This window comes from Enterobacter sp. 301B, from assembly GCF_003850715.1.
GTDB classification, from domain to species: Bacteria; Pseudomonadota; Gammaproteobacteria; order Enterobacterales; family Enterobacteriaceae; genus Enterobacter; species Enterobacter intestinihominis.
In genome coordinates this window covers 115,089-172,012 of the sequence record NZ_PQTC01000003.1, presented here as the reverse complement: position 1 = coordinate 172,012, position 56,924 = coordinate 115,089, and the positions used below count along the sequence as shown (strand labels likewise).

The window sequence follows — 56,924 nt, the reverse complement described above, 5'->3', positions numbered from 1 at the left end:
AAGTTCTCGCGATCCCCCTGCGGCGCAAAGCGGTTATCCATAACCCGTTTGATATCCCTGAAATTCAGCGTCTGGCGGAAGCGCCCTTTGAGATGCATGGGCAGAATTACATTATCCACGTTGGCCGTTTTCATGAGCACAAACGTCACGACCGGCTGCTGCGGGCGTTTGCGATGAGCAAGATTGACGCATCACTGGTGTTGATGGGCAAAGGCTCTGACGTGAAAATTAACCAGCTCAAACAGCTTGCCGCTAAGCTGGGAATTGAAAACAAGATCGTCTTCCGCCCGTTTGAAACCAATCCTTATCCGTGGATCAAAGGTGCACGCCTTTTAGTGTTAAGTTCCGACTGCGAAGGTTTTGGTAATGTACTGGTAGAGTCCATTATCTGTCAGACCCCACCGGTGAGTACAAACTGCCCTGGCGGCCCTGCTGAGATCCTTACTGGCCCCCTGGCGCGCGGTCTGACAGCGTTAACCGACGAATCACTGGCGAAAACACTGGCAGAACTGTATGCCTCTCCGCCGGTTGTTGATCGCGAAACGATCGCATCGTTCGGTATCAACGCCATTTGCCAGCAATACATTGCTTTGGTCGACAACCAAAAATAATCAGGTTTCATATGCAAAATTCAGCGCCTTTATTAAGCGTGGTGGTTGCCGTTTATAACGGTGAAGCTTTTCTCGATCAGTTCTTTACCTGCCTTGTAAATCAACACATCGACAGTATGGAAGTCATCATCGTGAATGACGGCTCCACTGACCGCTCGATGCAGATTGTCGAAAAATGGCGCGAACAGCTGCCACAGATGCAGGTTATTGAACAACCTAATCAGGGCGTGTCCATCGCGCGTAATACCGGCCTGGCCGTTGCGACCGGCCAATATCTCTCTTTCCCGGATATTGATGATGTCTTCAAACCCGGCATGTACCAGCGTCTGCTGGATATGGCCGTCACGCAGAACCTGGATGTCGCCACCTGCAATGGCAACTACGTCTGGGAAAATAACAAAAAACCGTCTCGCCCTATCTTCCCTGAAGATAAGCTCGCCTCAACGGGCGTCATGAATGGCGCGGCATGGTTAAAAAAGGCGCTGGATTCACGTAAGTTCCTGCATGTGACCTGGCTGAATATCTATCGTCACGATTTTATTCGTCAGCACGGCTTTCGTTTCGAGCCTGGCCTGCGCCATCAGGATATCCCGTGGACGACTGAGGTGCTGCTTGCTGCGGAACGCGTTCAGTACACCAGCGAACGCTTTTACGACTACTACATTCACTCCGCCTCGGTATCGCACACCCCGGATAATGACGACACGCTGATTCGCTCAGCGCGCCATTACATGAAGATCCTGAAGATGCTTGATGCCATTAACCAGCGCTACCCGGATAAAGTGAAAAATATCCCGGCCTGTCACTGGCAAATCGCCAAAGAGGGTCTGGGAATTATTCATACCTTCGACAACATGAAGGATGAAGCGAAGAAATCAATGATAATCAAAGAGTTCTTCGACACCGGGATCTGGAAGCTCATCTGGAAAAGTGCCAAAAGCCCGCGTTTGCGCTGGCGCCTGGGCCGACGCTACTTCCGTTTAAAACGGTATCTGGCATAAGAGATAGCTTTAGCACGCTTAAATGCTTAGAATTTCCCGGCCGAAACTAAAAAAACGGATAATCGCTTGGAATTGTTGTATACCGCCCTGCTCTACATCATTCAGCCACTGGTGTGGCTGCGACTGTTGCTTCGTAGCCGTAAAGCGCCTGCGTACCGTAAACGCTGGGCCGAACGCTATGGCTACTGCCGCAATAAAGTGGCGCCGGACGGTATTCTGCTGCATTCCGTGTCAGTCGGGGAAACGCTGGCCGCCATTCCACTGGTGCGTGCCTTACGCCACCGTTATCCGTCACTGCCCATCACCGTCACCACGATGACACCAACCGGCTCAGAGCGCGTGATGTCTGCCTTCGGTAAAGACGTGCATCACGTCTACCTGCCGTACGATCTCCCCTGCGCCATGAACCGTTTCCTGAATACCGTTCGCCCTAAACTGGTGATCGTCATGGAAACTGAACTGTGGCCGAATATGATTTCCGCCCTGCATGCCCGTAAAATTCCTTTGGTTATCGCCAACGCGCGTCTGTCGGAACGCTCGGCGAAAGGGTACGGCAAGCTGGGTAAATTTATGCGTCGCCTGCTCAGCAAAATTACGCTGATCGCCGCGCAGAACGAAGAAGATGCCGCGCGCTTTATCGCCCTCGGCCTGAAGCGCAACCAGCTTGCGGTCACGGGTAGCCTGAAGTTCGATATTTCTGTCACCCCTGAACTCGCCGCCCGTGCGGTAACGCTGCGTCGTCAGTGGGCGCCGCGTCGCCAGGTCTGGATTGCCACCAGCACCCATGACGGCGAAGAGGCCATTATTCTTCAGGCTCACCGCCAGCTGCTGGAAAAATTCCCTGATCTACTGCTGATTCTGGTTCCTCGACATCCTGAGCGTTTTAAAGATGCCCGGGAGATGGTGCAAAAAGGCGGTTTCAGCTTCACCCTGCGCAGCAGCGGCGAAATCCCCTCTGGCAGCACGCAGGTGGTGATTGGCGATACGATGGGCGAACTGATGCTGCTGTACGGGATTGCCGATCTTGCTTTCGTTGGCGGAAGCCTGGTGGAGCGCGGTGGTCATAACCCGCTGGAGCCGGCAGCCCACGCCATTCCCGTGCTGATGGGGCCACACACGTTTAACTTCAAAGATATCTGCGCGAAATTGCAGCAAGCCGATGGCTTAATCACCGTGACCGATGCGGACTCGGTGGTCAAAGAGGTCTCAACCCTTCTGACTGACGAAGATTACCGCCTGTGGTACGGTCGTCACGCCGTTGAAGTCCTGCATCAGAACCAGGGCGCACTGACCCGTCTGCTGCAACTTCTGCAACCTTACCTGCCGCAGCGGAGCCACTAATGTCAACGCGTCTGTCGGTCGTGATGATCGCCAAAAACGCCGCCGACCTGCTTCCGGATTGCCTGGCCTCTGTTGCCTGGGCTGACGAAATCGTCATTCTCGATTCCGGAAGTACGGACAATACGGCGGACGTTGCCCGTGCAGCCGGGGCAAAAGTCTTTACCGACACCGACTGGCAGGGCTACGGTATTCAGCGTCAGCGTGCGCAGGGTTACGCCACAGGCGATTACGTGTTGATGATCGATACCGATGAGCGCGTCACCCCGGAACTCCGACAGGCCATTCAAACGGTGCTTGCCGCGCCACAGCCCGGCGCGGTCTACAGTATCGCGCGTCGTAACTATTTTCTGGGCCGCTTTATGCGCCACAGCGGCTGGTACCCCGACCGCGTGATGCGCCTCTATGCCCGCGAGCGTTATCAGTACAACAACAACCTGGTCCATGAGTCTCTGGCCTGCGATAACGCTCAGGTCATCCCCCTGACGGGCGATCTGCTTCATCTGACCTGCCGCGATTTCGCCAGCTTCCAGCGGAAACAGCTGAACTATGCCACCGCCTGGGCACAGGAGCGGCATGCGCGCGGCAAGAAGGCCACGCTGACCGACATCTTCACCCACACGCTGGGCGCGTTTCTGAAAACGCTGCTGCTACGTGGCGGCGTGCTGGACGGCAAACAGGGCTGGTTACTGGCGGTAGTGAATGCCCAGTATACTTTCAACAAATACACCGAGCTGTGGGCGCTGAACCGCGGCTACTCAGAGAAAACGTGAGCCATGAGCACAAAAGCGATTTATCCGGGTACCTTCGATCCGATCACTAACGGTCATCTTGATATCATCACCCGTGCGGCGTGTATGTTCGACAAGGTGATTCTGGCCATTGCCGCCAGCCCGAGCAAAAAGCCGATGTTCGACCTGAACGAACGCGTGCAGCTTGCCACCGATGCGATTTCGCATTTGTCGAATGTTGAGGTCGTCGGATTCAGCGATTTGATGGCAAACTTTGCCCGTGCCCAGCAGGCCAATATCCTGATCCGCGGTCTTCGCGCGGTAGCAGACTTCGAATATGAGATGCAGCTGGCGCACATGAACCGCCATCTGATGCCGGAGCTGGAGAGCGTATTCCTGATGCCCTCCAAAGAGTGGTCCTTCATCTCTTCTTCGCTGGTGAAAGAGGTGGCGCGCCATCGCGGGGACGTTACCCACTTTCTGCCGGTTAACGTCCACCAGGCGTTGATGGAAAAGTTAAAGTAACCCTACTTCTGGCACTGACGGCAGTAAAACGTGGCGCGCTGAGCGTGCTTCGTGGCAATAATCGGCGTCCCGCATGCTCTGCACGGTTCCCCCTTACGACCATAAACCTGCAACTCCTGCGCAAAATAGCCCGGCTTCCCGTCGCTTTGCAGAAAATCCTTCAGCGTCGTCCCGCCCTGCTCAATTGAGCGCAGCAGTACCGCTTTAATCACTCTGACCAGCAGCTCGCACTCCTGCGCAGACAGCGAAGAGGCCAGCCGATCGGGATGGATCCCGGCGGCAAACAACGATTCGCTGGCATAGATATTCCCCACGCCCACGACCAGCTTGTTATCCATCAGCCAGGGTTTAATCGGGGTTTTCTTTTTCGCGCACTTCTCTTTGAGATAATCCGCGTTAAACGCCTCTGAGAGCGGCTCAGGTCCAAGATGCGCCAGCACGTTGTGCCCTTCCAGCTCTTTGGTCCACAGCCATGCGCCAAAGCGACGCGGGTCGGTGTAACGCAGCACCTTGCCGTTACTCATCACCAGATCAACGTGGTCGTGCTTTTCCGCAGGCAACTCTTCGGTGAGGATGCGCAGGCTTCCCGACATGCCCAGATGGATAATGATCCAGCCGTCAGGCAGCTCCAGCAGCAGGTATTTCGCGCGGCGCTGTACGCTCAGGACGGGTTTATCGCTTAACGCGTGGATCTCATCGGACACCGGCCAGCGCAGACGCCCGTTGCGAACGACAGCATGAAGAATAGTCGCGCCAACCAGATGGGGCTCAATGCCGCGGCGGCTGGTCTCTACCTCAGGTAATTCAGGCATGGTTCCTCCGTTGAGATGCAGAATGCAAAAAACCCCGCAGATGCGGGGTTTTTCAATACAAGGAGACTAAAATTATTTGATTTTAGCTTCTTTGTACAGTACGTGCTGGCGTACAACTGGATCGAATTTTTTCAGTTCCAGTTTTTCCGGCTTAGTACGTTTGTTCTTCGTGGTGGTGTAGAAGTGACCTGTACCAGCAGAAGAAACCAGCTTGATTTTCTCGCGAATACCTTTAGCCATGATTTATTTCCTCTTTAAGTACTTAGTACTTTTCGCCACGGGCACGCAGTTCGGACAGAACTGTATCGATGCCTTTCTTATCGATTACACGCATACCTTTAGCAGATACGCGCAGGGTGACAAAACGCTTCTCGCTCTCAACCCAGAAACGGTGAGAGTGCAGGTTCGGCAGGAAACGGCGTTTAGTCGCGTTCAGTGCGTGGGAACGGTTGTTACCGGTCACCGGACGCTTGCCAGTAACTTGGCAGACTCGGGACATGTCTATTCTCCAAAAATCAAATTAGCTCGAGCTTCGTATGGGGTATCGGCGCCTCGTCAGGCTTTACAGCCCGGTCATCGCTTAGTTCTATTGAACTCTCGATTGCCAGGCCCAAATGCCAAACCCGAGATTCTCAAAGGTGGCGTAGTATACGCTGACTCGGCGGTGTGCTCAAGTCCCGAACAGACAAAGATCCCGATGGATCGCGAGAAAAGGCCTAAATCCAGCCACGTTCGGCAAAAGAAATGTACTCTCCGCGGCCAATTATCAGATGGTCCAGCACACGAATGTCCATGAATTGACAGCATTTGATAATACGTTCGGTAATTGCTTTGTCAGCTCTGCTTGGTTCTGCACAGCCAGAGGGGTGATTATGCGCGAGGATCACGCCGGCTGCATTCACTTTTATCGCTTCCCGCACAATTTCACGCGGATGCACCTCAACGTGGCTCAATGTTCCCGAAAAAAGGCGGGTATGTTTCAGTACCCGGTTTTTGTTGTCGAGAAAGATCACCATAAAGATCTCCCGCTCCAGATCGGAAAGCTGGCTTTGCAGAAATTCGCGGGTCATATCGGGGGTGAGGATCGGGTCTTCTTCCTCCATACGCACGTTGTAAAATCTCCGGGCCAGCTCCGCAATGCCCCGCAACTGGGCATATTTCGCCACGCCAATACCCTCAACGTGCGTAAACGCCTCCAGTTCGGCGGTCAACAATCCATACAGTGAGCCGAAATGCTCTATCAGCTCTTTCGCCAGCGTAAATACCGTTTTCCCCGGCGTGCCAGTGCGTAAAAAGAGCGCCAGCAGCTCGTCGTCCTTTAACAACGTGACGCCATGGCGCAGCATTTTTTCACGCGGTAGCAGCAGTTCAGTCTCTTCCATGCCCGGCCTCCTTCTGTTTGCCATTATGCTGCCACAGGCAAATTCGGGGCTCGACGCTGGCGTTTCGTTCTTGCGTAGCGCCTCGCAAAGTGAATTAAGGACATCATCACCCCGTTTTAGGGATTGTGATAAAATGCCCGCTCTCTGGTGAAACCCAACAGGAAAGAATCATGATGAGCCTGGCCGGTAAAAAAATCGTTCTTGGCGTCAGCGGCGGTATTGCTGCCTATAAAACGCCAGACCTGGTGCGCCGTTTGCGCGAGCGCGGGGCCGACGTACGGGTCGCGATCACCGAAGGCGGCAAAGCCTTTATCACCCCGCTGAGCCTGCAAGCCGTCTCGGGATACCCGGTATCCGACAGCCTTCTCGACCCGGCAGCCGAAGCCGCAATGGGCCATATTGAGCTGGGGAAATGGGCCGATCTGGTTATCCTTGCCCCCGCCACGGCAGATGTAATTGCCCGCGTGGCGGCCGGGATGGCGAACGATCTGGTAACGACCATTTGCCTCGCCACGCCTGCGCCCGTCGCGGTTGTACCCGCAATGAACCAGCAGATGTATCGCAACGCCGCTACCCAGCATAATCTGGATACGCTGGCCTCGCGCGGCCTGCTAATTTGGGGACCGGAGAGCGGCAGCCAGGCCTGTGGCGACGTGGGGCCAGGGCGTATGCTCGACCCATTGACGATTGTTGATATGGCCGCCGCCCATTTCTCGCCTGTCAACGATCTGCAACATCTCAACATCATGATTACTGCGGGCCCCACGCGCGAGCCGCTGGATCCGGTGCGATACATCACCAACCACAGCTCCGGCAAAATGGGCTTTGCAATTGCTGCCGCGGCAGCCAAACGCGGCGCGAACGTGACGCTGGTGAGCGGCCCGGTGTCGCTTACCACCCCTGCGTTTGTGCGGCGTATTGATGTAACTACCGCGCTGGAAATGGAAGCCGCCGTACAGGCGCATGCTCAACAACAGCATATTTTTATCGGCTGTGCGGCCGTTGCTGATTACCGCGCCGAAACCATTGCCGACGCCAAAATTAAAAAGCAAGGTGATGAATTAACAATAAAAATGGTGAAGAACCCGGATATCGTTGCCGGTGTCGCCGCATTGAAAACTCATCGTCCTTACGTTGTTGGGTTTGCCGCAGAAACGAATAATGTGGAAGAATATGCCCGGCAAAAACGTACCCGCAAAAACCTCGATTTGATTTGCGCGAACGACGTATCGCTGTCCACGCAAGGATTTAACAGCGACAGCAACGCATTGCACCTTTTCTGGCAGGATGGAGATAAAGTCTTACCGCTTGAGCGCAAAGAACTCCTGGGCCAACAATTACTGGACGAGATCGTTACCCGTTATGATGAAAAAAATCGACGTTAAGATTCTGGACCCGCGCGTTGGCAAGCAATTTCCGCTGCCAACGTATGCCACCTCCGGCTCTGCCGGTCTTGACCTGCGCGCCTGTCTCGATGACGCCGTAGAACTGGCGCCGGGTGCAACGACCCTGATCCCGACCGGGCTGGCGATTCACATTGCTGACCCGTCACTGGCAGCGGTGATCCTGCCGCGCTCTGGCCTGGGCCATAAGCATGGCGTCGTGCTGGGTAACCTGGTCGGCCTGATCGACTCTGACTATCAGGGTCAGCTGATGGTATCCGTCTGGAACCGTGGCCAGGACAGCTTCACCATTGAACCGGGCGAGCGTATTGCGCAGATGGTGTTTGTACCGGTGGTGCAGGCAGAATTTAACCTGGTGGCAGACTTCGACGCTACCGACCGTGGCGAAGGCGGCTTCGGCCATTCCGGGCGCAAATAACCGCCCGACAAACACGCATCTCACAGCGCCATAATGCAATAACAAACCGCAAACGTCAGTTTGCGGGTCGCTGTGTGGTTGCCAGCCTGACAAGTGCTTATTTTCAGGGGTATTTTGTAACATGGCAGAAAAACAAACCGCGAAAAGGAATCGTCGCGAAGAAATACTTCAATCTCTGGCTCTGATGCTTGAATCCAGCGACGGCAGTCAACGCATCACCACCGCCAAGCTGGCGGCCTCTGTGGGCGTGTCAGAGGCGGCGCTGTATCGTCATTTCCCGAGCAAAACCCGGATGTTCGACAGCCTGATCGAGTTTATCGAAGATAGCCTGATCACGCGCATCAACCTGATTCTGAAGGATGAAAAAGACACCAGCACGCGTCTGCGTCTGATTGTGCTGCTGATTCTGGGCTTTGGTGAACGTAACCCGGGTCTGACCCGTATTCTTACCGGCCACGCGCTGATGTTTGAACAGGATCGTCTGCAAGGCCGTATAAACCAGCTTTTTGAGCGTATCGAAGCCCAGCTTCGTCAGGTTCTGCGCGAGAAGAAAATGCGGGAAGGTGAGGGATATAATACGGATGAGACGCTGCTGGCAAGCCAGATCCTGGCATTTTGCGAAGGGATGCTCTCCCGGTTTGTGCGCAGCGAGTTTAAATATCGACCAACGGACGATTTTGACGCCCGCTGGCCGTTAGTAGCAGCACAATTACAGTAACGCCATCGCCGGATGGCGGCTTCGCCTTATCCGGCCTACGAACAGGTAGGCCCGGTAAGCGTAGCGCCACCGGGCAATTGAATTATACGCCAAACTCTTCGCGGTATTGACGTACCGCCGCCAGGTGATCCGCCATTTCAGGCTTCTCTTCCAGATATGCAATCAGGTCTGTCAGCGTGATGATAGAGATCACTTTGCAGCCATAATCGCGTTCCACTTCCTGAATAGCAGAGATGTCGCCACGCCCACGCTCCTGACGATCGAGCGAAATCAGCACACCCGCAAGCGTTGCACCGTTAGCCTGGATAATTTCCATCGATTCACGGATCGCGGTGCCTGCGGTGATCACGTCATCTACCAGCATCACGCGGCCCTGCAACGCACTGCCTACCAGATTGCCGCCTTCACCGTGGGTTTTGGCCTCTTTACGGTTAAAGCAGTACGGTACGTCGCGGTCATGGTGCTCCGCCAGCGCCACCGCCGTGGTGGTTGCAATTGGAATGCCTTTGTACGCGGGGCCAAACAGCAGATCGAAATCAATCCCGGAATCCACCAGCGCTTCGGCATAGAAGCGGCCTAACAGTGCCAGGTCGCGCCCGGTATTAAACAGCCCGGCGTTGAAGAAATACGGGCTTTTACGCCCGGATTTCAGCGTGAACTCGCCAAACTTAAGTACCTGCTTGTTAAGCGCAAACTCAATAAACTGGCGCTGATACGATTTCATGGATTTGCTCCTTTGTCTTTTCAGTCTTACAGGCAAAAAAAAGGCGACTCATTGGTCGCCTTAAAATCAATTTTCTAACGCCGCTTTCTGCGTCGCTACAATAGATTCAATACCCCCTCGGGCCAACGCCAGCAAGGTGAGCAGTTCTTCGTGAGTGAATGGCTCGCCTTCTGCCGTGCCCTGCACTTCAATGATGCGACCATCTTCGGTCATCACCACGTTCATGTCGGTTTCTGCGGCAGAATCTTCAACGTATTCCAGATCGCAAAGCGCTTCGCCGTTAACAATACCAACGGAGACAGCAGCAACCATCCCTTTCATTGGGTTGGTTTTCAGCTTACCGGCGGCAACCAGCTTGTTCAGCGCATCTGCCAGCGCCACACAGGCACCGGTAATGGAGGCCGTACGCGTGCCGCCATCGGCCTGGATCACGTCGCAGTCCAGCGTGATGGTGAACTCACCCAGCGTTTTTAAGTCAACCGCGGCGCGGAGCGCACGTGCGATCAGGCGCTGGATCTCCATAGTACGGCCGCCCTGCTTACCTTTTGCCGCTTCACGAGCATTACGGGTATGGGTTGCGCGCGGCAACATACCGTATTCCGCGGTGATCCACCCCTGCCCCTGACCTTTCAGGAAGCGAGGCACGCCCTCTTCGATGGACGCGGTGCAAAGCACTTTGGTGTCACCAAACTCAACCAGCACGGAGCCTTCAGCGTGTTTTGTATAGTTACGGGTCAGGGTGACGGGACGCACCTGGTTGGCGCTACGACCTGCTGGACGCATGATGGATTCTCCGGCTTGAAACGAATGTGGCTGCGCATTATACGGATAAAGGACGCTTATTCCTATCCTGAGAAGCCCCTGAAAGCTATAATCCCCCCATCTCTCCTTTAAAAACGGGAATGTCTATGATCCGCAGTATGACCGCCTACGCCCGGCGTGAAATCAAGGGTAGCTGGGGTAGCGCTACCTGGGAAATGCGCTCGGTAAACCAGCGCTATCTGGAAACATATTTCCGTATGCCGGAACAGTTCCGCAGCCTGGAGCCTGTGGTGCGTGAGCGTATCCGTACGCGTCTGACCCGCGGGAAAGTGGAATGTAACCTGCGTTTTGAGCCCGATGCCAGTGCACAGGGCGAACTGATCCTGAACGAAAAGCTGGCAAAACAGCTGGTTAATGCGGCGAACTGGGTCAAAATGCAAAGCGATGAAGGCGAGATCAACCCGGTTGATATTCTGCGCTGGCCTGGCGTGATGGCCGCCGGAGAGCAGGATCTGGACGCGATTACCGCTGAAATCCTGGCTGCACTCGACGGCACGCTGGATGACTTTATCGTTGCCCGCGAAACCGAAGGCCAGGCGCTGAAAGCGATGATTGAGCAACGCCTTGAAGGCGTGAGCGCCGAAGTGGCTAAAGTGCGCGCGCATATGCCAGAAGTGCTGCAATGGCAGCGTGAGCGACTTGTCGCCAAACTGGAAGAGGCGGAAGTTCAGCTGGAAAACAACCGTCTGGAACAAGAGCTGGTGCTGATGGCGCAGCGTGTAGACGTGGCTGAAGAGCTGGATCGTCTGGAAGCGCACGTTAAAGAGACCTACAACATCCTGAAGAAGAAAGAAGCGGTAGGCCGCCGTCTCGACTTTATGATGCAGGAGTTCAACCGCGAGTCGAACACGCTGGCGTCTAAGTCTATCAATGCAGAGGTGACCAATTCAGCAATTGAACTGAAGGTCCTGATTGAGCAGATGCGCGAGCAGATCCAGAATATCGAGTAATACCTTTCAGGGTGGTGTCTGGCACATCACCCATTACTTTTTCTAATCCTTATTTATCCTTACTTTCTTTGCCTCCCGCCTTATCACAAGCCCGCCTGGCATGCGTTGATAAATTCCTTTAGGGCAAATCCCCTCGCCTTAGAAAATCTCAATCGTGATCTTGCGCACAAATCGCTAATCTCCTCCTCTTCATTCCGGAGGGTTTATGCTGCTTCACATTCTCTATCTTATTGGCATTACCGCTGAAGCCATGACCGGCGCGCTTGCCGCCGGACGTCGCCGAATGGACACCTTCGGCGTGATCATTATTGCCACGGCCACTGCGCTCGGCGGCGGGTCCGTGCGCGATATCCTGCTTGGCCATTATCCGCTCGGCTGGGTTAAAAACCCTGAGTACGTCATTATCGTGGCAACGGCAGCCGTGTTAACCACGATTGTAGCCCCGGTGATGCCTCATCTGCGCCGCTTGTTCCTGGTGCTGGATGCGCTTGGGCTGATTGTTTTTTCCATCATTGGCGCACAAATTGCTCTCGATATGGGTGAAGGCCCGGTTATCGCCACCATTGCGGCGGTGATCACGGGCGTGTTTGGCGGGGTGCTGCGCGATATGTTCTGCAAACGTATCCCGCTGGTTTTCCAGAAGGAACTGTATGCCGGCATCTCCTTTGCCGCGGCAGTGCTTTATGTCGCCTTGCAGCACTATGTCACCAACCACGATGTGGTCGTTATCTCCACGCTGCTGTTTGGTTTCACGGCGCGAATGCTGGCATTGCGTCTGAAGCTTGGCCTGCCGGTTTTTCATTACAAGCACAACGCGCATTAAGGTCAGAACCCGTTAATGTGCTGCTCAGCCAGCCACCTTGCCAGCCTATCAACGGGAGGCGCATGCAGCCAGTTAACGACCTGCTGCGCCTTCTCCTCACCTGTTCCCGGCAAAGCCTGCCAGTCAGCGGCGCTCCGCTGATTCAGCGCCTGCCACGACGCCGCCCCAACCGCATTCAGCGTGGCTTTTGTCAGCGGGATCCCCATCGCTGTGACCCAGCGAATAAAAGGTTGTTTGCGCACAATATTAAAACGATGCCAGAGCGATAACCCGCGCCCGGCGGAAAAGCCAGGCGTGGACTGTAGCTGCGCCTGCGTCAGTGTTAACCACGAAAAAATATGCTCGAAACGATGCGTCTGATGAAGCGTTCGCCAGCCCGCCTCGCCTAACCCCTCGATCCCTAGCCCTTGTTTTGAGCTAAGCCACGTCAACCGGGCAAAGAACTGTTCCATACACGCTGGTGAGGCATAAAAACAGGTCAGCGAGTGGTACTGCAGGGCCGGAGGTTCTGGTTTTTCCCTGTTCGCTCCCCGCCAGACAACTCGATCGAATCGGGGGATCCCCTGCCCGGCGAGGCTTATCAGAACCTGATCGCCGGGAACAATATCCAGCCGCTGCCAGCGTGTGACCGACCCCAGGCTCACCCGCCGCACCTGTTTATCATCAAGCTTTACTGGATCCAGTTCGGCTACAACGGACACCTTGCCCGTTCGCCCGACGCCAAACTGTATCCCTCGCACTTCAGCAACCTGAGCGACAGGCGTATATTTCCATGCGACAACCCAACGGCCTTCACCGGGTAACCAACCGTCGCCCGCGGGTTCATCCGCTGAACGCACCACAATGCCGTCCGTGGCAAAGGGCAATGCTGTTGTATGCCACGCTGAACGCTGCGCTTCGACCGCATTCACAGACGCGGCGGGCAGCGTATAACGCGCCGTCAGGGTGAACCCGGCTTTTGACAACGCATCCAGAGATACCTGCATCTCTTTAGGTCCATCCGGCCAGGCCCAGATAAACACGCCGAGCTGCCTGAGAAGTGCGCTATCGTTATGACGCATCATGGCGCCCGCCACTTTTGCCCGCATGTTCATCCCCCCCATCTGACGCTGGATGTGGTTTTCATGAATCCAGAACAGTTCACCCTGTAAGACGCTATTTGCCAGGGGGCCGGACAGGTTTTGCGGAACAGAGGGGATTGATCGAACCTGCGCCGTCAAGTCTTCACCTTTTACACCGTTGCCACGGCTAATGGCCCGGACAAGCTTCCCGCCCTGGTACACCAGCGTCACAGCCACGCCATCCACTTTGGGCTGCATCCAGAGATGTTGCCGGGCTCGCATCCACTGGCTGAGCTCAGCTTTACTGGCAACCTTATGCACGCCCGTATGCGCAACCGGGTGTGTCACACTACCTGTCAGAGGTGGCGGTCTCTCTTCGGAAGAGACATGACCAAAGCAGCGCTGCCACTGGTTCAACCGCGCGTTAAGCTGATCGTAAACTCCGTCATCAACGTCACTGACTCCCTGCTTCCAGTAAGCATCGTCCCAGCGTTTGATCTGCGCGCTCAGCGCTGCAATTTCCTTTTCTGCTTTTGCCTGGGACCATACCGGGCATACCGCTAACCCGGTGCTACACCACAACAGCGCAAACCCGCTTATCCATCGCCACATTATTACCCCTCCTTTGCGTTGGAGGAGGTATAACCCGGTATTGAAAACGACGCGAATGGCAACGTTACGCTTTACGAGGCGTTATCCAGCGTTTCTTTTTGTTGCTGCAAACCGCAGACAAAACCTGAAAACGGCACGCAAAATTTAATCATCCACGGGAAAAAGTGTGACAAAGGCTACGTCACACAGCGGCGACGTGTATAATAAGCCCGTATGTAGGACTTCTTCGTTAACACATACAAAAGACTCTCATGGCTCAAGGCACGCTTTATATTGTTTCTGCCCCTAGTGGCGCGGGTAAATCCAGCCTTATTCAGGCACTGTTAAAAACCCAACCGTTGTACGATACGCAGGTTTCTGTTTCTCACACCACGCGAGCACCGCGTCCGGGTGAGGTGCACGGTGAACACTATTTCTTTGTGAATCACGACGAATTCAGAGCGATGATTGGCAGAGACGCGTTTCTTGAACACGCAGAAGTATTCGGTAACTACTACGGTACTTCGCGTGAAACCATTGAGCAGGTTCTTGCGACCGGCGTGAACGTGTTCCTGGATATCGACTGGCAGGGCGCGCAGCAAATTCGTAAGAAAATGCCTGATTCGCGCAGTATCTTTATTTTACCGCCATCGAAAGATGAACTGGATCGCCGCCTGCGGGGTCGCGGCCAGGACAGCGAAGAAGTTATCGCGAAGCGTATGGCACAGGCAGTTGCAGAAATGAGCCATTACGCGGAATATGATTACCTTATTGTGAATGATGATTTTGATGCCGCGCTGAGCGATCTCAAAACTATCCTTCGCGCAGAACGTCTGCGTATGAGCCGCCAGAAGCAGCGACATGACGCATTAATCACCAAACTGTTGGCAGACTGAACCCACTTTCAGTATCATGCCCAGTCATTTCTTCACCTGTGGAGCATTTTAAGTATGGCACGCGTAACTGTTCAGGACGCTGTAGAGAAAATTGGTAACCGTTTTGACCTGGTACTGGTCGCCGCGCGTCGCGCTCGTCAGATGCAGGTAGGCGGTAAAGATCCGCTGGTACCGGAAGAAAACGATAAAACCACCGTTATTGCACTTCGCGAAATCGAAGAAGGTCTGATCAACAACCAGATCCTCGACGTGCGTGAGCGCCAGGAGCAGCAAGAGCAGGAAGCCGCAGAACTGCAGGCCGTAACCGCCATTGCTGAAGGTCGTCGTTAATTAAACCTGCGGGTCGCCCTTGTATCTGTTTGAAAGCCTGAATCAACTGATTCAAACCTACCTGCCTGAAGACCAGATTAAGCGTCTTCAGCAGGCGTATCTCGTTGCACGTGACGCTCACGAGGGCCAGACACGTTCAAGCGGTGAACCCTATATCACGCACCCGGTAGCGGTGGCCTGTATTCTGGCCGAGATGAAACTCGACTACGAAACGCTCATGGCCGCCCTGCTGCATGACGTGATTGAAGATACCCCTGCCACCTACCAGGACATGGAACAGCTGTTTGGCAAAAGCGTTGCCGAGCTGGTGGAAGGGGTCTCTAAGCTTGATAAGCTGAAATTCCGCGATAAGAAAGAGGCGCAGGCCGAAAACTTTCGCAAGATGATCATGGCGATGGTGCAGGATATCCGCGTCATTCTCATCAAACTTGCTGACCGCACCCACAATATGCGCACGCTGGGCTCACTTCGCCCGGATAAACGTCGCCGCATCGCCCGTGAAACCCTCGAAATCTACAGTCCGCTGGCGCACCGTTTAGGTATTCATCACATTAAAACCGAGCTGGAAGAGCTGGGTTTTGAAGCGTTATACCCGAACCGCTATCGCGTGATTAAAGAGGTGGTGAAAGCCGCACGAGGCAACCGTAAAGAGATGATTCAAAAGATCCTCTCTGAAATAGAAGGGCGCTTGCAGGAAGCCGGTATTCCGTGCCGCGTCAGCGGTCGCGAAAAGCATTTGTACTCTATTTACTGCAAAATGGTGCTCAAAGAGCAGCGTTTTCACTCGATCATGGATATCTACGCGTTCCGCGTCATCGTCCACGACTCTGACACCTGCTACCGCGTGCTGGGGCAGATGCATAGCCTGTACAAGCCACGTCCGGGGCGCGTCAAAGATTACATCGCCATTCCAAAAGCGAACGGATATCAATCTTTGCACACCTCCATGATTGGCCCGCACGGCGTTCCGGTTGAGGTGCAAATTCGTACCGAAGACATGGATCAGATGGCGGAAATGGGTGTCGCGGCGCACTGGGCTTATAAAGAGCACGGCGGCGAAAGCAGCACCACCGCGCAAATCCGCGCCCAGCGCTGGATGCAGAGCCTGCTGGAGCTGCAACAAAGTGCAGGTAGCTCGTTTGAATTTATCGAGAGCGTTAAATCCGATCTCTTCCCGGATGAGATTTACGTTTTCACGCCGGAAGGGCGCATTGTCGAACTGCCTGCGGGCGCGACGCCGGTCGACTTCGCTTACGCCGTGCATACCGATATCGGCCATGCCTGCGTGGGTGCCCGCGTCGACAGGCAGCCTTATCCGCTGTCGCAGCCGCTCTTCAGCGGGCAGACTGTCGAAATTATTACCGCGCCGGGCGCACGTCCTAACGCTGCCTGGCTGAACTTTGTCGTGAGCTCAAAAGCGCGCGCAAAAATCCGCCAGCTGCTGAAAAATCTCAAGCGCGACGACTCCGTCAGTCTCGGGCGTCGTCTGCTCAATCACGCGCTGGGTGGCAGCCGCAAACTGGCAGAGATCCCACCAGAGAATATTCAGCATGAGCTGGAGCGTATGAAGCTCGCCTCGCTGGATGACCTGCTGGCAGAGATTGGCCTCGGAAACGCCATGAGCGTGGTCGTGGCGAAGAACCTGCAACAGGGCGAAACGACAGCCGTTCCTGCTAACGCGCAAAATCATGGTCACCTGCCAATCAAAGGCGCTGACGGGGTGCTCATCACCTTCGCCAAATGCTGCCGCCCTATCCCGGGCGACCCGATTATTGCGCACGTCAGCCCGGGTAAAGGGCTGGTGATCCACCACGAATCCTGCCGTAACATCCGTGGCTATCAGAAAGAGCCTGAGAAGTTCATGGCGGTCGAATGGGATAAAGAGACAGCGCAGGAATTTATCACTGAAATCAAGGTGGATATGTTTAACCACCAGGGTGCACTGGCGAACCTGACGGCAGCGATCAACACGGCCTCGTCAAACATTCAGAGCCTGAATACTGAAGAAAAAGATGGCCGCGTTTACAGCGCCTTTATTCGCCTGACCGCCCGTGACCGCGTACATCTGGCCAATATTATGCGCAAGATCCGCGTGATGCCGGATGTCATTAAAGTCACCCGTAACCGAAACTAGCATTATGAATTCAACACGTTACGAGCGAATCTGCGAAATGCTCGCCAGGCGTCAGCCTGATCTGACGGTCTGCATGGAGCAGGTCCATAAACCTCATAACGTCTCTGCTATCGTTCGCACCGCAGATGCCGTCGGCGTGCATGAAGTCCACGCCGTCTGGCCAGGCGCACGTATGCGTACCATGGCCTCCACCGCCGCAGGCAGCAACAGCTGGGTATCCGTGAAAACTCACCAGACTATTGGTGAAGCGGTCTTGCACCTGAAAGGGCGTGGCATGCAGGTTCTGGCAACCAACCTCTCTGCTAAAGCCGTGGATTTCCGTGAGATCGATTACACCCGTCCGACCTGCATTTTAATGGGCCAGGAGAAAACGGGGATCACGCAGGAAGCACTGGATTTGGCTGACCGGGACATCATCATTCCGATGATCGGCATGGTCCAGTCACTCAACGTGTCGGTCGCCTCAGCGCTGATCCTGTATGAAGCGCAGCGCCAGCGTCAGAATGCCGGAATGTACGAGCGCAGCAACAGCATGCTGCCGGAAGAGGAGCAGCAGCGCCTGCTGTTTGAAGGTGGCTATCCGGTGCTGGCTCGCGTTGCGAAGCAGAAGAAATTGCCTTACCCCCACGTCAACGCGCAGGGCGAAATTGAAGCCGATGCCGAGTGGTGGTCCACCATGCAGTACGCAGGGTAAATCATGAAAGGCCGCCTGCTGGACGCCATACCGCTCAACAGCCTGACGGGCGTGGGCGCGGCACAAAGCAGTAAACTGGCGAAGATTGGCCTGCACACCGTGCAGGATCTCCTGCTCCACCTCCCCCTGCGTTACGAAGACCGTACTCAACTTTATAAAATTGGCGATCTGCTGCCCGCTATTTACGCCACCGTTGAAGGGGAAGTGCTGAACTGCAACATCACCTTTGGCGGACGCAGGATGATGACCTGCCAGATCAGCGACGGCACCGGCATTCTCACCATGCGCTTTTTCAACTTCAATGCGGCGATGAAAAACAGCCTTGCCACTGGACGACGCGTACTTGCGTACGGTGAAGCCAAACGGGGCAAATACGGCGCGGAGATGATCCACCCGGAATACCGCGTGCAGGGCGATCTCAGCTCACCTGAGCTACAGGAGACGCTCACGCCGGTCTATCCAACCACCGAAGGCATTAAGCAGGCCACGCTGCGCAAGCTCACCGACCAGGCGCTGGAGCTGCTCGATACCTGCGCCATTAACGAGCTGCTGCCGCCGGAGCTGGCGCAGGGCATGATGAGCCTGCCGGAGGCGTTGCGCACCCTGCACCGTCCACCGCCAACGCTTCAGCTTGTTGATTTAGAAAGCGGTAAACATCCCGCCCAACGGCGTCTTATCCTTGAGGAATTACTGGCTCACAACCTGAGCATGCTGGCACTGCGCGCCGGTGCGCAGCGTTTCCACGCTCAGCCTTTAGGCCAGCGTGATGAACTCAAAGATAAGCTGCTGGCCTCACTCCCGTTTAAACCCACCGGCGCACAGGCGCGGGTTACCGCCGAGATTGAACGCGATATGGCGCTGAATGTGCCGATGATGCGCCTGGTGCAGGGCGACGTGGGTTCCGGGAAAACGCTGGTTGCCGCGCTGGCCGCTTTACGCGCTATCGCCCACGGCAAGCAGGTGGCGCTGATGGCGCCGACAGAACTGCTGGCCGAGCAGCACGCCAACAATTTCCGTAACTGGTTCGCCCCACTGGGGATCGAAGTGGGCTGGCTGGCCGGGAAGCAGAAGGGCAAAGCACGTCTTGCGCAGCAGGAAGCTATTGCCAGCGGGCAGGTGCAGATGATTGTCGGCACGCACGCCATTTTCCAGGAACAGGTGCAGTTTAACGGCCTGGCGCTGGTCATTATCGACGAACAGCACCGCTTTGGTGTTCATCAGCGTCTGGCGCTGTGGGAGAAAGGTCTGCAACAGGGCTTCCACCCGCATCAGCTGATCATGACCGCCACGCCGATTCCGCGCACCCTGGCGATGACGGCCTATGCCGATCTGGATACCTCCACCATCGACGAGTTGCCGCCGGGCCGAACGCCGGTGACCACGGTTGCCATACCGGACACGCGGCGCAGCGACATCATTGACCGCGTGCGCAACGCCTGTACGCAGGAAGGGCGTCAGGCGTACTGGGTCTGCACCCTGATTGAAGAGTCTGAGCTGCTGGAAGCGCAGGCTGCCGAAGCCACATGGGAAGAGTTAAAGCTCGCCCTGCCAGAGCTGAACGTCGGTCTGGTTCACGGGCGCATGAAGCCTGCCGAGAAGCAGGCGGTGATGCAGTCGTTCAAACAGGGCGAGCTGCACTTACTCGTTGCGACCACGGTTATCGAAGTGGGCGTGGATGTGCCGAACTCCAGCCTGATGATTATTGAGAACCCGGAGCGTCTGGGCCTGGCGCAGCTCCACCAGCTACGAGGCCGCGTGGGCCGTGGCGCGATCGCCTCTCACTGCGTGCTGCTCTACAAAGCCCCGCTGTCGAAAACCGCGCAGATGCGTTTGCAGGTATTACGCGACAGCAATGACGGCTTCGTCATTGCGCAAAAAGATCTGGAGATCCGCGGCCCGGGCGAACTGCTGGGCACACGTCAGACGGGTAACGCCGAATTTAAAGTGGCGGATTTGCTGCGCGATCAGGCCATGATCCCCGAAGTACAACGCCTTGCGCGTCATATTCATGAACGCTACCCCGAACAGGCGGCAGCGTTAATTGAACGCTGGATGCCGGAAACCGAGCGGTATTCCAACGCCTGACGATCAGCCAAACATTGGCAGCATCAGGTAGAGCTTAATGACCAGCGCGTTGACGATATCAATGAAGAATGCGCCCACCATCGGCACCACCAGAAACGCCATGTGCGACGGGCCGAACCGTTCGGTGATCGCCTGCATATTCGCGATGGCCGTTGGTGTCGCTCCCAGACCAAATCCACAGTGACCCGCAGCCAGTACCGCCGCATCATAGTTTTTGCCCATCATGCGCCAGGTAACAAAGATGGCATACAGCGCCATAAACACGGCCTGTACCGCCAGGATCGCCACCATCGGCAGCGCCAACGAGGCCAGCTCCCACAGCTTGAGGCTCATCAGCGCCATCGCCAGGAACAGCGACAGGCTGACGTTCCCCAGCACGGACACCGCGCGTTCGAAGACGCGGTAGAAGCCCATCTGCGCCAGACCGTTGCTCAGGATCACCCCGATAAACAGCACGCAGACAAAGGTTGGCAGTTCGAAAGCCGTTCCCGCCAGCCATTGCGCAACGATTTTGCCCACGGTGAGGCAGATGGCAATCATGGCGATGGTTTCAATCATCACCAGCGAGGTGATGCTGCGACCAACGTCCGGTTTTTCGAACGCGGTCGGCACCATTTCATCGTCTGGTCTGCCTTCCGGCGTAGTGGAATGTTTCACCAGATAGCGCGCCACCGGGCCGCCAATCAGCCCGCCAAGCACCAGGCCAAAGGTCGCGCAGGCCATTGCCACTTCCGTTGCGTTTTCAAAGCCATAGCGTTCGATGAACAGCTTGCTCCACGCCGCGCCCGTTCCGTGGCCACCTGACAGGGTAATCGACCCCGCCAGCAGACCCATCAGCGGATCCAGCCCCAGCAGCGACGCCATACCGATGCCGATGGCGTTTTGCATCAGCAGCAGGCCCACCACGACAATCAAAAACACGCCCAGCACCTTGCCACCCGAACGCAGGCTTGCGAGGTTAGCGTTCAGGCCGATAGTGGCAAAGAAGGCCAGCATCAACGGATCTTTCAGGGACATATCAAAATCAATTTCCCAACCCATGCTTTTTTTCAGTACCAGCAGGGCCAGCGCCACCAGCAATCCACCGGCGACAGGTTCAGGAATGGTGTACTTTTTCAGAAAGGAAACACTGTGTACCAGCTTGCGACCAAGCAGAAGAACCAGCGTTGCGGCAACAAGGGTCGACAACGTATCGAGATGAATCATAAAAGGCTCCTGTTATGCGCGTGTTCCATACACACGCGGCGTTATCCTGGGCCGGGTGTTGCTCGTCATGAGCCGCCGGCGCGAAAAGTGTAATTTTTTTTTCCTGTTCGTTGTAGAAAACCTGCTCACACCGGCAGATTTTCTCTCTTTTTTTTGCTGGCAATCGTTTGCTTTTACCAGGTGGTCAGCTAAAATGCCCGCTTTTCCACCGTGGGATTGCCGCCGATGTCTGTTAACACTCTGGAGTCTGCTGATGCGCAACCGATTGCGCAGAAGCAAAACAGTGAACTGATTTACCGCCTTGAAGATCGTCCCCCGCTACCTCAAACCCTGTTTGCCGCCTGCCAGCATCTGCTGGCGATGTTCGTTGCGGTCATCACGCCGGCTCTGCTGATTTGTCAGGCGCTGGGGTTACCGGCGCAGGATACGCAACACATCATCAGTATGTCTCTGTTCGCTTCCGGTGTAGCCTCCATCATTCAAATTAAAGCCTGGGGTCCGGTGGGTTCGGGGTTGCTGTCGATTCAGGGCACCAGCTTTAACTTTGTGGCGCCGCTGATCATGGGCGGTACGGCACTGAAAACCGGCGGCGCAGATGTCCCGACGATGATGGCGGCGCTATTCGGCACCCTGATGCTGGCAAGCTGCACAGAGATGATCATCTCCCGCGTTCTGCACCTTGCGCGCCGGGTGATCACCCCGCTGGTCTCCGGCGTGGTGGTGATGATTATCGGCCTGTCGCTGATTCAGGTGGGTCTGACCTCCATCGGGGGCGGCTACGCGGCAATGAGCGACCATACCTTCGGCGCGCCGAAAAACCTGCTGCTGGCAGGCGTGGTGCTGGCGATCATTATTCTGCTTAACCGCCAGCGTAACCCGTACCTGCGCGTGGCTTCGCTGGTGATCGCCATGGCGGCCGGTTACCTGCTGGCGTGGGCGCTGGGCATGCTGCCGGAAAACACCACCCCAACCAACAGCGCGTTGATTACCGTGCCAACGCCGCTCTACTACGGCCTGGGCATTGACTGGAGTCTGCTCCTGCCGCTGATGCTGGTCTTTATGATCACCTCGCTGGAAACCATTGGCGATATCACTGCCACCTCCGACGTGTCCGAGCAGCCGGTCTCCGGCCCGCTGTACATGAAACGTCTGAAAGGCGGCGTGCTGGCGAACGGACTGAACTCGTTTGTCTCGGCGGTGTTCAACACATTCCCGAACTCCTGCTTCGGCCAGAACAATGGCGTGATCCAGTTGACCGGCGTGGCCAGCCGCTACGTGGGCTTCGTGGTGGCGCTGATGCTGGTGGTCCTCGGCCTGTTCCCGGCGGTGAGCGGGTTTGTGCAGCACATTCCCGAGCCGGTCCTGGGCGGCGCGACGCTGGTCATGTTCGGTACCATCGCGGCCTCCGGCGTGCGTATCGTCTCCCGCGAGCCGCTGAACCGCCGCGCAATCATGATTATTGCGCTGTCTCTCGCCGTAGGACTTGGCGTCTCCCAGCAGCCGTTGATTTTGCAGTTTGCCCCGGACTGGGTGAAAAACCTGCTCTCTTCCGGCATCGCCGCGGGCGGTATTACCGCTATCGTGCTGAATCTCATTTTCCCGCCTGAAAAGAACTGATCCCCACACGGCAGGCTGTCAATGCCTGCCGTGACATCTCTTTACACCATTCCCGCCTTGAGCATTGCGCATAATTCGTGCATAACACCCTTATGTGCGTTTCGCGGGAAGGAAGACCATGAAATTTATTGGAAAGCTGCTTATCTATCTTCTGGTAGCCCTGCTCATTGTAGTGCTCGCCTTTTATTTTCTGCTCCAGACCCGCTGGGGCGCATCGCAGGTCAGCAGCTGGATCACGGTGAATACCGATTACGAGCTCAACTTTGACCTGATGGATCACCGCTTTTCATCCCCTTCTCACATCCTTCTGGAAAACGTTACCTTCGGACGAGATGGCAAACCGGCCACGCTGGTCGCTAAAAAAGTGGATATTGGCTTAAGCAGCCGCCAGATCACCGACCCGCTGCATATGGACGCCATCACCCTGTTCGATGGCACGCTGAATTTATCTCCACAGACGGCGCCGCTGCCGTTCCAGGCCGACCGTCTGCAACTGAATAACATGGCCTTTAACAGCCCGAATACGGAGTGGGATCTCAGTGCGCAAAAGGTGACCGGTGGCGTCAGCCCGTGGCAGCCCGAGGCGGGGAACGTACTGGGGAAAAATGCGCAAATCCAGATGAGCGCCGGGTCGCTCACGCTCAACGGCATACCGGCCAACAACGTGCTGATTCAGGGACAACTCAACGGCAAAGAGGTGGTGCTCAATACCATCGGTGCCGATATGGCGCGCGGCTCGCTTACGGGGTCGGCTCAGCGTAATGCCGACGGTGGCTGGGTTATCGACACCCTGCGTCTGAATGAGATCCGCCTGCAAAGCGACAAATCGCTGCTGGATTTCTTCGCTCCTCTCTCCACCCTGCCTTCGTTACAGATTGGGCGGCTGGAAGTGACCGATGCCCGTCTACAGGGGCCAGACTGGGCGGTTACCGACCTTGATCTTAGCCTGCGTAACCTCACCCTGAGTAAAGGGGACTGGCAAAGCCAGGAGGGACGGTTATCCATGAACGCCAGCGAATTTATCTACGGCTCGCTGCATCTTTTTGACCCTATCCTGAACGCGGAATTCTCCCCGCAGGGCATTGCGCTGCGTCAGTTCACTTCCCGCTGGGAAGGGGGCATGGTGCGCACCTCCGGCAACTGGCTGCGCGACGGGAACGCACTGGTGCTGGACGACGTTGCCATTGCCGGGCTGGAATATACGCTTCCGGAAAACTGGAAAACGCTGTGGATGGATCCGCTTCCGGCATGGCTGAACAGCGTGACGCTGAAAAAATTCGGCCTGAGCCGCAACCTGGTGATCGACATCGATCCGGCGTTCCCATGGCAGATCACCTCCCTCGACGGTTATGGCGCTAATCTGCGTCTGGCGCAAGACCACAAGTGGGGCGTGTGGGGCGGTAACGCAACCCTGAACGGGGCGGCAGCAACCTTTAACCGCGTCGACGTGCGACGCCCGTCGCTGGCGCTGAATGCCAACGCCGCAACGGTAAACATTACCGACCTGAGCGCCTTTACCGAGAAAGGGATCCTGGAAGCGACCGCCACCGTGTCACAGTTGCCACAGCGACAAACCACCGTGAGCCTGAACGGGCGCGGTGTACCACTCAACGTTTTGCAGCAGTGGGGCTGGCCAGCGCTGCCGATTGCGGGCGACGGCAATATTCAGCTCACCGCCAGCGGCAGCGTGCAGGCCAATGCGCCGCTGAAGCCGACGGTGAACGGGAAGCTGAGCGCGGTAAATATGGATAAACAGCAGGTGCAGCAGACGATGACCGGCGGGATGGTGTCGGCGGTGGCTCCGGCACAGTAAAAAGCCGGGTGGCGGCTTCGCCTTACCCGGCCTACGAGGTTTTGGTTCCCTCTCCCCGTGGGTGAGGGCATCAGACCGCATAATTACCGTAGGCCCGGTAAGCGAAGCGCCACCGGGCATTTTTCCAGCTCAGAGGTGGATCACCACCTCATCCCCGTCGGCTTTCACCACCACACCCCACTCGCTGCCCACATGTGAACCGCCTTTTACGCCGCCGACCTTCTGCACGTTGCGCAAGCACACCGACCAGTTTTGCGCATCTCCCGCGCAGGTAAAGGTCACGACGTCGCCCTGACGTGACGCCTTCAGCGTAAACACCACAGAACCGTCCGCCGCAGGCACTTCGCTCACCGCCGTTGCGCCATCGCTCAGGTTGAAGAGCTGGAAGGCCGTCCCCTCGTGCCACGCATAGTCTGGCTTCTGGTTATTGTTACCCAGCGCCAGCAGCGTGTTGTCGCGCACATAGACCGGCAGGCTCATGAAATCGTGCTGCTGCTTATGCCAGCGGCTACCCTCGATTTCATCGTTGTGCCACAGGTGCGTCCAGCGCCCTTCCGGCAGCCAGAACTGCACATCGCCCGCCTCGGAGAACACCGGCGCCACCATCATCGAATCCCCCAGCATGTACTGGCGGTCGAGGTAATCGCACGCCGGGTCGTCCGGGAACTCCAGCATCATCGCCCGCAGCATCGGCGTGCCGAAATCGCGGGCCAGCGCAGCCTGACGATACAGGTACGGCATCAGCTGGCATTTCAGCTGGGTGAAGTGGCGCACCACGTCGCAGGACTCGTCATCGTACGCCCACGGCACACGGTAGGATTTGCTGCCGTGCAGGCGGCTGTGGCTGGAGAACAGCCCGAAAGCGCACCAGCGCTTATAGACGGGCGCCGGAGCGGTGTTTTCAAGCCCGCCGATATCGTGGCTCCAGAATCCGAAGCCGGACAGGCCAATCGACAGCCCGCCGCGCAGGCTTTCCGCCATCGATTCATAGTTGGCGTAGCAGTCGCCGCCCCAATGCACCGGGAACTGTTGCGCACCCACGGAGGCAGAACGGGCAAACAGCACCGCCTCTTCTTCTCCCACCGTCTCTTTCAGCACGTTCCACACCAGTTCGTTGTAGATGTAGGCGTAATGGTTGTGCATCTTCTGCGGATCGGAACCGTCAAACCACTGGACGTCCGTCGGGATACGCTCGCCGAAGTCGGTCTTGAAGCAGTCGACGCCGATCTCCACCAGGCCTTTCAGTTTGTCCGCATACCACCTGCACGCGTCCGGGTTGGTGAAGTCGTAGATCGCCAGCCCCGGCTGCCATTTGTCCCACTGCCACAGGGAGCCGTCCGGGCGCTTCAGCAGGTAGCCCTTCTCTTTCAGCTCACGGAAGATCGGCGATTTCTGGCCGATGTACGGGTTGATCCACACGCAGACCTTCAGCCCTTTCTCTTTCAGGCGGCGGATCATCCCTTCCGGGTCGGGGAAGGTCACCGGGTCCCACTCAAAATCGCACCACTGGAAGGCTTTCATCCAGAAGCAGTCGAAGTGGAACACGTGCAGCGGCAGGTCGCGCTCGGCCATGCCGTCGATAAAGCTGTTGACCGTCGCTTCGTCGTAGTTAGTGGTGAAGGAGGTGGTCAGCCACAGGCCGAACGACCACGCCGGCGGCAGCGCCGGACGCCCGGTGAACTGCGTATAGCGGTTTAATACCTCTTTTGGCGTCGGGCCGTCGATCACGAAGTACTCCAGATACTCCCCTTCCACGCTGAACTGCACTTTGGACACTTTCTCGGAGCCGACTTCAAACGAGACATTTTCCGGGTGATTCACCAGCACGCCATAACCACGGTTGGTCAGGTAGAACGGGATGTTTTTGTAGGACTGCTCGGTGCTGGTGCCGCCGTCGCGGTTCCAGGTTTCGACCGTCTGACCGTTGCGCACCAGGGCGGTGAAGCGCTCGCCCAGGCCATACACAGTTTCCCCCACGCCCAGATCCAGACGTTCAAACACATAGTTGCGGTCGGTGTTGCTGTCCTGCACGTAGCCGTTGTTTTTCAGCTGGCTGCCGGTAATGCGCTGGCCGTTGCGCAGGAAATCCAGCGCCCAGAACTCGCCTTTGGTGACGCGCACGCTGACGCTGCCGCTTTTCAGCTCGGCAAATTCGGCGTTGTTTTCAATCTCAACTTTTACATCCTTCAGAACGTTCAGCGGATAGTGCGGGCCGTTGTTCAGCGCACCCTGGAAGTGCTCAATGCGCACCCCGACAATCCCTTCCTGCGGAGCAAACAGGCGCACCGTGAACATCAACGTGTCGAGCTGCCAGGTGCGTTCGCGCACGTCACGCGGCGCCACATACACCACCAGGTCATTGCCCTGCTGCTCCACGTCGAACACCTGAACCGGATACGTCACGTTAAGGCCCGGTTGGATAAGCCAGTTTCCATCACTGATTTTCATGCTTACGTCCTCTTAGTTCTGCAATTCTTTACTGACCGGCAGGTTTTCAAACTCCTGCTGATTGCGGCGCGCACCTTGCGCCAGCTCGCGCAGGATTTTGGTCAGGAAGGGAGTTTTCAGCGTGTAGTAGCGTTTGGCGATAATGGCGCTCAGCACGTAGCAGATCGCCGGAGCCAGCGTAAACAGACCGATAATGATGCTGATGGTCGCGCTGTTCTGGGTTTTGGCTGCCGCGTCGTAGCCGCCGCCTGCCAGCATCCAGCCGATCATCGCCCCGCCCAGCGCCAGGCCGAGCTTCAGCACGAACAGCGTGCCCGCAAAGCTGATGCCGGTCAGACGTTTGCCGTTGGTCCATTCGCCGTAGTCGACGGTATCGGACATCATTACCCACTGAATCGGCGTCACCAGTTGGTGCAGCACGCCGATAACGAAGATGAAGCCGAACATCAGCACGGTGGCATGCATCGGCACGAAGAACATCGCCACGCTGACCACCGCCAGCGCGGCGTTGGTCCACCAGAAGATGCTGACCTTGCACTTCCAGTCGGTGAGCGGTTTCGCCAGCGCCGAGCCAATCAGGTTGCCGACGCAGTAGGTGGTCAGGAACGCGACGAACACCTCCGGCGAGCCCATGATCCAGGTGCAGTAATACATCATCGCGCCGCCGCGCACGCAAACGGCGAGAATGTTGAGGATGGTCAGCACGCCGACGATGCGCCACTGGTCGTTTTGCCAGATATCGCGCAGGTCTTCCCGCATGGAGGTGGTGCTTGGCGGCACCTGGATGCGCTCTTTGGTGGTGAAGAAGCAGATCGCCAGCATCAGGAACGCGACCACCGACAGCACGGCGATCCCGCCCTGGAAGCCGAACGCCTTATCGTCGCCGCCAATCAGGTTCACCAGCGGCATCATCAGCACCGTGGAGAGCATGCCGCCCGCCGTCGCCAGCACAAAGCGCCAGGACTGAAGGGAGATACGCTGCGTCGGGTCGTTGGTGATCACGCCGCCCAGCGCGCAGTACGGGATATTGACCACGGTATAGAGCAGGGTCAGCAGCGTATAGGTGATTGCGGCATAAACCATTTTGCCGTTAAGGCTGAGGTCCGGCGTGGTATACGCCAGCACGCAGACGATGCCGAACGGGATCGCGCCGAACAAAATCCACGGACGGAACTTGCCCCAGCGGCTGCGGGTGCGGTCGGCAATCAGCCCCATGCACGGGTCGGAGATCGCATCCAGCGCGCGGGCCAGCAGGAACATGGTGCCGACAAACCCGGCGGGAATACCAAAAATATCGGTGTAGAAAAACATCATGTAAAGCATGACGTTATCAAAAATGATATGGCTGGCGGCGTCTCCCATGCCGTAGCCAATCTTCTCTTTTACTGACAATACTTCGCTCATATTTTTATCCTTCACGCTGTAGGGGGCGCTGAGACCGGTTGCATTGGTTTTAAACCATTGTTTCAGGAGCGGGTATTGCGTTTTCTGGTTAAGAGATTACGTTTCTTGTTTTTTGTGATCGGGATAAAAGTTGATGAGCACGAAATGCTAACCTGAGGATTTTCTTAAGAATTAGCTGAAACAGGGGGATTCAGGTCAAAAGAGAGGTGAAAAAAGTGGTGTGGGGTATGTGGTAAATGCCTGAAAGTAGCTATAATGCGCCCCGCCTCCATGTAGCAATCGAGGCGCGGAAGATCGTCATCTCCGGTGAGGTGGCTGGACTTCAAATCCAGTTGGGGACGCCAGCGTTCCCGGGCAGGTTCGACTCCTGTGATCTTCCGCCAAAAATGTCCACTTTTTTAATAAAAACACGTCCAACATTAAATCGTCCCACCTTGCAGTTCCCTTATGTGAACATGATCACTTATTGATTTTAGTATTGAGTGTTATCCTTTCCTTTATTTTGAAATAATATTCAAGGGAAGCTGTTATGGAATGGATTGTAGGTGCTGTAATTTTAATAGCAATACTTGTTGCCATATTAAAACCAAGACAATGTGATATCTGCCATACTTATTTCAAGAGAAAATACTACACATGGAAAATAGATGGAGAGAAACAACATTTGTGTCCTAATTGCAATGGTAAAATGCAACGAAAAGTTAGTTCGCAAAAATTTAAAAGCAGATTCGGTTAAAAATAAATTAATAAAGTTTTATTTCATAATGTTTACAAATGATAAGTTCGGACTATGCATTTCTAACTTATCATTTAATTATCCCTTACCGCTATCAAAAAAGTTTTGATTGCTACTTACTCAAAAGCCTAAGCCTACAAGCCTCTTTGACCCACTTACTAAAGTTCCCTTTCCCCGCAGCCTTCTCAATCTGCTCCAAAAGCTCATCCTCGAACCGAATATTCTTCATCGTGCTCTTAGCTCGGTCAAAATTTGGTTTCTTTTTCTCTTGCATGGTAGGTACCACTTCGGTTAATTTATCTGCATGTGGTACCTACCACATGGATTCGGAATTCTGCAACGCCCAGCAGTGTTGGAGCACTAAAGGGCGTCTAACCTCATCAACTATCAAGGAGTTGATTATGGCTGATTCGCATTCTACCTCAGACGCCGACCAATCCGGAACCGAGCGTTCGGTAATTGTGGGATACCGCCCGAATGTTTTCGACAAATCCACGCCGAAAATCATCCTTTCCGGCAAATGGCTACGCGCCGCAGGTTTTGATACCGGACAGCAGGTCACAGTAAAGGTCATGAAAGGATGCATCGTTCTGGTGGCGTATAACGAGCAGGAGCAGCGTTTGCAGGACGATTATAAACGGACGAAAGCAAAGCTTATTGAGATAGAGGACGCGCTTGCAGCGATCCAAATTCCACATGCTGGAAAGCGCCTCGCAAAATCAAATACAAACCACCTGGCTTAGCGGCTGTTTCTGGCATACTACGAGCTTACAGACATTATCCTTATGAAGCATTTCTGATAAGGGTGGACGGGTCGAAAATGCAGTTGTTCGGTTTTATCGAACAACTGCCAGCGAGGCAGCCAAGTGAAAACCTTAAATGAAGTGATTGCGTCACGCTCACCGGAAAGCCAACAGCGCATTCAGGAGATGGCAGAGGAAATGTTCCTCGAAACCGGTCTGCAACTTCTGCGTGAAGAGCTCCAGCTCTCGCAAAAACATGTCGCCGATCTTATGGGCGTAAGTCAACCTGCGGTAACACAGCTGGAGCAGCGTGGAAACGATCTGAAGATTGCTACGCTTAAGCGTTACATCGAAGCGATGGGCGGAAAACTTAGCATTAACGTGGAACTACCCACTGGCAAGCAGGTTGCGTTTCATCTCTAGCGCGATTGTATCTGTAGTTGATGGCGCAACTATATAAGCCGCATTTTACATCCACCTCAGAAAATTAATTCTGCGACGTGCGCCACACCCCAGGCGTACAACCATACTCCGTCTGAAAATGACGAATAAAGTGCGCGCAGTCGCTGAATCCCATCCGCTGCGCAATATCCGTCACGCTTTGCTGCGAGTTCTTCAGCAGCCAGCAAGCATAGCGCAGTCTGGCGCTGCGGATAAATTCGCGGGCCGTTTTGCCGAATTCTGCGTGGAACAGACGGTTGAGCTGGCGTTCACTCAATGCCACTTCTCGCGCAAGCCCGGCGGTGGTGAGCGGCCGGGTCAGGAACTGTTCTATCAGCATGACGGCGCGGCGCAACCGCGAGTCAGGGATAAGCGCAAGATTCGCCGGACGTGGGGTGGCAATTTCATGCGGAACGAGCGACAAACGCTGACAGGTGGTGCTGGCGATATCATCCCCGGCATGGGCGCGGATAAGCTCAGTTGCCAGCGTCAGGGTGGAAATACCGCCCGGGCAGGTCAGCACATCACCATCGTCGATGAAATCATACCCTTGCTCAGCATAAACCAGCGGGAAAGCCTGCCGAAATGCATCAAGGTGGAAAGGATGGATGGACGCTCGTCGTTCATTCAGCAATCCTTCCTGTGCGAGGACAAAACTGCCGGTGCCAATGCCAATGAGCGGAACCCCGGCATGGTGGGCATGTGCCAGATACGCTTTATCCCCCTGATACCCTAAGTCCAGATACTGCAATTCACCGCCGATAACAGCAAGGTAGTTAAAACTGTCCGGCGGCCCATGGGGAGAATCCGGCCTCATGATAATCCCCGCATTGCTGATAATCGGGATATCAGGGAATTCACTTATCAGGCTGATTTTAAATGCTAATTTATCCTGAGCTTTCGCTGCATAACGCAGCGCCTCCAGCAACCCGGAGACGGCCAGGAGTGAATAACGGGGCCATAATATCAACCCAATATGCAGACACTTTTCCGGTACTGATTTCCCCCCATCGGAGGAGTCAAATACACTTTCCATTTACTTGCCAAATTTAAAATTAATTACATTATCGCAACATGATCTGTCGCACTTTATATTTCTAAGATAATCCTGATATTTTAAATCAAGCATAAATGAGACGGGAGGAAAATATAATGTTTTTCTCGTTTATATCATTCTTTTTTTGAACCACGACACACATATGTCGGTAATGTTCCTAAGGTAAAGATATAGTTACCATTATGTTGTTCATTGATCCGCATATAAATACTCTTGCCCGGATAGACAAAAAACTGCGGTTCATATTTTTCCAGCCAGCTGTCGTCGACATTATCGTCCGGGAACGTCATATTTTTTTCTGACGTCAGCAAATAGAGATGATCCTGTCTCTCCACCCGAAAGGAAATTTTCCTGTCGATGGTTTTACCCGGATCGCTCTTCGCCCGGCCATTCATGCTCAGGGTGCCGAATTTCCCGTCGAAGGTGTAATTCAGCCAGACCGTCAGCGTCTCATCCGGATGGTGCTGTACCAGATTAGCCTGGCATGAAAAAGGCTGAACGTAAGTTCGGTGCCACAGGTAATAGCCCGTCAGCACGCCTGCCGTGACGAGGCCCGTCACGATGATATACAGCATCTGCCGAAAACGAGTCATGCTAGCTATCCTTCAGGAAATAATCAGATATACAGCGGTTCGGTTCTTTCATTGGCCGGTCGCAGCGAATAACCGACGCACGAGGAAGCAGAGCGTACCAGCTGATGTAAACCCAGGGATATTGCGCGCATTCAGCCTTGAATTGTTCTACATAGGTCAGCGCGGAAGCGCGTTCAGCGTGGGTCTGAATGTCGTTCGCAAGATAAACGCGACAGGCCCCGACGGATGCCGCAAAACGGTAATCCTCAACAAAACGGTTTTCCCTGGCGTTCATATATCCCGTCACGCCTGCCCCGGCCAGGATGACCAATAGCCCCATGACGACAGCCAGCCAGCGTGTGGGCTTCCTGGCAACGGGCGCTGCTGGCGCGGAAGATGTTGATACCTCCTCGATCGCTGGCGCCTCCACACATTCTCCCTCTGCGGGTTGAGGCGTGACAGGCGAAGGCTCTCTGACGGTTATTTGCGTGTCGCTTGCCAGCGTCAGCCCAATACGGGGAATGGTAACGATAGGGTCAGTTTCAAAACCAATCTTTTTGAGCCCTTTGCGCAGAATGGAGATGTTCTGGTAATAGGTATTGGAGGAGACAAGCATGCCGCGGCTTTGCCAGACAATATCAAGGAACTCTTGCTGAGTGACAATCGACCCCGCTCTGTCGATTAATAACAACAGGCATCGGCCTGCTGGCGAATTTAACACAACCACACGGTCAGGATTGTTGATATCACGTAACGTGCTGGCCGCAGGATGAAATTCGACGATATTATTTATAATGTAATGCTTATGCATAGGGGCAGTATGAATTCTCCGGTTAACAGATGTTGAACCTGAGTCACCGCATGTATGTGATGACATTCGCGTCGGGATTAATGTGACTGATTAACGGCATGCTGTATATCTTCGCCATTGGCGAAAAATCTTAATTTATATTTCATCCCTTAAGCTTCACTGAACCTGCATAAGAACTCAACCCTTGTAGAATGGGGCTTGCAGAGCCGCTTCATCCGCGACCATCCTCATTATGATGTTTTGTGAAGGGAATTTCCGCTCCACAGAAGTATCTGACTATCGACAGCATCTCATTTATCAAAGCCTCTCCTTTTGGCGCACTCCTCGCCTCTTGACATTGACAAATATCTACATAAAAAAACATTGTACGCCACGGACATGCGTGTCTGAAATATTCAGTACTCTTAAGCCTTAAGTTTTCTCAACCTTACAAATATCAATAAGTTACATGGTTTTTGTATGCTTTTCACCCACCTCTCTATCAGTTTTTATCGATGATAACATTCGTAAATTGTTATTCCCCGTCAGCAACTTCACACCCGCACTGACACCAGACGACAAACTCCTTACAAAACATTTATCAAAGCTAAATTTTCATTAAAAATAGCGGCTATCATAATTTACAGAAAGCGAAGCGGAATAAGACCAATCAGAGGGAAGCGTCGTAACCGGTCTCGATCTTAGTAATTAATACAATTTTAGATTAATTCAGATTACCTCTTTATTGGCCGACGTATAGTAGGCCTACACTATGCAATACGTCATTGCTTCGAGAATACTGGCGATACTCTTATAAATAATTCGCCTGATTACTATTATAAATCGAGGAATAACATGACGAACAATAACCAAATAACACAGCATATTACTGTTGCATTGATGGGCGGCGATCATTATGCAAGAAACGGCATTAAAACGTTATTACGCAGCATCCGCGAAGACCTTCACATCATTATCATCGAAGGAGGTTATCAGGAACTGGATAAGGCGCTGTCGTCGATTCGTATCGATATCTTATTTATATCCGGCGCAGAGAAATACCATACAGGGTATGGCTCACTGAAATATTTAAAAAAAATCAAAGCCACGCATCCAGAGGTGATTATCTGCCTGTACTCAACCTCTGCCCATTCCCTGTTATGGGCCAGGGAAGATATTGATGCCTATATCTCGCTACAGAACACGGTTTATCAGTGGCGGATAAAGCTAGCAAAAATGGTCGATAGCCATTATCGGCCCCAAAAGCAGCCAGCGGCGTTATCGCTGACGCCTGGAGAAAGGAGGGTATTAAAGGAACTCAGGAACGGACTGGATATACGTTACATCGCAGAACTGGAGAAACTTTCTTATCGCCGCGTGAGCGCTTTAAAAAGCTCAGCGATAAGAAAACTCGGGCTCAGGAATAAGACAGATTTGCTGGTCTTTTTAACCAGTTAGACCTGCCGCTTTCAGAGCAAATCTCGTAATAAAAAAACCAAGGAACCATGAAATGAAAGCACGCCTTACTTGCCAATCTCTGCTGGCATTAAGCATTGCCGCCCTGCTGCCAGCGGGCTCAGCACTGGCCACCACCACCAGCGGCGGCACGGTTAACTTTAGCGGTAAAGTGGTGACCTCCGCCTGTGCCATCAGCGCCGGTAGCGCGAATATCGACGTCGACATGGGTGAAGTGCGTACCGCCACGCTGGCTGCCGCAGGCAGTGAAGCCAGTACCGCAAAAGCCTTCTCCATCACGCTGGAGGATTGCGAAATCGCCGATACCTCCGCGTCCACGGAAGATAACCCCATTGCCGCAACGACCGTGGCTATCACCTTCACCGGTACGCCGGACAGTACCGATGTGAATAGCCTGGCTGCGGGAGTAAACGGCGGCGCGGGCTCGGCGCAGCATGTCGCTATCCGTCTTTATGATGAACAGGGCAACGTCGTCAGGCTGGGTGAGCCGGCAGCAGCGATCCCCCTGCGTGCGGGGGCGAACACCCTGAACTTCAGCGCGAAATATTACTCCCCACTGGGCAACGCCACGGCGGGTGATGCCAGCGCGGTCGCAACCTACACCGTGACCTATTCGTAATCTTCAGGCCCGGTCTGCTGGCCGGGTCTGACTCAGCTTTCAGGAGACGCACAATGCGCGTAAACACATGGATTTGTCTGGCTGGCACGTTATGTTCATCCGCCGTGTATGCAGGCGGCGTGGGGTTGGGTGCAACGCGGCTGGTCTACGCAGGCGCGACGACGCAGACGATGATGCAGGTAAGAAATACCCACCCTGATGCCACGTTCCTGATCCAGTCATGGATGGAAGACGAGAAAGGGAGCCGTACCAACGACTTCGTCATCACGCCGCCGCTGTACGTCATGAAGCCCGCCAGCGAAAGCGCGGTGAAAATCATGTTCAGCGGCAACGCACTGCCAGCCGATCGCGAAACGCTGTACTGGATGACGGTCAAAGCTATCCCACAGCAGGTTAAAAACGGTTCCGGCAATTCGCTGCAATTCGCCTCTGCCAACCGCATCAAGGTCTTTTATCGCCCTGAGTCGCTTTGGGAAGGCGCAGGAGAGGCATGGAAAAACCTTGCAGGCGCCTACCGCGCGGGCAAGGTCACGCTGACCAACCCAACGCCGTATTACCTCACCACCATTAACCTGAAAATTGATGGCAGGCCGGTGTCGCCCGTCATGGTGCCGCCGAAAACCAGCGTGACGCTGGCAGACACCTTCAGCCATGCGAGCAGCATGAGCTACCAGACGATTAACGATTATGGGGCCTGGACGCCCGTTACCCGCACGTCATTGTCCCAATAATAAAAACAGTAAGGCGTGACCACATGAAAATTAAAATCCTGTGCGCCACGGCGATCGCCCTGGTGATTCGGCAAGCCGTGGCTGCCGAAAGCGAGCTGCACTTTAATCCTGCGTTTCTTAACGGCGAACAGGCAAACAGCGCCGACCTCGCCTGGGTCAACGCCGGGAGCGCGTTGCCGCCGGGCGAGTACAATCTTAACGTGTATATCAACACCCAGTTCGCGTTCACAGGTAACGTCACGTTTCGCGTCGCTGAAAACACCGCCGGTGAAGCCCTGCCGTGCCTTACACCTGCGCAATTCGCCGCACTTGGCATCGACAGCCGTCAGGCGAAAGGGGGTGAGCTGTCGCCTGCGCAGCGCTGCATTTTTTTAACCCGGTCGTTCGCCGATACCCGGTTTGATTTTGACCAGAGGACGCTTACCCTCAACTTCACCGTACCGCAAAGCGCGATGCGCGCTCTGCCGCGCGGGTACGTCAGCCCGGAGAGCTGGGAATCCGGCATCCCTGCCGCGTGGCTGAACTATGTGGTCAATGGCGCGAATAATGACTACCGGGGCGAGACGCGCACGCGGGAACAACAGCTGTTTGTGAGCCTGAACAGCGGCGCCAACCTGGGCGCATGGCGGCTGCGTGATTTCACCACGTGGACCAAAGAGAGTAACGAGCTCACCCACGTCCAGACCTGGCTACAGCGGGATATCCGCGCCCTGCGTGCCCAGGTTTATGCCGGTGAAACGTTCACCTCATCGCAGGTGTTTGACGCCGTTGGCCTGCGTGGGATTGCCCTGAAGACCGATGACAATATGTTGCCCGCCAGCCTGAGCGGTTACGCGCCTGAAGTGCGCGGCATTGCGCGCAGCAATGCCACGGTGACGGTTCGCCAGAACGGTAACGTTATCTATCAAACCTCGGTTCCGCCGGGGGCGTTTGTGCTGAAAGATCTCTATCCGACCTCTTCCGGCGGCGATCTCGCGGTCACCATTCAGGAGAGCGACGGCAGCCAGACGCAATACACCCTGCCCTTTGCCAGCGTGCCGAATCTGGTGCGTAACGGTCAGGTCAAATATGCTCTGGGGGCCGGGAAATACCGCCCTGCGGGCAATCAGATCTCGCCCTCCTTCGCGCAGGGCGAGCTGTTCCTGGGCTGGCGATACGGCCTCACGTTTTATGGCGGGGCGCAGTTTTCCGATCGCTACAACGGCCTGGCCTTCGGTATCGGGCAGAATCTCGGCCGCTTTGGCGCCTACTCCCTCGACCTCACCCATGCCCGCAGCCAGCTGGCTGATAATCAGCACTACACCGGGGATTCGGTACGCCTGCGGTACAGCAAGCTGCTGAACGATATCGGTACGCGGGTCAATTTCTTCTCGCTGCGTTACTCAACGGCAGGGTTTTATACCCTCAGCGATACCACTTACAAAGGCATGGCGGGCGGAGCGCCAGAACAGACCGTGGAAGACGATGGCACCGTCACCACTCACTACGACACGGTTTACAACCTGCATATGTCGCGTAAAGCAAAAAATCAGCTGCTGTTGTCGCAGCCGATGGGCGAATACGGCGCGCTGTCTCTGTCCTGGGATCAACAAACCTACTGGAATACGTCAAAAACCACGCAAAGTTTGCAGTTCGCGTGGAACGCAACGTTTCGTAATCTGTCGCTTGGCATCAGCGCCCAGCGTAGCTCTAGCCTGTACGACAACAAGAAAGACAATATCCTTGCGTTGTCCCTGTCGGTGCCGCTGGGTAACCCGGCGCTGTCGACCCGTCTCCGTTTTACCGCTACCCATGCGGATCCCGCTGGCACCACCGCCAGTACCGGTGTCAGTGGTTATCTGCCGGGACAGGAGAATCTTTTCTATAGCGTCAACCAGCGCTACAGCGCACAGCAGCACTACGGCGGCGATGCCGCGCTGCAATACGAGGGCGCGTGGGGAGACTATAACCTGGGCTACAGCTACGCCGGTAACTCCCGCAACCTCAGCTACGGGATGAGCGGCGGTGCGGTGCTGCATGAGGATGGCCTGACGCTGAGCCAGCCACTCGGGAACACCAATATCCTGGTGAAAGCCCCGGGCGCCAGCCATGTCGCCGTGCTCAACCACAAGGGCATCAAAACCGACAGCCGGGGCTATGCGGTGATCCCGTACGCCACGCCGTATCGCGTTAATCAGGTTGCGCTGGATGTCACCACCGTGGGCAATGACGTGGAACTTGAGAACGCCATCGCCAATAAAATCCCCACCGACGGGGCACTGGTTCGCGCCACCCTCACCACGCGTCAGGGGGCAAAAGCGATGTTTATCGTGCGTCACGCTAAAGACGTGCTCCCCTTCGGCACGCTGGTCTCGTCAGAGGATGACAACGCCAGCGGTATCGTCGGCGATGGCGGCAGCGTGTATCTGACCGGCCTGTCAGCGGAGGGAACATTGCATGCCGTATGGGGGCGCGACAGCGCCCAGCGCTGCACGATCCGCTATGCGTTGAACCCGAAAAATTATCAGGCCCGCACCGGGCTGTATTCCCAGGAGGTCATATGTCAGTAACCGTCCGGTTTCTCCCCCTGATCCTGCTGATGTTCATCACCGTCCCCGTACACGGCTATGACGTGCTGGTTTCCGTGACCGGCAACGTGATCGGCAATACCTGTATTGTCTCGGAAGATTCGAAGGAGCAAAACGTGCCGCTGGGCACCCTCGGCGTAAAGCAATTTAGCGAGGCGGGGGCAGTCAGCAATATCAAAACGCCCTTCACGCTCACCCTTGAAGCGTGCGGCCCTACCTTTGCTGGCGTGAAAATCCGCTTCAGCGGTACGCCGGATGACGAAAACCCGCAGCTTCTGAAAGTCGCTGACGGCGGCGCGACCGGCGTGGCGGTGCAGATTCTGGATAAAGACAGCGTACTTATCCCGCTGGACACCCAAACCACTGCTTACGGCGCGGCGGGGGATGACAGCGTAAAAATGACCTTCTATGCGCGACTGGCCGCCACGGGTGCGCCGGTCAATGCCGGAGACGTTTCGGCAGTGGCGACCTGGACGACGGAGTATCAATAATGCGTTTACTGTTTTTAGGCCTGTTTTTCATGACCTCTCAGGCGCTTGCCCTCTCCTGGACATCGGATATCACCCTTTCGCCAACACCCATGTCATGGTCCGGCCCGGCAGATTCCATCGTGCCCGGAAATACGATCGGCTCTGAATGGAGCGCCACTGCGAGCGTCTCGGAAGTGTTCTGGTGCGGCCTGGTATTTACCTGCTCCAAAGGGACGCTGGAGCCGAGCAGCAGCGTAACGGCCACCGGCATCACGGTTATTCTTGATGGTGCAAATTACATGGTATTTGAAACGGGCGTGCCCGGCATCGGCTTCATTCTTGGGCTTAAAGATTATAACGGCACCACCTATGTCCCGATGCAGACGGGCATTACGCAGAGTTATCCGGCCGACGGGACTAACGGTTACGCCTCCACACTGGGCTGGTCGGCAAAAGTGACGTTTATCAAGACCGGCGTTCCGCTGAAATCCGGCGTATACCAGACCCCCACCATTAATGCGGCGATCCTGACGGCCTATAACAACGAAGTGAAAACCGCACAGGTGATCATCAACCCGACCACCATCACGGTGACGGCAAGCGGCTGCACGGTAGGCACGAAAAGCGCCAACGTCGACCTGGGCACCATTGATGTTCACACGCTACCCAGCGTAGGCAGTACCTCGCCATCGGAGGCGTTTAACGTCAGCCTGACCTGCGATGAGAACGTGGCGGTTAACGCAGTAATGACCGATCAGACCACGCCGTCAAATACCTCGTCGGTCGTGACGCTGACCGGGGACTCCACGGCCTCCGGCATTGGCGTGCAGTTTTTCTATAACGGTACCGGGCCGCTGATGATGGGGACAGACAGCTCGGCCGCAGGCACGACGGGACAGTTTTTCATCCAGACCACCAGCGCAGCACAAACGCTGTCGCTGCCGTTCCAGGCGCAGTACATCCGAACCGGAGAGCTGGTCCCCGGCTCGGCTAACGCCCTGGCGAGCATTACGTTTTCGTATCAGTAGGTCAGTGTTTAACCCACACCAGCTGATCGACCCGGAAGCCCAGATCGCGTGCGGTATTCAGGTAGTCCTGTTTTACCGCATCCGGAATGGTCGGGGTGCGCGATAAAATCCACAGGTAGTCGCGGTTCGGGCCGCTGACCAGCGCGTACTGGTACTTATCGTCCAGCTTGATCACGTTATAGCCGCCGTAGAACGGGCCGAAGAACGATACCTTCAGCGCAGCCGTAGTCGGTTCGCCGGTAAAGTACGCCTTTCCTTCGCTCTCATTCCACTTGTTCTTCACCGGATCATAGCCACGATTCAGTACGCTGATACCGCCATCGCTGCGCTTGCCGTACGTCGCGGTCACCTGTTCCAGACCGCGCTCGAAGCGATTTTCCAGTCGGGCGACTTCATACCATTTGCCGAGATAGCGGCTGGCATCAAAGCCGGTAATGGGCTGCACGCCTTTCGGCGGCGTGGGAGATTTACAGGCAACCAGCGTCAGCGCAATGGCGACACCGGTAACGACAGGCCATAGCCTCATGAGAACTCCTTTCATTTACGCGGTTGGACGTTAAGTGTAGCGCACCCGTGCGGCGCTTCATCCCGTCGGGGAATATTCGTAGTATATTGAGACTACTCCTTCTCTTCGGATGCAGACATGGCTTACTCCATCGGCGAATTCGCCAGACTCAGCGGCATCACCGCCACCACGCTGCGGGCGTGGCAGCGACGCTATGGATTACTCAAACCCGAGCGTACGGACGGCGGTCACCGCCTGTACAGCGATGAGGACGTTCAGCAGGCGCTGAAAATCCTCGACTGGGTTAAAAAAGGCGTACCCATCGGCCAGGTAAAATCACTGCTGGAACGTCCTGTGCCGCGCCGCGCCAATAACTGGCAAACCCTGCAACAGGCCATGCTGCAAAAGTTGCAGGAGGGGAAAATTGAATCCCTGCGTCAGATGATTTACGACGCCGGACGCGAATACCCAAGGCCAGAGCTGGTCACTAACGTGCTGCGTCCGTTGCGCAGCCAGATATCGGCCAACGTCGCCGCCGCCATGACGCTGCGTGAGATCCTCGACGGCATCCTCATCGCCTACACCTCGTTTTGCCTTGAGGGCGATAAAAAAGCGCCGGGCGATAACATCCTCATCAGCGGCTGGCATCTGAACGACCCGTGTGAGATCTGGCTTGAAGCCCTGACGCGCACCGGCCAGGGCCACCGCATCGACATACTGCCGGTTCCCCCTGCCGCGCTGGCCCCGGAAATTTTTCCGGATCGCAAATGGCTGCTGGTTACCAGCGGTAAACTTACCGCCGCGCGAAAAAAGCAGGTTGCGCAGTGGCAGCAGCAGGTTTCCCTTGAGGTAATTATCCTCTGATTATTTTCTGCTGTGGCAAACTTCACGAAAAGTTGAATATTTTTTCGCGCAGCGAGTGCTAACGTTTTCCTGTCACCTACAACTCAACAGGAAAACACGATGAAAAAGACACTCCCTCTGATGATGCTAGCTACAATGGCTTTCGCCCCTGCCGCATTCAGCGCCCCGGCAGGCACACTGAGCGTCCACGTTCTGGACCAGCAAACCGGTATGCCGCCAGCGGATGTGGCCGTCACGCTGGAAAAGCAGGAGCAGGACAAGTGGACCCCGATTGCCAGCGGTAAAACCGACCACGACGGGCGCATCAAATCGCTCTATCCGCAGGATCAGGATATGGCGCCAGGCGTGTATAAAGTGACCTTCAAAACCGCAGATTACTTCCACGGCAAAAAGCTGGACTCCTTCTTCCCGGAAGTGCCGGTGCTGTTCACCGTCACCCGCACCAATGAAAAACTGCACATCCCGCTTCTGCTCAGCCAGTACGGTTACTCAACCTACAAGGGCAGCTGATTGCTCTTGATTTTAAAGAAGATTAGAAAATAACCCCGTCAATACTTGGACAAATACGAATTGTTGTGTAACTTTTAGATATGAGATCGGGAGGTGCACATCATGACAACAAAACCTGTGCTGGGTATTAGCGGATGTTTGACCGGTTCCGCCGTTCGCTTTGACGGCGGACATAAGCGTATGGGCTTTGTGATGGATGAGCTGGCGCAGTGGGTCGCTTTCCGCCCGGTATGCCCTGAAATGGCTATCGGCCTGCCCACGCCCCGTCCGGCGCTGCGCCTGGTGATGACCACTGGCGGCGAGACAGAAATGCGATTCAGCAAAGCGCCGCACGATGACGTCACGCAGAAGATGGCCGCATTTACGGCAGATTATCTGCCGAAAATCGGCGATCTGTCAGGGTTTATCGTCTGTGCAAAATCCCCTAGCTGCGGCATGGAGCGCGTGCGGCTGTACGACGAAAACGGCAACCGGGGCCGCAAGGAGGGTGTCGGGCTGTTCACCGCCGCCCTCCTTGAAACTTTCCCCTGGCTGCCCGTCGAAGAAGACGGTCGCCTGCACGATCCGGTACTGCGGGAAAACTTTGTTGAGCGCGTTTTTGCTCTCCATGAACTGAACGTAATGCGTAAAAATGGCCTGACGCGCCGTGCCCTGCTGGACTTTCACAGCCGCTATAAGCTTCAGCTTCTGGCGCACTATCAGGCAGGCTACCGTGAAATTGGTCCGTTTGTGGCATCACTGCATGAGTGGGACGATCTGGACGCGTTTTTCGTGGCCTATCGCGACAAACTGATGAATATCCTGAAAAAACCCGCTTCGCGGAAGAATCATACTAACGTGCTGATGCACATTCAGGGCTATTTCCGTAACCAGCTGAACAGCCGCCAGCGCGGAGAACTGCGTGATGTGATCCTGCATTACCGGGACGGACTGCTGCCGATCCTCGCGCCGCTGACGCTGCTTAAGCATTATCTGGCTGAATACCCTGACCGGTATCTGATGACGCAAAACTACTTTGATCCCTATCCTGATGATTTGGGTCTGCGTCTGGCCGTTACCTGATAAGAAAGAAGCGAAGGCCCATTGACCCACAGAGGCCCAAAGCTGTACCCCGTTTAGACGACACCCTCACTGTCGTCTTTTTTTTGCGCTCAGCGTAAAATACTGTAATTCTGTACAGGTTAAGCATGCACAGCGGAGTACCCCGATGATCAAAAATCTGCATATTCAGAACTACCGCTCAATTCGCGATATGTCGCTTGAGCTGGAACAGCTCAACATCGTGTTCGGCCCCAACGGCACCGGAAAATCCAATATTTATAAAGCGATTTACCTGATGCACAGCGCGGCGCAGGGGCAATTCTCCCAGGCGCTGGCAAACGAGGGGGGGATTTTGAAAGTGTTCTGGGCGGGCAAAACCCGCAGCGATCAGCTGCGGCGCATGAACCTGGCGGTGGAAACGGAAACCTATGAATATGAGCTTCAGGTCGGGTTCGTGGAAAAGCTGCCCTATCCCTCACAGTTTCAGCTCGATCCGGTGATCAAAGAGGAAGCTATCTGGCTGAGCGGCCAGCACCGTCGTCCGTCGTCACAGCTGATGAAGCGTAAGAACCAGGCGGTTTTCCTGAACAACGTGCATCACGAAAAAGTGACCCACAGCGGTACGCTGTATGAGAACGAGTCGGTGTTCGGGCAGCTCGGTGAACCGCACCTCTACCCCGAAGTATCGCAGATGCGCGAGTCCCTGCGTAACTGGCGCTTTTATCATGAGTTTTCCGTCTCATCCGGCTCGGCGATCCGTGCGCCGCAGGTGGGTTTTCGTTCCCCGGTGCTGGCCAGCGACGGCGCGAACCTGGCCGCCGCGTTTCAGACCATTGTCGAAATTGGCGACGAGCTGCTGCTGATGCGCATTCTCGACCAGGCCTTCCCCGGCTGCGTGTTTTACAGCGACAACACCGGCGGGCGCTTCCGCATGATGATGCAGCGCGAGGGGCTGAGCAGGCCGCTGGAACCGGCAGAGTTCTCCGACGGGACGCTGCGTTTTCTGTGCCTGGCGGTGGCGCTGTTAAGCCCGCGCCCTCCCGCATTCATCGCCCTCAACGAACCGGAAAACAGCCTGCATCCGCAGATGCTGCCCGCTCTGGCAAGCCTCATTGCCGAGGCCAGCCGCTACTCGCAGATCTGGCTCACCAGCCACTCGCCGGAGCTGGCGCAGTTGATTGAGAAGCACCGATCGTTTTCGCTGTATCAGCTGTCGATGATGGAGGGGGAGACGCGGATGGAGCGGCTGGGGTAATGCATTTCTTTTATGCAGTCACCACTTTCAAGGTCGCCATCAACGACGAAGATGATTTCCGTCGGTATATACCTTCGGCGAATTCTGCGCTCGCGACAGATTATCAAATTTATTGTTGCCAGTTTCTGATGCCAGGATAATCTGTAAACGTTGGTTATCAGATGAGAAAATTAAAATGGATATTGTACTTTTCCCTGGTCAGAACGCCCGCGCATGGGCTGAAACAATGATAAATCTTGAAGCCCGCAAGCTCATCAATACTGCGAATATTGTCGGAGGGCAACATCTCAGCGACGGACTCGCACGGATTAAATTTATGGATGATATTCGGCAGTTTGTGATGCAACAATTTAGTGCTACCCGGGCAGCCAGAAGTGATGAAGAGTGCATGGAATGCCTGAAAAACATCCGGGCTGAGAACGAAAGTCTTCTTGAGCAAAGCAGAATGCTTCGCTCCCGTACTGCTCAGCTTTTTGCTCAGATTGAACTGGTTAAAGAAAATAACAAAGTCGTCGGTTACGTTATCTCATCGATTAAGGTTGTGCTTTCAGGGTTACAGATTGTTGCAGGTGTTGGTGCAATGATGACAATGAATCCAGTGGGTGCGCTTGCAGGAGCGATTCTGGTTATGGATGGTGCAAATGCCATTTCAAAAGAAATTAACAGAACGCTTCAACATCAACCAAACTCCGAAGGTATGCTGGCAGATGGCGTCATGGATATCGCTCAGTTTATGGGATTTAAACGTGAATCAGCACTTGGGGTATTCAATAGCGTAAGCCTGGCAGCAAGCGTCTATACGGTATTTGGCGCCATCCGGAAACCCGAATCATGGCGTCTGTTTCGTTATCTCCCGCTGGATTTCTACCGCAAAGTCGACGGAATGAATCGCGCAGCGCTCACTATGAAAATTGTCGGCTGGGGTGTCTCTGCAAAAGTCTCGTTTGATTTAATTTCTAATGCGTCTGGCCAGAACTAATGTATTTCTTTCTGAAGCGCCAGGCTTTGTAAGCAATGATTGGGGGTTGAAAAAACCAGGCAATAATCAATACGATGAAAAGAGAAATACCGCCGGAAACAATATTGTAATGTTCAGCGAAAAAAAGAAGCGCCAGGAAAATCAGAGCCACAGCCGCAGTAATACACAGTACCATGATGAAACGCTTGCCCAACTCAAGCACCACCTCGAGCAGGGATGAACCATAACGGCTAATGTTCCGGTTCAGATACGCTAATTCCTTTACGGTGAAACCTGATTCAAGTAACTGCGTTTCAATATTGTTCATGCCACTACCTTTTCTTCTGGAAAGTAACGTGGATTATCTTAACCGGAAGAGAAGTGCTTGTAACCCGTCTGATGCATACCCATTACCGCCCGCTTTAAAGGCAAAGAAGTCGCCCACGTCTTTTTATTCCATCTCGCCAGCATTATTTTTCGCTGCAAACGGCTTAACGCGAAACGTCTTACGCCACTCCGCCGGACTGACGCCAAAGCGCGCCTTAAACTGCTGCCGATACGTCACCGCTGATAAAAACCCCACCTGCTCAGCGACGCTTTCGATTGGCAGACTGCCGGACTCCAGCAGGATCTGGCTGCGCCGCAGTCGCTCGGCGGTAAGCCAGTCGGCAACGCTCATGCCCGTCGCCTTGATAAAATGGCGGGTCAGCGTGCGTCGGCTCATCGACACCACGTCCGCCAGCGAATCCAGGTTATGCGGCTCGGAAATGTGCTGCTGAAGGTAGTCTATGAGACAGTTAATCCGCCCGTCGCGGGTATCTTTCGGCACAGGCTGCGCAATAAACTGCGCCTGCCCGCCCTCGCGGTGCGGCGGGACGATCATCCGGCGGGCAATCTGATTGGCGACGACGCTGCCAAAGCGCTGGCGGATGATATACAAACAGCAGTCGAGCGCGGCGGCGGTACCTGCCGAGGTGATCACATTGCCGTCGTCCACGTAGAGCGCGTTGATGTCCAGTCGAACGTCCGGAAACAGCGTCTGAAACTGGTGTTCAAACTCCCAATGGGTGGCGGCCCGTTTGCCGCTGAGTATGCCGGCATAGCCCAGCACAAACGATCCCAGACACAGCCCAACAATTTCCGCCCCGTTGTCTCTGGCCTTAACCAGGCTGTCGAGCAGCGTCTGAGGCGGGCGCTCCAGTACGTGCTGCCAGTAGGGTACAACCACAATTTCAGCCGATGCGATCGCGGAAAAATCCTGCGTCGCATGCAGGGCAAAACCGTCTTTCGAGGTCAGGAATCCCGGTTTTTCAGCGCAGATCGTGACGTTAAAGCGCTTTTCCCCGGATACCGTATCGCCAAACAGAATGCAGGGGACGGAGTAGTGGAACGGGCTAAACCCGTCCACCGCGACAATAGCAACGTTAACAAGCGGCATCTGTCTCTCCTTTCCCCTTTAACACTCAGAATATAACGGTTTCGCCGTCCTGAGGAATGCTCACCGCGTCACTTATCTCGTTGGCGTCAACATACTCGCGCAGCGCGCGGCGGGTCAGCAGGCAGTGGTTGATAGCTTCCATATGGGTCGCCACGATTTTCGCCTGCGGCAGCAGGAAATGCACGTTAAGCAGATCTTCTTCCCCCATGATAATTGGCCCAAACCCGATGACGTGGGCGTAACCAGCGTTGAGCACGACAACGTCCGGTTGATGCTTTTGTAGATCGGCCGCAACCGCGTCGCGCCAGATGGTATCCCCTGCGATATAAAGCGTCTTCTCATCGGGATGACGGAAGACCACGCCGCAGGCTTCACCCAGACGCTCTGCCAGCTCCGGCACGGCATAAGCGCGGTCAGTGCCGTGCTGGCCGCCATAAGTTTTCGCAATCCGGATATCGCCGAACGTCGTTTCGTCGGTCATGACCGTCAGGTTGTGAAAGCCCTGTCCGCGCAGCAGCGCGGCATCGCTATCATTTTGCACGTAGATCGGCTTGTGTTTGGCGATCAGCTCAACGGCATACTGATCCCAGTGATCGTCATGGGTATGGGTGACGATCACCGCATCGGTGTCCAGCAGCGTTTGAACGTCAACGGGAAGCTCGACCATCGGGTTGCGAATATCGGCCCGCGCGGTGCCGGGAAAACCCGGATAAGCGCCTTTTGGCGCCAGCATTGGGTCGATTAAAAAGCGTTTTCCTGCGTAAGTGATCAGCTGGGTGGCGTTGCGAATTTGCGTAATGTTCATGGGCTATCCTCCGGTTGGTATGAGAAGGAGAATAGCCCCAGGGTGCCGTTAAGAATGTGGGCTAAAGGGCGATGATCGATGAAATCGGGTCAATCGATAAACCGCTTGCGCACCCTTTCCAGCGGCGCAATCAGCAGATTGATAAGCGGCTTACGATCGATAACGATATCGGCGTTCACCGTCATCCCGCCCATCAGCATGCGCTTTTTCTTGTCCGGGTCGGTAAACCAGGAGGGGACGCGCACTTTAGCCAGGTAGTAGTTCTGCCCTTCCTGGAGCGGGATCAGCGCCGAATGGGCATCAATGTTTACCTCATAGAAATCGGACAGCGTCGCCTCCACGGAACCGTATTTGTCCACGGGCCAGGAGTCGAAGCGCAGCTTGACCTTATCGCCTTTCGCCACGCGCCCCACCCCCGTTGCCGGAACATACAGGTACCCCTCCATCGTCGCCGCGGTATTTTTACGGATCACCACCACCACCTCGCTGTTTTGCGTAATGGCCCGGCCTGGCGGGAAGTTAATCGCCACCACGTAGCCATCTGAAGGGGCCAGCATCGCCATGGTGGAACTCCCCCGGCTGGACAGGTTGCGATCAATTTCGCTGATGCGGTTTTTCACGTACAGCTGCTCTTCGCTCAGCGAGTCAATTTGCGACTGGGTGCTGTCGGTCAGGCTGGTTTTGCGCGCCTCAAGCTCAAGAATAGTGCTCTCCTCCAGCGTCAGGTTGAGCTGGGCGTTGAGCACATCGTTATGGCTTTTATCGAGATCCACTTTGGAGACATAGCCCTTCCCGGAGACGGATTTCCACGCCTCGTAGGTGTCGGTGCTGTTTTTTAACAGCGCGCGCAGCTTCTTCACCTTATCGCGGGAAACGGCGATCTGCTTGTCAGTGAGAGCCAGCTGCTGTGCCAGATTTTTGCGATACGACGCAATCGAGTCCTCAATGGCCTGGATGCGCTGCTCGCTGCGCTTTTTCTCCGCTTCCATCTGCTGGCGGTCAAACTGCACCACCGAGCCCTGCTTGCCGCCATAGTCCTGCGACACGGTGAACAGCGGATCGTTTTCCTTCACGTACTGGCCGGGCCGGACGGCAAAATCAACAAGGGTTCCGGACTCTCTGGCGCGCACCTCCACATCGCCCTGCGCCGGGATCAGCACCCCGCGTGCCAGCGTGGTTTCCGAAAAGTTGAAAGCAATCGCAAAGACCAGCAGGCAGAGAAAAAAGGCGATGAACAGCGTCAGCACGGTTTTCAGCCGCGGCGCGTTGATTTGATAGCTTTTTGAGAAGTGGTGCGGGATTAGCGCCCGACGCTGTCGGCTTCGGTTTTTTAATTTCACGATATGTCATCCATGATAAATCACTGAAAGATCGTCCCATCCACTCCAGAGCGTGGGGGTTTTGCGCAGCGCGTTCAGCGTGTCGGCGGCGGCCAGACGGTAATCCTCTGGCGCATACGCCTGGCTCTCCAGCCCAAACTCTGCCGCGTGCAGCGAACAGACCGGCAGCAGCGTTCGGACGCTGTAGCCATAACGCGATAAAAACCGCGTGGAGACGTCCGTTAACCACGCCTTGCGATCGCCTGCCTGAATTGGGAACAGTGGCGCATCCGGCAGGCGTTCATCCATCAGCAGCACCGTCACCAGGCGCTGAGGGGCGAAAAACGAGCCGGCGCGCCGTCCATCGTGTGCGGCCATCAGCTTGTGCAGCGCAGGGTGACGGGTAATAAACTGAAAGCGCACATCATCTGGCGCGGTGGCGAGCAGCGCATCCATAATCAGGCCAAAGCCCGCCCAGCGCATGCCCAGAAGCAGGGTGCGAGGCGAACTGTAAAACCCCTGATCCTGCGTCCACTGCGCCACGTACGCATGCAGATCGAAGCGAACGTTGCGCGCCCACAGCGCGGGCGGGAAAATCTGTTCCACGAAGTTAAACCCGCTCAGCTCATGGGCATTCTGATGCAGAAAATCAGCCGGCACATCGGCCTCCGGGCAGGGCATAAACTGGCTGTAGTTTTGCGCAATCCGGTTTGCCATTAAGGTGCGTCCGGCCTGGCGCGCGCAGAGTCGGGCATAGAGACGCGGCAGAAACATCATTGCTCACTCTCCCGCAGGGTGCCGTTTTCCATGGTATAGAGACGCCCCTGACAGCCCACCACGTCCGGCGAGTGGGTAACAAATACCAGGCCAATCCCCAGGCTACGCAGGTTCGCCAGCACCTTTTGCGCGGTGGTCTTATCCAGGTTCGCCGTCACTTCGTCGCAGAGCAGTAGCTTAGGCTGGCTGTACAGGGCGCGCGCCAGGACCAGACGCTGCATCTCCCCGGCCGAGAAAAAGGTGTTCCCCGGCAGCATCTCCGTTTCGTAACCGTGCGGCAGACGGGCGACGACGTGGTCCACTTCCGCCAGCCGACACGCGGCGATGACCTGCTCTTTATCCGGCGCGCTGTCAAAGCAGGCGATGTTGTCCAGAATCGAGCCGGTGAAGAGAATATCGTCTGCATGGACAATGCGGATGTGCTGGCGTAGCGAGGAAAGATCGCACTCTTCAATGGGGATCTTATTGATCCGCAGCGTGCCAGACGATGACAGCAACATGCCGGAGATCAGACGCAGCAGCGTGGTTTTTCCCGACCCGCTCTGGCCCACAATCACCGCCTCTTCGCCCTGCTTCAGGGTCATGTTGATATGCTGTAGCGTGGCCTCCCGGCCCGGATAGGCAAATGAGACATCCTCAAATTGCAGACAGACCGGCGAGGTGACAATCCGCTTCCCAAACTGGCTGGTTTCAGAGGGGGCAAACAGCAGGTCGCCCACGCGATCCAGCGGCCCCTTAAGGGCATTTTTGTCCAGCAGCTTCTGCGCCACCTGCACCATGGCATCGGAAAAATAGCGCTTATAGCTGATATAGGCGTACAGCATCCCGATACTCATCTGCCCTTCCAGGATCAGCCACGCGCCAAAGCAGACCACCAGCAGCTGCTCGGCATTGATCACCAGCAGCGAAGCCACGTCAAAGCGGGCCAGCAGCCGCTCTTTACGCATCAGCCCGGCGATGTGTTCGCGCTGGGATTTGTCCATCACCGCATCCCGGGCCTGCTCCATATTGTTCGCCTTGAGCGTAATGATCCCTTTCTGTGTCTCTACCAGCAGAGATTCATACTGGGCGGTACGCTCGATGGAGTCATCCACCGCGCGTTGATAGGGGCCGATCAGCGAAAAGCGGATCAGGAAAAACACGCCCATCAGCAGCATCGTCAGCAGCGCAATTTTGACGTTATACAGCAGCATAAACAGCAGGCTGGTGACGGCGATCAGGCTGGAAAAGAGAATTTGCACGTAACCATTGCTGATGAACTCCGCGCAGGCGTGGAGCGATTTTTCAATAGCCAGCACGATGCCCGGCGGGCGCGAGCGGAACCAGCTGGTCTGGGTGCGCAGCATGTAGTGGCGCACGGACTGGCTTAAATCGTCATAGGCAATATTACGCATCAGGATCTCAAGCAGCTGCTTGAGGAATTTACCGATGACTTCAAAGATAAAGACGATAGCGAAGATCGCGGTGAGCAGGATCACCAAATCGCTGTCGCTGCGGGAAATGGCCTCATCCATAATCAGCTGCACGTAGGTGGGGCTCGCCAGCATGGTGATGAGAGTAAAAATACAGAGCACAAACAGCAGCAGCTGGCGCTGGAACAGGCTCGGAGATTTATTGGCTAACCGGCCAAGCGTGAGCTTTTCATCCGGGGATTTCTTTTCGAAACACGGCGTGGGCTTAAGCTCAAGCACATAGCCGGAAAACAGTTTTTCCGCCTCTTTCAGGCGGTAGCTACGCACGCCGCTGGCCGGGTCGTGAACGGTCACGCTGCGGCTGTCGATCTTCACGATGACCACGAAATGGTTGCCGCGCCAGAAGGCGATGAGCGGCAGCTCAGACGTTTCTATTTCAGTGATTTCGCCTTTAAGCACCCGGCCAGACATATTTTTATCGCTGGCAAGGGTCAACAATTCCGCCATTGAGGTTCCCGCATCGGCGGAAACGGAAATCTCCCGGCGCAGCTGGCTGACGGAGACATGGTGGTCATAGTGCCCCAACACCATCGCCAGGCAGGCCAGTCCACATTCGGTAAATTCATGCTGGCGAATAACAGGGGTCTTACCCTGTTTTTTATACTGAAAGAGCGAAAACATAATGATCCGTGGCTGAAATAAAAAAATGGCCCGGCAATGCGGGCCATGCGTACAACGTGCTTCTCGCTTAGGCGCTGAAGAAACCGCCGATGAAGCCGCCCACCAGGCCGAATACGCCGCCGATGGTGCCGCCCAGCGCGCCTAACATCTGGCTGCCCGCGTTATAGCCCGCGCTTGCGCCCTGAATAGCGGCAGCAAACGGATCCCAACCACCGATGATGGCCTGTGCTTTTTTGAAATCGATAACTTGCATGATACTTTTCCTGTAAACGTGAATTAGTTGTAGCTACCAACCAGCGCGCCCAGGAAGCCCATTGCGCCACCCAGAACTCCGCCAACCACACCGCCAACCATGCCCATGATGCTAGCGCCAGTGTCGTAACCCAGCTGTGCACCTTTAACCAGACCAGCGAACGGGTTTAACGCGCCGCCAATAATGTCTTTCGCTTCTACGAATGAAATCGCTTTCATTTTTATCTCCTGTAGTGATGGATCTTTAGCATGATGCTAAAGGCTAATTTCCTTTTATGAAGGAAAGCGGTTGCTACGGGCAGGTGGTCAGCGGAATGATTTTATTGCCATAAATAATCATTCGCCTTGCAGCCTGCCCGGCATTATCTATTTCCAGCCGTTGCCCTGGAGGAATATATTTTGAATTATTGTATTGCGTACTGCACCCGACCGAGGAAACATATTTAAAATAGGTATTCCCGGTATTACTCACCACCCCGTTGCTAAACGCATAATCAAAATATCGTGTCCATGGACGGACAATCAAAATAGCCTCAAGCGAGACCACCACATCCGACTGGATGCGCTGGCCTTTGCGCGTGATGACCTTTGCCTGGAGCGGCGTCTCGGTGAATTTTACGCGATAGTATCGCTCTTTGTTGTCATGCGGGCCGGTATAGTAAAATTTAAAACCCGCGCGCTCACCGCTCCCCAGCGTTAATTGCTTAGGCGAATAAATGACTTCGCCGTCTTTTATTTCGGTTTCTTTTCCCTTCTCTTTAGGAACGTCTACCTGAATAAGCGAAACGGTATAATTCTGACGTTCGCTGGTATCGTTTTTTATCGGCTGAAAAACAACTTCTCTTTCGGGAAGAAAATCAATATTCAGACTTTCGATAATTAAAGCATTTGCCCCTGTGGAAATGAAGCAATTTATTGCAAAAATAGCCAGGAATTTTCCAGTCATGGTTGATTAATTCCAGGATGCGCTAACATCTATTCTTCCCTGCGCGGTCACTTCGCCAAACCAGCTATTTCCGTCATAGGTGGTCTTCGATACCGGATTATCCATAACGAACTGGAGGATCAGCGGTGTTTTCCAGAGCCACATATCGGTCACGCCGGAACTCATTTTGTCCCACTCTTCCGCATGGGTGGCCGGCGCCGGGATCGACAGTACCTCGCCTTTACAGTTATGCGCCATGCGCGTCTGGCTTTTCCCCACCAGCACGTTGCCCGGAATGGGAACCGTAAAGCCGTTGCCGCTGAAGGCGCAGTAGTCCACCCCATTCAGGCTTTGAGTAGGCCCGGTGACTTTTACCGTGACCGCAATCGCCGCATCTTTTTGCGCCCCGCTGTAGGTGATGGTGTAGGGGATCTCAATGGGCGCTTCGCCGATAATACCTTTCCCGGAGCCGCCCAGACCGTCAGGATCGAGGGCGTAATCCGGGTTGTCGGGCGTAATCTCCAGCCCCGGCTGAATAGGGTTAATCACCAGGCCGCCCCCCGGCTGGAAGCAGAAATCCGCCGCCAGCGAGCTGTTGCCGGGCGTCAGGCACAGGCTGACGATATTGCCAATGCTGCTGCCGTCCCCCGCCTGCGCCACGCTCAGAATTAACGCTTTCGGCAAAAATATTTTAAGGTACGCTTTGCCGCCGTTTTTCTGCGGCGCCGCGAGGAAGGTGTTTGCCAGGACACGCGTATCACTCAGGATACCGCCGGAGATACTGTACCAGGTGTTTTCATCGAAGGTCAGCTCGGCGGCAAGCCCGGTGCCGCCGTTCATGTGCGATTGCAGCACGCTGTTGACGCGGGAAGAGGTGAGCGCCAGCCCCCCGTTGTAACCGGAGATATCTTCCCCAACAAACGTGTATTCAAGCAGGTCGCACAGCACGCCAGAGATCGTGTTGCGGGTGTATTTGGTGCAGGTGGCCCCCGTTGATCCATCGACTATCGTCACCTCGCCGCTGATCGGGTCAATCCCCAGGTTGAGCGCCCTGGCGTTGGTCATGGTCAGCGTGCCCACCTTGTGAAGCGTATTGGTGGTGGTCACTTTGTTGATGGAGCTGATTTGCGGCGTGGAGGTGATGGTCACTTCATCCCCTGGCGCGGCGTTGAGCAGATAGTTAAAGAACGGATCGCCCAGGACCCAGCGCCCGTATGACGTGCCGGGCTCCATCACCGGCGGCTTGACCACCATCGACGTATCGGTATAGCGGGTCGTCGGGGTGTACCCCGTGTTGCCGCAGGACGAGGAACACGCCGTCCCTTTAAAGAACGGAGAGGCGCTGGAACCGGTCACCGAAAAGTCGATGGTCAGCGCGCTGCCTGCCGGACCGCTGTAGCTGTTGTCCGGGATGTAAGTGGCGATACCGTTATTCGTTTTCGCGCTCAGCGTCGGCCACTCACGCGAACCGTGTAAAAACGCGGTCGAGGTGCTGTTCAGACTAAACAGCCCCGCGCTGTTTCCCGTACCGTTATTGTCCGGATTATTAATGGCGAAATAGGGCAGCTCCTGCGCATGGGCCACCGCGCTCATCAGCAGCAAATTAAGAGCGAATATCTTTTTCATCGTCACGTTCCTGCGTTCCTTTTGCTTCCTGCCAGACGAAATCGCCTTTGTCGCAGGAGATGTCCCCGAGCCACAGCGCACCGCGGTTAGACTCAATGTCCAGGCGCACTTCGCAGACGCTGTCGTCCGGCGTGGCGATACTCAGGACAGGGTTGTTCTTATCAACGTCGATCACGAAGCGTCCGTCGTTCTCCGTCCGGGTCAGCCCAACGTGGTTTTTGATCTGCGTGGCGCCAATCGGATTGCCGTTTGCATCCACAAGGCGGCCAAACAGGGTGACGATTTTCTTCACCTGCGGCTTCATCACCACGGTATTGCCCGGATAAACCGTGATATGGCGACGCGCATTCGCGCCAATCTCATAGCTTTCCGTACCGGTTTCACTGTTCATCACTTCCAGGTCATAAGCCTGGTATGCCGGCAGCGACAGCCAGGTTTTATCCCCTTTGATGCGTTCTGCCCGGCCGTTAAGCTTCAGGGTCAGCGCTTCATCAGATTTGAGACCGGTACTGACAATCACCCCTGCGCTTTCGGTGCCTTTCCCGGCGGCGATGGCCTCTTTGGACCAGCCCACGCTGCCGTCACTGGTCAGCGTGGAGTTCCATCCTTTACTCATGCCGCTCTGGACGCTGAGGATGTTGCTGTTCCACGGCGTGTCGAAGTTCACGCTGCCGCCGCCGCTTACGCTGCGATCCTGGCGGCTGTTAAAGGCTTTCGAGACGTTGGCGGTGGCCGATTTCAGGTAATCGCCTTCAAACTGGCGGCTGGCGCTGACGTTCAGCGCCGTGCCGGTATCGCGATTGTGGGAAACGCCAACCGACACGGTATTGCCGAGCGGTATGGCGAAATCGAGCATCACGTAGCGATCTTTCTCTTCGTAATACCCGTCGTATTTGTTGCGCGACATCCCCACCCGCAGGCGCGCCGTACCGTAGCGACCGGCGTATAACCCCTGGGAGTAGTCCAGCTGATAGCGTTTATAGCGATAGAGGTCGTCCTCCTGACGCATCAGACTCAGGTTGCCCGCTGAGGGCAGGCCGAACGACGGCAGGCTAAAGGAGGCGCCCCAGGTGTTGCCCTTGCTCTCATAGATATCGAGGAACTTGCCGCTGGAGAGCTGTTCATGGGAGTACCAGACCGAACCGATCTGCCACGGCAGGCTGAGATTCGCGCCGTAGTTGGCGCGGTACGTTCCGTCGGAGGCGGCCATGGTCTGGGTATTCACCGAGAAATAGCCCGTCAGGTTCAGGGAGGCCCACAGCTCGCTGACGATGTGTTCCCGCATCATGTAGGTGGAGGCGTTCCAGTCGACCATCCCGCTGCGCTTGCTGAACGAGGCCCCCACCAGCGACATGGTGTCTTTATGTTTGGTGTCGTAATTGTAGTAGTAGGTGTTGTCCTGCTCGTTTTTGTGTTTCGCGTATTTTTTATAATTGACGACGGATTTATCGCGGCTATACATCCCGCCCCACATCTGCCAGCGCAGTGTTTCCGACACGTTGCTGGAGAACGGCTTATTCACGGTGTACATGCTACGCGACACGGTGCGGCTTCCGCTCACCACCTCAACTTCGATGCTGTAGATCCCGTAGGGCAGGCTGCTGGTGTCAATTTCATGGTTGCCGACGTCAAAGCGCTGAATCCCGATAAGCTGCCCGTCACGACGAATACGGGCCTCGCCCGCCGTGGGGAAATAGACCACCACAGGCGTCAGAGAGAGCGTGTTATCGCGCTTACGGGAGTTGGCCTGGTTGCCCATGGAAACGCCGTAGACTTCACCGCCGGAAATCCCGCTGACGCTCGCCAGAGACTGCATCGCCCAGCCGTTCAGCATGCCCGCGGCGTAGCGCATCCCCTGATAGTCGCGCTCCCACATAACCGCATTCATCTGGGTATCGCTGCTGCTCTCGTTGATGTAGCCAGAGCCGTCGATCAGCACATGATCAATGCCCATTGAGATCCAGTTTCTTGCGTTCAGATAGCCCGACGACCAGCTGTCACCGTAGCCGCTCTCGGTGTGATACGCCCCGAGGTTGTAGGAGAACGTGCCGCTCAGGTCGTCAGACTCCGGCGCATCAATGTCCACCTCACGCGGGCGAATATTCACCCCATAGTCGCTCTGCGACAGATTCAGCAACAGGCGCATTTTTTTCTGATCCAGCTCGAACGCCGAACCCGTACTTACCGGAATGCGCATCTGGTCATCAAACTGCTTGTCGTTAATGCTCTGCAATAACGTTCTCATCTCTTTTGACAGACGAATGCCGTTATCAGACTCCTGGACCTGAACGTCCCTCAGCCCCAGCTTCAGATCTTTTGCAAAGAGCGTCACGTCACCGATACGAACATATTCGCTCGCCGTGCCTTCGTGGTTCCCTTGTTGTGCTGAGTGTGGACGCGTATTCACCAGATAGACGGGAATTTTGATCCCCTGCTCCAGCAGTGCATAAAGCGAGTCGGGAAAACGGTAATTAGCGATAACCACGGAGCTTGAGGCTGCATGCACAAGCGCGGGCAGCGTGCCGGATGCGCAAGCCATCATCACCGGCAACACTAATTTATTTTTCACCATGCATCCTTACTTAACAGGTATGAACTGTTTCAGGTCCCATATTCCGAGATGAAAATGGTTATCCGTAACGTTGATATCCTCGATAGCGCGCGAGGTATCCGGCATCAGGTAGAAGTTTTTGGTACACGGCGTAGTCGGTGATTCCGGATTCGGCTTCAGGCAGGTTCCGGTCGCATTGACGCGAAAAGCGGTGTTCCCTTTATTGGTTATTTTTCCC

At 55.4% G+C, this 56,924-nt stretch carries 58 protein-coding genes and 1 tRNA gene (2 of these 59 cut by a window edge); 32 read left to right on the top strand and 27 right to left on the bottom strand.

The features are described 5' to 3' along the window. From C3451_RS05050 to coaD, 5 genes are all read left to right on the top strand, one after another. Positions 1–611: the 3' portion of a glycosyltransferase gene (locus C3451_RS05050; protein WP_045621032.1), read on the top strand. The gene continues 490 nt to the left of window position 1, outside the view; the window shows 611 of its 1,101 coding nt (coding positions 491–1,101); the start codon falls outside the window, past its left edge; its stop codon occupies positions 609–611. Positions 612–622: 11 nt separating this feature from the next. Then, entirely contained in the window at positions 623–1,612 is a 990-nt protein-coding gene (locus C3451_RS05045; protein ID WP_045621031.1) for a glycosyltransferase, read from the top strand. Between the two features lie 66 nt (positions 1,613–1,678). Beyond that, complete coding sequence (gene waaA, locus C3451_RS05040; protein ID WP_003860874.1) at positions 1,679–2,953, top strand: lipid IV(A) 3-deoxy-D-manno-octulosonic acid transferase; 1,275 nt, start codon at positions 1,679–1,681, stop codon at positions 2,951–2,953. Continuing rightward, positions 2,953–3,723, top strand: coding sequence for a glycosyltransferase family 2 protein (locus tag C3451_RS05035; RefSeq protein ID WP_124304244.1), 771 nt, complete (start codon positions 2,953–2,955; stop codon positions 3,721–3,723). The genes waaA and C3451_RS05035 overlap by 1 nt, the downstream gene beginning before the upstream one ends. A 3-nt stretch (positions 3,724–3,726) precedes the next feature. After that, on the top strand, positions 3,727–4,206 hold the full coding sequence (coaD, locus tag C3451_RS05030; protein ID WP_022646622.1) for a pantetheine-phosphate adenylyltransferase: 480 nt from the start codon (positions 3,727–3,729) through the stop codon (positions 4,204–4,206). Between the two features lie 2 nt (positions 4,207–4,208). Here the strand turns inward: coaD and mutM are convergent, their stop codons facing one another. The 4 genes from mutM to radC all read right to left on the bottom strand — a co-directional run bounded on the left by mutM (position 4,209) and on the right by radC (position 6,400). Further along, on the bottom strand, positions 4,209–5,018 hold the full coding sequence (mutM, locus tag C3451_RS05025) for a bifunctional DNA-formamidopyrimidine glycosylase/DNA-(apurinic or apyrimidinic site) lyase (protein WP_003860879.1): 810 nt from the start codon (positions 5,016–5,018) through the stop codon (positions 4,209–4,211). A gap of 72 nt (positions 5,019–5,090) precedes the next feature. Further along, positions 5,091–5,258 (bottom strand): 50S ribosomal protein L33, encoded by a 168-nt coding sequence (gene rpmG / locus C3451_RS05020; RefSeq protein ID WP_003024094.1) that lies wholly within the window; start codon positions 5,256–5,258, stop codon positions 5,091–5,093. Between the two features lie 22 nt (positions 5,259–5,280). Beyond that, positions 5,281–5,517 (bottom strand): 50S ribosomal protein L28, encoded by a 237-nt coding sequence (rpmB, locus tag C3451_RS05015; protein ID WP_002436699.1) that lies wholly within the window; start codon positions 5,515–5,517, stop codon positions 5,281–5,283. A 217-nt stretch (positions 5,518–5,734) separates the two neighbouring features. After that, positions 5,735–6,400 carry a DNA repair protein RadC gene (gene radC, locus C3451_RS05010; RefSeq protein ID WP_022646621.1) on the bottom strand — a complete coding sequence of 222 codons (666 nt, stop codon included), beginning with the start codon at positions 6,398–6,400 and terminating at the stop codon, positions 5,735–5,737. A 173-nt stretch (positions 6,401–6,573) separates the two neighbouring features. Between radC and coaBC the strand changes: the two genes are divergently transcribed. The 3 genes from coaBC (at position 6,574) to slmA (ending at position 8,939) form a co-directional block, all read left to right on the top strand. Further along, a complete protein-coding gene (coaBC, locus tag C3451_RS05005) occupies positions 6,574–7,785 on the top strand; it encodes a bifunctional phosphopantothenoylcysteine decarboxylase/phosphopantothenate--cysteine ligase CoaBC (protein WP_087878399.1) in 1,212 nt (403 codons plus the stop codon). Next, entirely contained in the window at positions 7,763–8,221 is a 459-nt protein-coding gene (gene dut, locus C3451_RS05000; protein ID WP_045621029.1) for a dUTP diphosphatase, read from the top strand. The genes coaBC and dut overlap by 23 nt, the downstream gene beginning before the upstream one ends. 121 nt (positions 8,222–8,342) lie before the next feature. Then, the gene (slmA, locus tag C3451_RS04995) at positions 8,343–8,939 is read left to right on the top strand and encodes a nucleoid occlusion factor SlmA (RefSeq protein ID WP_003860901.1); all 597 of its coding nucleotides are present in this window, start codon (positions 8,343–8,345) and stop codon (positions 8,937–8,939) included. Between the two features lie 82 nt (positions 8,940–9,021). Here slmA and pyrE read toward each other — a convergent pair whose 3' ends face one another. Both pyrE and rph read right to left on the bottom strand, forming a co-directional pair. Beyond that, a complete protein-coding gene (gene pyrE, locus C3451_RS04990; protein ID WP_032622050.1) occupies positions 9,022–9,663 on the bottom strand; it encodes an orotate phosphoribosyltransferase in 642 nt (213 codons plus the stop codon). 66 nt (positions 9,664–9,729) lie between these two features. Continuing rightward, complete coding sequence (gene rph, locus C3451_RS04985; RefSeq protein WP_015570044.1) at positions 9,730–10,446, bottom strand: ribonuclease PH; 717 nt, start codon at positions 10,444–10,446, stop codon at positions 9,730–9,732. Between the two features lie 125 nt (positions 10,447–10,571). Between rph and C3451_RS04980 the strand changes: the two genes are divergently transcribed. Both C3451_RS04980 and C3451_RS04975 read left to right on the top strand, forming a co-directional pair. After that, entirely contained in the window at positions 10,572–11,435 is an 864-nt protein-coding gene (locus C3451_RS04980; protein ID WP_003860907.1) for a YicC/YloC family endoribonuclease, read from the top strand. Between the two features lie 205 nt (positions 11,436–11,640). Further along, positions 11,641–12,258: a trimeric intracellular cation channel family protein gene (locus C3451_RS04975; protein ID WP_023299016.1), complete on the top strand. Its 618-nt coding sequence runs from the start codon at positions 11,641–11,643 to the stop codon at positions 12,256–12,258. A 2-nt stretch (positions 12,259–12,260) separates the two neighbouring features. Here C3451_RS04975 and ligB read toward each other — a convergent pair whose 3' ends face one another. Then, positions 12,261–13,931 (bottom strand): NAD-dependent DNA ligase LigB, encoded by a 1,671-nt coding sequence (gene ligB / locus C3451_RS04970; RefSeq protein WP_045621027.1) that lies wholly within the window; start codon positions 13,929–13,931, stop codon positions 12,261–12,263. 251 nt (positions 13,932–14,182) lie between these two features. Here ligB and gmk point away from each other — a divergent pair, with 251 nt between their 5' ends. From gmk to recG, 5 genes are read left to right on the top strand one after another with little or no spacing between them, the layout of a single operon-like run. Next, a complete protein-coding gene (gene gmk / locus C3451_RS04965; protein WP_006177710.1) occupies positions 14,183–14,806 on the top strand; it encodes a guanylate kinase in 624 nt (207 codons plus the stop codon). Positions 14,807–14,860: 54 nt separating this feature from the next. Next, positions 14,861–15,136 (top strand): DNA-directed RNA polymerase subunit omega, encoded by a 276-nt coding sequence (gene rpoZ / locus C3451_RS04960; RefSeq protein ID WP_000135058.1) that lies wholly within the window; start codon positions 14,861–14,863, stop codon positions 15,134–15,136. A 19-nt stretch (positions 15,137–15,155) separates the two neighbouring features. Then, the gene (gene spoT / locus C3451_RS04955; RefSeq protein ID WP_022646616.1) at positions 15,156–17,270 is read left to right on the top strand and encodes a bifunctional GTP diphosphokinase/guanosine-3',5'-bis pyrophosphate 3'-pyrophosphohydrolase; all 2,115 of its coding nucleotides are present in this window, start codon (positions 15,156–15,158) and stop codon (positions 17,268–17,270) included. A gap of 4 nt (positions 17,271–17,274) precedes the next feature. Further along, a complete protein-coding gene (gene trmH / locus C3451_RS04950) occupies positions 17,275–17,964 on the top strand; it encodes a tRNA (guanosine(18)-2'-O)-methyltransferase TrmH (protein WP_045621026.1) in 690 nt (229 codons plus the stop codon). Between the two features lie 3 nt (positions 17,965–17,967). Then, the gene (recG, locus tag C3451_RS04945) at positions 17,968–20,049 is read left to right on the top strand and encodes an ATP-dependent DNA helicase RecG (protein ID WP_045621025.1); all 2,082 of its coding nucleotides are present in this window, start codon (positions 17,968–17,970) and stop codon (positions 20,047–20,049) included. 3 nt (positions 20,050–20,052) lie between these two features. On the opposite strand, the gene gltS is transcribed toward recG, so the two are convergent. Then, on the bottom strand, positions 20,053–21,255 hold the full coding sequence (gene gltS / locus C3451_RS04940) for a sodium/glutamate symporter (protein ID WP_006812438.1): 1,203 nt from the start codon (positions 21,253–21,255) through the stop codon (positions 20,053–20,055). 225 nt (positions 21,256–21,480) lie between these two features. Between gltS and xanP the strand changes: the two genes are divergently transcribed. Together xanP and C3451_RS04930 are read left to right on the top strand one after the other, a co-directional pair. After that, on the top strand, positions 21,481–22,872 hold the full coding sequence (gene xanP, locus C3451_RS04935) for a xanthine/proton symporter XanP (protein WP_032626600.1): 1,392 nt from the start codon (positions 21,481–21,483) through the stop codon (positions 22,870–22,872). A 118-nt stretch (positions 22,873–22,990) separates the two neighbouring features. Further along, positions 22,991–24,685 (top strand): AsmA family protein, encoded by a 1,695-nt coding sequence (locus C3451_RS04930; RefSeq protein ID WP_045621023.1) that lies wholly within the window; start codon positions 22,991–22,993, stop codon positions 24,683–24,685. Positions 24,686–24,814: 129 nt separating this feature from the next. On the opposite strand, the gene yicI is transcribed toward C3451_RS04930, so the two are convergent. Beyond that, complete coding sequence (gene yicI, locus C3451_RS04925; RefSeq protein WP_124304243.1) at positions 24,815–27,133, bottom strand: alpha-xylosidase; 2,319 nt, start codon at positions 27,131–27,133, stop codon at positions 24,815–24,817. A 12-nt stretch (positions 27,134–27,145) separates the two neighbouring features. Next, positions 27,146–28,537, bottom strand: coding sequence for a glycoside-pentoside-hexuronide family transporter (locus C3451_RS04920; RefSeq protein ID WP_045621021.1), 1,392 nt, complete (start codon positions 28,535–28,537; stop codon positions 27,146–27,148). A gap of 288 nt (positions 28,538–28,825) precedes the next feature. Here C3451_RS04920 and C3451_RS04915 point away from each other — a divergent pair. Both C3451_RS04915 and C3451_RS04910 read left to right on the top strand, forming a co-directional pair. Next, positions 28,826–28,920 (top strand) — tRNA-Sec (locus tag C3451_RS04915). Between the two features lie 146 nt (positions 28,921–29,066). Continuing rightward, complete coding sequence (locus C3451_RS04910) at positions 29,067–29,273, top strand: hypothetical protein (RefSeq protein WP_071788007.1); 207 nt, start codon at positions 29,067–29,069, stop codon at positions 29,271–29,273. Positions 29,274–29,385: 112 nt separating this feature from the next. Here C3451_RS04910 and C3451_RS04905 read toward each other — a convergent pair whose 3' ends face one another. After that, complete coding sequence (locus C3451_RS04905) at positions 29,386–29,547, bottom strand: YlcI/YnfO family protein (protein WP_072050122.1); 162 nt, start codon at positions 29,545–29,547, stop codon at positions 29,386–29,388. A gap of 127 nt (positions 29,548–29,674) precedes the next feature. Here C3451_RS04905 and C3451_RS04900 point away from each other — a divergent pair, with 127 nt between their 5' ends. Then, the gene (locus tag C3451_RS04900; protein ID WP_045621019.1) at positions 29,675–30,016 is read left to right on the top strand and encodes a SymE family type I addiction module toxin; all 342 of its coding nucleotides are present in this window, start codon (positions 29,675–29,677) and stop codon (positions 30,014–30,016) included. Between the two features lie 123 nt (positions 30,017–30,139). Beyond that, positions 30,140–30,439 carry an XRE family transcriptional regulator gene (locus C3451_RS04895; protein ID WP_023299004.1) on the top strand — a complete coding sequence of 100 codons (300 nt, stop codon included), beginning with the start codon at positions 30,140–30,142 and terminating at the stop codon, positions 30,437–30,439. A gap of 64 nt (positions 30,440–30,503) precedes the next feature. On the opposite strand, the gene C3451_RS04890 is transcribed toward C3451_RS04895, so the two are convergent. The 3 genes from C3451_RS04890 to C3451_RS04880 all read right to left on the bottom strand — a co-directional run bounded on the left by C3451_RS04890 (position 30,504) and on the right by C3451_RS04880 (position 32,897). Beyond that, the gene (locus C3451_RS04890; RefSeq protein WP_038415011.1) at positions 30,504–31,385 is read right to left on the bottom strand and encodes a helix-turn-helix domain-containing protein; all 882 of its coding nucleotides are present in this window, start codon (positions 31,383–31,385) and stop codon (positions 30,504–30,506) included. Between the two features lie 242 nt (positions 31,386–31,627). Continuing rightward, entirely contained in the window at positions 31,628–32,107 is a 480-nt protein-coding gene (locus C3451_RS04885; protein ID WP_017693981.1) for a hypothetical protein, read from the bottom strand. Between the two features lies 1 nt (position 32,108). After that, entirely contained in the window at positions 32,109–32,897 is a 789-nt protein-coding gene (locus tag C3451_RS04880; protein ID WP_045621018.1) for a winged helix-turn-helix domain-containing protein, read from the bottom strand. A gap of 834 nt (positions 32,898–33,731) precedes the next feature. Here C3451_RS04880 and C3451_RS04875 point away from each other — a divergent pair. Genes C3451_RS04875 through C3451_RS04850 form a run of 6 tightly spaced genes read left to right on the top strand, consistent with a single transcriptional unit; the run spans position 33,732 to position 39,767 of the window. After that, complete coding sequence (locus C3451_RS04875; RefSeq protein ID WP_045621017.1) at positions 33,732–34,334, top strand: LuxR C-terminal-related transcriptional regulator; 603 nt, start codon at positions 33,732–33,734, stop codon at positions 34,332–34,334. 52 nt (positions 34,335–34,386) lie between these two features. Next, the gene (locus C3451_RS04870) at positions 34,387–34,971 is read left to right on the top strand and encodes a fimbrial protein (protein WP_045621016.1); all 585 of its coding nucleotides are present in this window, start codon (positions 34,387–34,389) and stop codon (positions 34,969–34,971) included. Positions 34,972–35,024: 53 nt separating this feature from the next. Beyond that, a complete protein-coding gene (locus C3451_RS04865) occupies positions 35,025–35,702 on the top strand; it encodes a fimbria/pilus periplasmic chaperone (protein WP_124304242.1) in 678 nt (225 codons plus the stop codon). 23 nt (positions 35,703–35,725) lie between these two features. Continuing rightward, entirely contained in the window at positions 35,726–38,251 is a 2,526-nt protein-coding gene (locus tag C3451_RS04860) for a fimbria/pilus outer membrane usher protein (protein ID WP_045621015.1), read from the top strand. Next, positions 38,242–38,760 carry a fimbrial protein gene (locus C3451_RS04855; RefSeq protein ID WP_022646600.1) on the top strand — a complete coding sequence of 173 codons (519 nt, stop codon included), beginning with the start codon at positions 38,242–38,244 and terminating at the stop codon, positions 38,758–38,760. Before C3451_RS04860 ends, C3451_RS04855 begins: the two co-directional genes overlap by 10 nt. Beyond that, a complete protein-coding gene (locus C3451_RS04850) occupies positions 38,760–39,767 on the top strand; it encodes a fimbrial protein (protein WP_045621014.1) in 1,008 nt (335 codons plus the stop codon). The genes C3451_RS04855 and C3451_RS04850 overlap by 1 nt, the downstream gene beginning before the upstream one ends. 1 nt (position 39,768) lies before the next feature. Here the strand turns inward: C3451_RS04850 and C3451_RS04845 are convergent, their stop codons facing one another. Beyond that, positions 39,769–40,293: a lipocalin family protein gene (locus tag C3451_RS04845; protein WP_023305169.1), complete on the bottom strand. Its 525-nt coding sequence runs from the start codon at positions 40,291–40,293 to the stop codon at positions 39,769–39,771. Positions 40,294–40,410: 117 nt separating this feature from the next. Here C3451_RS04845 and C3451_RS04840 point away from each other — a divergent pair, with 117 nt between their 5' ends. From C3451_RS04840 to C3451_RS04820, 5 genes are all read left to right on the top strand, one after another. Further along, positions 40,411–41,136, top strand: coding sequence for a MerR family transcriptional regulator (locus C3451_RS04840; protein ID WP_022646597.1), 726 nt, complete (start codon positions 40,411–40,413; stop codon positions 41,134–41,136). Positions 41,137–41,235: 99 nt separating this feature from the next. Then, positions 41,236–41,646, top strand: a complete 411-nt coding sequence (uraH, locus tag C3451_RS04835) for a hydroxyisourate hydrolase (RefSeq protein ID WP_017383647.1) — start codon at positions 41,236–41,238, stop codon at positions 41,644–41,646. Between the two features lie 102 nt (positions 41,647–41,748). Further along, positions 41,749–42,708 carry a DUF523 and DUF1722 domain-containing protein gene (locus C3451_RS04830; RefSeq protein WP_045621013.1) on the top strand — a complete coding sequence of 320 codons (960 nt, stop codon included), beginning with the start codon at positions 41,749–41,751 and terminating at the stop codon, positions 42,706–42,708. Between the two features lie 145 nt (positions 42,709–42,853). Further along, on the top strand, positions 42,854–43,942 hold the full coding sequence (locus tag C3451_RS04825; RefSeq protein ID WP_023305168.1) for an AAA family ATPase: 1,089 nt from the start codon (positions 42,854–42,856) through the stop codon (positions 43,940–43,942). 175 nt (positions 43,943–44,117) lie between these two features. Continuing rightward, positions 44,118–44,921: a DUF4225 domain-containing protein gene (locus C3451_RS04820; RefSeq protein ID WP_022646593.1), complete on the top strand. Its 804-nt coding sequence runs from the start codon at positions 44,118–44,120 to the stop codon at positions 44,919–44,921. Here C3451_RS04820 and C3451_RS04815 read toward each other — a convergent pair. The 12 genes from C3451_RS04815 to C3451_RS04760 all read right to left on the bottom strand — a co-directional run. Continuing rightward, positions 44,899–45,228, bottom strand: a complete 330-nt coding sequence (locus tag C3451_RS04815; RefSeq protein ID WP_045621012.1) for a hypothetical protein — start codon at positions 45,226–45,228, stop codon at positions 44,899–44,901. The genes C3451_RS04820 and C3451_RS04815 overlap by 23 nt on opposite strands. Before the next feature lie 123 nt (positions 45,229–45,351). Then, entirely contained in the window at positions 45,352–46,338 is a 987-nt protein-coding gene (locus C3451_RS04810) for a helix-turn-helix domain-containing protein (RefSeq protein WP_045621011.1), read from the bottom strand. Between the two features lie 25 nt (positions 46,339–46,363). Continuing rightward, positions 46,364–47,143 carry an MBL fold metallo-hydrolase gene (locus tag C3451_RS04805; protein ID WP_032626633.1) on the bottom strand — a complete coding sequence of 260 codons (780 nt, stop codon included), beginning with the start codon at positions 47,141–47,143 and terminating at the stop codon, positions 46,364–46,366. An 89-nt stretch (positions 47,144–47,232) separates the two neighbouring features. Then, the gene (locus C3451_RS04800) at positions 47,233–48,483 is read right to left on the bottom strand and encodes an HlyD family efflux transporter periplasmic adaptor subunit (protein ID WP_023298992.1); all 1,251 of its coding nucleotides are present in this window, start codon (positions 48,481–48,483) and stop codon (positions 47,233–47,235) included. Positions 48,484–48,489: 6 nt separating this feature from the next. Then, positions 48,490–49,239, bottom strand: coding sequence for a hypothetical protein (locus C3451_RS04795; protein ID WP_045621010.1), 750 nt, complete (start codon positions 49,237–49,239; stop codon positions 48,490–48,492). Then, positions 49,236–51,332, bottom strand: a complete 2,097-nt coding sequence (locus C3451_RS04790; protein WP_045621009.1) for a peptidase domain-containing ABC transporter — start codon at positions 51,330–51,332, stop codon at positions 49,236–49,238. The genes C3451_RS04795 and C3451_RS04790 overlap by 4 nt, the downstream gene beginning before the upstream one ends. Positions 51,333–51,399: 67 nt before the next feature. Beyond that, positions 51,400–51,585: a hypothetical protein gene (locus tag C3451_RS04785; protein WP_001196016.1), complete on the bottom strand. Its 186-nt coding sequence runs from the start codon at positions 51,583–51,585 to the stop codon at positions 51,400–51,402. A 23-nt stretch (positions 51,586–51,608) separates the two neighbouring features. After that, a complete protein-coding gene (locus C3451_RS04780) occupies positions 51,609–51,803 on the bottom strand; it encodes a hypothetical protein (RefSeq protein WP_022646586.1) in 195 nt (64 codons plus the stop codon). A 73-nt stretch (positions 51,804–51,876) separates the two neighbouring features. After that, a complete protein-coding gene (locus tag C3451_RS04775; RefSeq protein WP_045621008.1) occupies positions 51,877–52,530 on the bottom strand; it encodes a hypothetical protein in 654 nt (217 codons plus the stop codon). 6 nt (positions 52,531–52,536) lie between these two features. Then, positions 52,537–54,135, bottom strand: a complete 1,599-nt coding sequence (locus C3451_RS04770; protein WP_045621007.1) for a hypothetical protein — start codon at positions 54,133–54,135, stop codon at positions 52,537–52,539. Continuing rightward, complete coding sequence (locus tag C3451_RS04765) at positions 54,113–56,707, bottom strand: CS1-pili formation C-terminal domain-containing protein (RefSeq protein WP_124304241.1); 2,595 nt, start codon at positions 56,705–56,707, stop codon at positions 54,113–54,115. Before C3451_RS04765 ends, C3451_RS04770 begins: the two co-directional genes overlap by 23 nt. A gap of 6 nt (positions 56,708–56,713) precedes the next feature. Further along, positions 56,714–56,924 carry the end of a fimbria/pilus periplasmic chaperone gene (locus C3451_RS04760; RefSeq protein WP_022646582.1) on the bottom strand. It continues 467 nt past the right edge of the window, so 211 of the gene's 678 nt are visible here — the last part of the coding sequence; its start codon lies beyond the right edge, outside the window — the gene reads right to left on this strand; its stop codon occupies positions 56,714–56,716.

Bases quoted from the DNA above. Each gene is read 5' to 3' on its own strand.
- C3451_RS05045 (WP_045621031.1), top strand. From the start codon at position 623: ATGCAAAATTCAGCGCCTTTATTAAGCGTGGTGGTTGCCGTTTATAAC.
- C3451_RS05035 (WP_124304244.1), top strand. From the start codon at position 2,953: ATGTCAACGCGTCTGTCGGTCGTGATGATCGCCAAAAACGCCGCCGAC.
- coaD (WP_022646622.1), top strand. From the start codon at position 3,727: ATGAGCACAAAAGCGATTTATCCGGGTACCTTCGATCCGATCACTAAC.
- mutM (WP_003860879.1), bottom strand. From the start codon at position 5,018: ATGCCTGAATTACCTGAGGTAGAGACCAGCCGCCGCGGCATTGAGCCC.
- rpmG (WP_003024094.1), bottom strand. From the start codon at position 5,258: ATGGCTAAAGGTATTCGCGAGAAAATCAAGCTGGTTTCTTCTGCTGGT.
- rpmB (WP_002436699.1), bottom strand. From the start codon at position 5,517: ATGTCCCGAGTCTGCCAAGTTACTGGCAAGCGTCCGGTGACCGGTAAC.
- radC (WP_022646621.1), bottom strand. From the start codon at position 6,400: ATGGAAGAGACTGAACTGCTGCTACCGCGTGAAAAAATGCTGCGCCAT.
- coaBC (WP_087878399.1), top strand. From the start codon at position 6,574: ATGAGCCTGGCCGGTAAAAAAATCGTTCTTGGCGTCAGCGGCGGTATT.
- dut (WP_045621029.1), top strand. From the start codon at position 7,763: ATGATGAAAAAAATCGACGTTAAGATTCTGGACCCGCGCGTTGGCAAG.
- slmA (WP_003860901.1), top strand. From the start codon at position 8,343: ATGGCAGAAAAACAAACCGCGAAAAGGAATCGTCGCGAAGAAATACTT.
- pyrE (WP_032622050.1), bottom strand. From the start codon at position 9,663: ATGAAATCGTATCAGCGCCAGTTTATTGAGTTTGCGCTTAACAAGCAG.
- rph (WP_015570044.1), bottom strand. From the start codon at position 10,446: ATGCGTCCAGCAGGTCGTAGCGCCAACCAGGTGCGTCCCGTCACCCTG.
- C3451_RS04980 (WP_003860907.1), top strand. From the start codon at position 10,572: ATGATCCGCAGTATGACCGCCTACGCCCGGCGTGAAATCAAGGGTAGC.
- C3451_RS04975 (WP_023299016.1), top strand. From the start codon at position 11,641: ATGCTGCTTCACATTCTCTATCTTATTGGCATTACCGCTGAAGCCATG.
- ligB (WP_045621027.1), bottom strand. From the start codon at position 13,931: ATGTGGCGATGGATAAGCGGGTTTGCGCTGTTGTGGTGTAGCACCGGG.
- gmk (WP_006177710.1), top strand. From the start codon at position 14,183: ATGGCTCAAGGCACGCTTTATATTGTTTCTGCCCCTAGTGGCGCGGGT.
- rpoZ (WP_000135058.1), top strand. From the start codon at position 14,861: ATGGCACGCGTAACTGTTCAGGACGCTGTAGAGAAAATTGGTAACCGT.
- trmH (WP_045621026.1), top strand. From the start codon at position 17,275: ATGAATTCAACACGTTACGAGCGAATCTGCGAAATGCTCGCCAGGCGT.
- recG (WP_045621025.1), top strand. From the start codon at position 17,968: ATGAAAGGCCGCCTGCTGGACGCCATACCGCTCAACAGCCTGACGGGC.
- gltS (WP_006812438.1), bottom strand. From the start codon at position 21,255: ATGATTCATCTCGATACGTTGTCGACCCTTGTTGCCGCAACGCTGGTT.
- xanP (WP_032626600.1), top strand. From the start codon at position 21,481: ATGTCTGTTAACACTCTGGAGTCTGCTGATGCGCAACCGATTGCGCAG.
- C3451_RS04930 (WP_045621023.1), top strand. From the start codon at position 22,991: ATGAAATTTATTGGAAAGCTGCTTATCTATCTTCTGGTAGCCCTGCTC.
- yicI (WP_124304243.1), bottom strand. From the start codon at position 27,133: ATGAAAATCAGTGATGGAAACTGGCTTATCCAACCGGGCCTTAACGTG.
- C3451_RS04920 (WP_045621021.1), bottom strand. From the start codon at position 28,537: ATGAGCGAAGTATTGTCAGTAAAAGAGAAGATTGGCTACGGCATGGGA.
- C3451_RS04910 (WP_071788007.1), top strand. From the start codon at position 29,067: ATGGAATGGATTGTAGGTGCTGTAATTTTAATAGCAATACTTGTTGCC.
- C3451_RS04905 (WP_072050122.1), bottom strand. From the start codon at position 29,547: ATGCAAGAGAAAAAGAAACCAAATTTTGACCGAGCTAAGAGCACGATG.
- C3451_RS04900 (WP_045621019.1), top strand. From the start codon at position 29,675: ATGGCTGATTCGCATTCTACCTCAGACGCCGACCAATCCGGAACCGAG.
- C3451_RS04885 (WP_017693981.1), bottom strand. From the start codon at position 32,107: ATGACTCGTTTTCGGCAGATGCTGTATATCATCGTGACGGGCCTCGTC.
- C3451_RS04880 (WP_045621018.1), bottom strand. From the start codon at position 32,897: ATGCATAAGCATTACATTATAAATAATATCGTCGAATTTCATCCTGCG.
- C3451_RS04875 (WP_045621017.1), top strand. From the start codon at position 33,732: ATGACGAACAATAACCAAATAACACAGCATATTACTGTTGCATTGATG.
- C3451_RS04870 (WP_045621016.1), top strand. From the start codon at position 34,387: ATGAAAGCACGCCTTACTTGCCAATCTCTGCTGGCATTAAGCATTGCC.
- C3451_RS04865 (WP_124304242.1), top strand. From the start codon at position 35,025: ATGCGCGTAAACACATGGATTTGTCTGGCTGGCACGTTATGTTCATCC.
- C3451_RS04860 (WP_045621015.1), top strand. From the start codon at position 35,726: ATGAAAATTAAAATCCTGTGCGCCACGGCGATCGCCCTGGTGATTCGG.
- C3451_RS04855 (WP_022646600.1), top strand. From the start codon at position 38,242: ATGTCAGTAACCGTCCGGTTTCTCCCCCTGATCCTGCTGATGTTCATC.
- C3451_RS04850 (WP_045621014.1), top strand. From the start codon at position 38,760: ATGCGTTTACTGTTTTTAGGCCTGTTTTTCATGACCTCTCAGGCGCTT.
- C3451_RS04845 (WP_023305169.1), bottom strand. From the start codon at position 40,293: ATGAGGCTATGGCCTGTCGTTACCGGTGTCGCCATTGCGCTGACGCTG.
- C3451_RS04840 (WP_022646597.1), top strand. From the start codon at position 40,411: ATGGCTTACTCCATCGGCGAATTCGCCAGACTCAGCGGCATCACCGCC.
- uraH (WP_017383647.1), top strand. From the start codon at position 41,236: ATGAAAAAGACACTCCCTCTGATGATGCTAGCTACAATGGCTTTCGCC.
- C3451_RS04830 (WP_045621013.1), top strand. From the start codon at position 41,749: ATGACAACAAAACCTGTGCTGGGTATTAGCGGATGTTTGACCGGTTCC.
- C3451_RS04825 (WP_023305168.1), top strand. From the start codon at position 42,854: ATGATCAAAAATCTGCATATTCAGAACTACCGCTCAATTCGCGATATG.
- C3451_RS04820 (WP_022646593.1), top strand. From the start codon at position 44,118: ATGGATATTGTACTTTTCCCTGGTCAGAACGCCCGCGCATGGGCTGAA.
- C3451_RS04815 (WP_045621012.1), bottom strand. From the start codon at position 45,228: ATGAACAATATTGAAACGCAGTTACTTGAATCAGGTTTCACCGTAAAG.
- C3451_RS04810 (WP_045621011.1), bottom strand. From the start codon at position 46,338: ATGCCGCTTGTTAACGTTGCTATTGTCGCGGTGGACGGGTTTAGCCCG.
- C3451_RS04805 (WP_032626633.1), bottom strand. From the start codon at position 47,143: ATGAACATTACGCAAATTCGCAACGCCACCCAGCTGATCACTTACGCA.
- C3451_RS04795 (WP_045621010.1), bottom strand. From the start codon at position 49,239: ATGATGTTTCTGCCGCGTCTCTATGCCCGACTCTGCGCGCGCCAGGCC.
- C3451_RS04790 (WP_045621009.1), bottom strand. From the start codon at position 51,332: ATGTTTTCGCTCTTTCAGTATAAAAAACAGGGTAAGACCCCTGTTATT.
- C3451_RS04785 (WP_001196016.1), bottom strand. From the start codon at position 51,585: ATGCAAGTTATCGATTTCAAAAAAGCACAGGCCATCATCGGTGGTTGG.
- C3451_RS04780 (WP_022646586.1), bottom strand. From the start codon at position 51,803: ATGAAAGCGATTTCATTCGTAGAAGCGAAAGACATTATTGGCGGCGCG.
- C3451_RS04775 (WP_045621008.1), bottom strand. From the start codon at position 52,530: ATGACTGGAAAATTCCTGGCTATTTTTGCAATAAATTGCTTCATTTCC.
- C3451_RS04770 (WP_045621007.1), bottom strand. From the start codon at position 54,135: ATGAAAAAGATATTCGCTCTTAATTTGCTGCTGATGAGCGCGGTGGCC.
- C3451_RS04765 (WP_124304241.1), bottom strand. From the start codon at position 56,707: ATGGTGAAAAATAAATTAGTGTTGCCGGTGATGATGGCTTGCGCATCC.